The following is a 56,294-nucleotide window of genomic DNA, read 5'->3' on the forward strand; positions in this document are numbered from 1 at the left end:
CTCAAATTGTCGGAAATCCTGCGCCTGCCTTCCATTGGTCTGAGCGCCGCCGAGCTGCAGCATGGGCCGCGCGCTGCGTTATCGTCGCGCACGCCAGTTATCATGATGCGCCTCATGGATGAAACGGCGGCCATGGTGGACGCGCTGGCAGAAGAATTGCGCGGGCAAAACATCGCGCTTCATTTATGCGGCGGACCACGTGGCTCGCTGCCCTGGTTGGCCGCGGATGATCCCGCCACCGACCCGATCACCATGCTGATTCCGGCTTATCGGATGATCGAGCAGACTGCGCGGGCCTGCGGATTTGACCCGGATCGTCCACCTCGCTTGAGCAAGATTACCGAGACGTTCTGACAGCTCACCGCTGAGATGCCGCAGATGTCTCAGCAGGGCACCGCGTCCTTCTGGTAAGTCCCATAGGGGTGCAGAAGGCAAGTTTCTCGGCGTGCCAGCACCGAACATGGCCATGATGTCGCGCGACGGGCCGCCATCGACCAGCCACAGATTGCGTTCGCGAGCAGGCGATACCAGGCCGCGATAGGAGGCCTGCGCGGTCACCGCAAACACCAGCCCTGACAATAATGCGCGGAGATTGCCGTTGGCCGAAAGCACCAAGAGCCGGCTGGCACAGCCCCGCGCCAAAATCATCCCGCAACCGAACATCAGGCCGCCCACGAGAGCGCCAGAGATGCTGCCCTGTTGAGCGAGCTGGCGCGCCTCGGATACATCGAGCCAGCCGAGCGCGACCAGGCCTTGCGTGCCCACCAGCGCCGCGGCAAAGGTCAGGAGCCAGACCGCAAGGCGCGGTCCACCCTCGCCACGGGAGAATTCGACCGCCGCGGCACGCAGGCAGAAGCGGCTGCGCTGGGCGAAGAACCCGAACAGACCTCCGACCAGGAGCCCGCCGAGCCATGACAGCCGGTCTTCACCCAAGAGATCGATGATCGGCGTCAGCACGTCCGCCTCAGCTATTCCTGCGAGCATGCGATTCTAGCGATCTCGGCGTCGCGTCCCATGAGCCAGATCAAAGCGCCAATGCCTCAGGATGCCCGAGCGAAGCGGCCTCATGGCCGTAGATAGGCATATCCCTGCTGCTGCAACTCAGCGAGCCGCACCACGCCGCCCCTCTCGGCCACCACGAAGCCGGGCGTGAGGTCGTCCAGCTCGACGCCCTGCGCCTTCATCGTGTTGGCACAAGCGTCGAAACCGACGCCGGCGTCGACGAGCTTTGTCATCATCGCAATCGTGTGGTCCTGAGCCGCGAGCGCGTGGAAGGCTCGCAGCGCCGGCCCGTGCACCACCAGCCTGATGTCGGCCTTCCCGGATCCGCCGACGCCGTCGACATGGTTCTGCAGATTGCCGAGAACGAAGACGACACGATCGGCATCGGCGAGATGATAGACGACGCGCTGTCGCGCGGACGCTTCCGTCGCCGCGGACGCCTGGTGCACCGCGAAGGCACCAAATAGTCCGGCAAGGCTCGCGCGAAGCATGGATCGACGCTGCATGATCCCCCTCCTATCGTGTCTGCTTGATGAATTCGGCGATGCGGTCGGCGACGTCTTCCGCGAACAGGTCGCGGAAGAAATGATCGGCATCCTCGATCTTGTCGAGCTGGACCCTGCCCCCGCTCGAACCCGCAAGCGGAGCGAATGCGTCTGCCACGTCGGGCACGACATTATCCTTGGTCGCGGCGAGCACCAGCACCGGAAGCTTGATGCGCGCCACCAACGCGGCCGTGTCCTGGCCGGCATCGGGTCCGTAGAATGACGCAAGGGCCCGCGCGGTGACCACGGCATTGCGACAATAGATGAAGCCGGGCACGTCCATCCACTCCCCGCCGCGGCCCGCCGCGACCGCCTTGGTCGCAAGCTCCAGAAACGGCTCGAGCGGCTTGCCATATGTCTTCACGTAGGACGCGCGCAAGTCGGCCTCGGCTTTTGCGGTCACCGGCGCCAGCAGCACCGCACCCGCCAGCGGGGTTTCACTTGCGAGATACCGCGCGACCTGGTTGCCGCCGCGCGAATGGCCGAACGCGAAGACGAGCCGGGACATACCCCCCGCCCGCGCGACCCAGGCGCCGATCTCCGCAACTGCATCCGCAACGACGTAGTCATGCCGCACGGCGCAGTCATACATGCCCTTGCGGCGGTCGAGCCCCAGCGACAGCGTATGGGCGAGCGAAGCGATGCCGCGCTGCTCCAGTGCCTTGGCAACGCCCTGAATGACCTCCATGTCCTTGTGTGCGAGCGTGCCGTGGGTCATCACGACGAGCGGCGTGTCCGGTGTCATCGCAGCGGGTGTGCGCAAGGTCGCGAACGTCGTACGGCCGGCGACCGACTGTTCGAGCTCCTGCTCGACAGCGTTCGCAGGCGCCGCGAGCGCGAGCAAGACCGTCAGTTCCATCAACCATCGCATCGGCGGCTTTCTCCTCAGGGCCGGACAATCGTCCAGTTCTTCTCCGCAAGTTCGATCAGCGCGGCAACCCCGACCTGTGTGACGCTGACGCCCTCGATCAGCGGCGGTCGCTTGTCCTCCTTCGCCGCCAGCGTCTCCAGGGTGTTGCCGCAGGCGATGAAGCTCACATTGGGTATCGATTTCAGGAAGTTCACCAGGCGCTCCTTTACCGGCGAGCGGTCCTCGAGCAGCATGTCGAGACCGCCGTTGAAGGCGACCACTGCGATTTCGACGTCCTCGCCCTGCCCGGAATAATGCCGCGAGACGTTGGCCGCAACATCGAGGACGGCGCGCATCTTGAGCGGGTCGTCGTCACTGATCTGCAGCGCGAGCCCATGAGGTTCAGCCGCATGGGCCGCGGCCGGACGGATCGCGATGAGCAAGCCAACAGCTAGACCGGCATGCAGAAGCGTGCGACGGCTCGCCCGGCCGGTTCTCACTCCACGCCCCGCGACTTCTTCTCCTTGCCGTCCTCGGGCGTCACGTCGATGGCGGCAGCTCGCCCGGTGATCTTCACCGGCGCGATGCAATCCTTCATGCAGGGGTCCTTCTGCCAGAACGACTTCTCACTGGTGGCGCGGTCGTCCATCACGAAGCCCTGCTCGTTCGGCATCTTGATCGCGGCAAGGTTCTTTTTGTTCAGCTCGAAGTTCTGATCGGTAACGACGTCATTGAGATAGAGGACGTAGGCGACCAGCGCATAATATTCATCGACGGACAAGGACCCCGTGTTGCCATAAGGCATGGCGTGCCTGATGTAGTCGAACACGGTTGACGCGTAGGGCCAGTACGAGCCCACGGTCTTGACCGGATTGTCTGAGGTCAGCGAACCCTTGCCGCCGGCCAGAACCGGCCAGCGGCCGTTGCCCTCGCCGAACTCGCCGTGACAGGTCGCGCAATTGTCCATGAACAGTTTCTCGCCCTGCGCGACCGTGCCCTTGCCTTCCGGCAGGCCCTGGCCGTCGGGGCGAACGTCGATGTCCCAGCCGCGGATCTCGTCCGCCGTTGGCGCGCGGCCGATGTGATAGCGCGAACCGCTCTTGGCGTCCGCCTTCTGCTGCGCGAGCGCCGGCGCGTTCAGCGCGCAGGCCGTCGTCAGCGCGGCTGCAATGAGCTTAAGCGACTTCGACATTCTCGACCTCACCATTGGCCTGCACATGCCAGGTCTGGATGCCATTGTTGTGATAGATGGAGTTGACGCCGCGAATCTTGCGCAGTTCGGCCTTGCTCGGTTGCACGTATCCGGTTTCGTCCTGCACCCGCGATTGCAGCAGCAGCGGCTCGCCGTTCCAGTCGAACTCGTAGTAGAAGCGGGTCAGCGCCTTGTCGAGAACGGGCCCGTCGAGCCGCGCCGGCCACCAGTTGCGGCCGCCGTCGAGCGAGACGTCCACGCGCTTGACCTTGCCGTTGCCGCTCCAGGCCAGACCCGAGACGATGGTAAAGCCCTTGCCGTGCCTGATCGGCGCCTGCGGGCTCGGAGACGTGATCACCGACTTGGCGTCCATCGACCAGGTGAAGCGGCGCGCCTTGCCGTTCGGCATCAGGTCCGTGTATTTCGACGTCTCCTCGCGGGTGTGCCAGGGCTGGTCACCGACCTTGATGCGGCGCAGCCACTTGACCCAGAGATTACCCTGCCAGCCCGGCACCACGAGCCGCATCGGATAGCCCTGCTCGGGATACAGCGCCTCGCCGTTCATCTTGTAGGCGATGATGCAGTCGTCGAGTGCCTTCTCGATCGGCAGGCTGCGATCCATCGCGGCCGCATCGGCACCCTCGACCAGCAGCCACTTGCCGCTCGTCTTGACGCCGGCTTCTTCCAGCAAGGTGCGCAGCGAGACGCCGGTGTACTGCACGCAGTGGATCATGCCGTGGGTGAACTGGCAGCCATTGAGCTGGGCGCCGCGCCATTCCATGCCCGAATTCGCCGCGCATTCCATGAAGTGGATGCGGTTGACGCGCGGATAGCGCTTCAGCTCGTCCAGCGTGAGAATGAGCGGACGCTCGACCAGCCCGTGGATCATCAGGCGATGATCGGCCGGATCGACCTCGGCGATGCCGCCGTGATGCCGCTCGAAGCAGAGTCCGCTCGGGGTTATGATGCCTTCGAGCTCGTGCAGCGGCGTGAAGCTCACCGAGGACTCGCGCGAGGCGGTCAGCCATTCGACATCGCGCCGCACGACGTCCTTCTCGAATTTCGACGGCTTGCCGTACGGGCGGACGGCGACGCCCTCGCCGAGCGACTTGGTCCATTCAGGGACGTTGGGCGGCTGGTTGGCAGGATTGCCGGCGCCGGCCGCGGCAGGCTTGGCGAGCACAGACGCTGCAACACCGGCGCCAGCGGCCAGGAAACTGCGTCGGGATTGCCGGGGATTGTCCAACTTCGACATCGCTTCTTACGCTCCGGTAACTTTGACGGCCCTGTTGGGCTCGAGCCGAACGGTTTTCTGTCGCGTCAAATAGTTCGCGACGACGTCCCAGATCGGCGGCCCTTCAGTTCCTTCGTTGACGCTGGCCCAGCCGGCAACCTGGTATTCCCTGGCGGGATCGATCGGCGCGCCGGTCTTGAGAACCTGCATGTCCGAGATGCGGCCGCCTTGCGGCTTGGTGACGTCGATCGCGTAAGACAGTCCGCCGATCCGCACCATGTCGCCGCCTTGCTGATAATAGGGATCGACATTGAAGAGATTGTCGGCGACGTCCTCGATGATCTCCTTCAACCGTGCGCCCGTCATGCCCATGCGATAGACCGCGGGATAGGTGATCGCGGTTGCGTTGGTGACGTCCTCGAAGGTGATGTCCTGCCCCGGCAGCACGCTGGTGCCCCAACGGAAGCCGGGCGACAGCGCGATCTCGGCGTCGCGCTCCTGCATCAGCGCCTGGCAGATCAGATCGTCGAAGGTGCCATTGAAATTGCCGCGCCGGTAGAGCAGCGAGTCGGTCCTGCCGAGCACTTTGGCCAGATCCGCCGCGAAGGGCTTGCGAACCTCGGCGATCTTCGCGGCCATCTCGGCGTCCGCCGCGATCACATCGGAGAACAGCGGAATGAGCTTGTAGCTGTAAGCCTTGACTTCGCCGTCGCGAACGTCGAGATCGAGTCGCGATACGAACTTGCCGGACGAGCCTGACGCGATCAGCAGGGTCTTGCCGACCTTGACAGCTTCGGGCAGCGCGTCATGGGTATGCCCGGTCAGGATAACGTCGATGCCCTTGACGCGGCTCGCAAGCTTACGATCGACGTCAAAGCCATTGTGGGAGAGCAGCACGACGAGTTGCGCGCCGCCCCTGCGCGCCTTGTCGACCTGCGCCTGAACGTCCTCCTCGCGCACGCCGAACGACCAGTTCGGAATCATCCAGCGCGGATTGGCGACCGGCGTATAGGGGAACGCCTGGCCGAGCACCGCGATCTTGACGCCGCCACGCTCGATCGTGGTCGAGGCGTCGAAAGCCGCCTCGTTCCATTCGGTGTCGCGGATATTGAGGCCGAGGAACGGAAAGCCGAGGCCTTCGATGGCCTGCCTGACTCGCTCGGTGCCGTAGGTGAACTCCCAATGCCCGGTCATGGCGTCAGGCTTGAGCAGCGCCATGCAGTCGATCATGTCCTGGCCGCGCGTCTTCAGCGACGACCACGAGCCCTGCCAGGTGTCGCCGCCGTCGAGCAGCGCGACCTTGTCGCCGCGCTCGGCGCGGATCGCCTTGATCACGGTCGCGGCGCGATCGAGGCCGCCGATCCGACCATAGCTCCTGGCGAGTGCCTCGAAATCCTCCGAGGTCAGGGCATATGCCGCCGACGAGCCGGGCGCGATGCCGAAACGGGAGAGAAACTCCTTGCCGCTGACGTGCGGCGGAACGCCCTTGGCCTCGCCCACCCCGAGATTGGTCGAGGGCTCGCGGAAATAGAGCGGCATCAGCTGGCCGTGGATATCGGTCACGTGCACCAGCGTGACGTTGCCGAGCGGCTCGAAGACCAGCAGGTCCTTTTCGGTCAGGCGCTGCTGGGCAACCGCCCGACTGAGGCCGGAACCTGCGCCGGCCGAGAGTGCCGCCGTTGCAGCGGCAACCTGAATGAACTCGCGGCGAGAGATCATGCGCAATACTCCTGCAGGTTCATCGTTTCAGTTGCGGACGGACGGCGTCTCGACCGGCAAGCCGATGCCGCGCCAGGCCACATAGAGCTCGAGCGCGAGGAACTCGTCCGAGAGCGGCTTAAACGGCTCGGCCCGCACGTCGAACATGCAGCCCTCGAACCGCTCATGCAGCGGCACCACACGCTGGTCGCGCAGCCGATAGGTCGGAAAGCCGTTGGTCTGGCCCTGGCTCAGGAAATCGGCGCGCATGAACTTGCCGTTGTTGCGCTCGTGGCAGGATTCGCAGGCGAGATCGAGCTGACCATAGCGCGTGTAATAGATCTGCTTGCCGCGCTCGAACCAGGGCGACATCGGCCCGTCGGTCTTCACCGAGACTTTCATGCCGTGCGACTGATAGCGCACGAAAGTCGTCATGTCGGTCAGCTCCTGGGATTTGAATTTCCAGGGCTCCGCCTTCATGTGCTCGCTGCGGCAGATGTTGATGCGCTGCTCGAGATTGACCGGCTTCTTCAGCTTGTCGTCCCATTTCGGCATCGCCGCGCCGACACCCTTCATGCTGGTCTCGGCCTCGCCGTGGCAGCTCATGCAAGACTTGCCCTCGCCGCCCTCGACCTTCTTCCAGACATCCGCCGCGCGTTCGACGGCGAGGAAGCCGGGGTTCTCCAAATCGTCGTCCTGCAGCGCCCGCGTTTCCTTGCTGCGGAACTGGTAGCCGGAGATGATGGTCTTGAAGACGTGTCCGGGGGGCGCCGGGATGCCCTTGCGTTCGACCTCCTGCGCGGAGGCACATGTCGCTACCGATGTAGCCGCGGCGACCGCGACGGCGAATCCAATATATCGCGACAGCATCCGCCCTCTCCCTCTCCGGCGTTACGCCTTGAGCGCGATCTTCTCTTCGGCCGTGATCACCGAGCCGTCGTCGTCGGTCCAGGCGAACTTGAACGTTCCGGATTCGTCGATCCTGGCATCGAACTGGACGTAGGGATTGGCCGAGATCGCCGGCTCGAGTGCGCAGGAGAACACCGGCTTGCCGTTGAACTCGCAGGCGAACTTGTTGATGATCTTGCGCGGAATGGTCTTGCCCTGCGCGTCCTTGCGCTGGCCCGATTCCATCAGATGCGAGACCAGGGTCTTGATCTGGATGACCTCGCCCTTGGCCGCTTCCTTCGGAAGCTTGATGCGCGGTTTGTCTGCCATTGTTTCTCTCCTGAAGCTCTTAGCCGCCGCAGCCGCCGATGGTGACCTTGACGGTCTTCTGCTCCGTGAACAGCGACCCGTCGCTCATCTTCGCGACCGCAACCACGTTCTGCGTGGTCGCGAGCCGGATCCGGATCGAGGCTTCCGCCTTGCCGGACAGCGGCGTGAACGACAGCGTCGCGACGCCCGCATTCGGATTGCCGTCCGCGATGATCAGAACGTCCGTGACGTGGGACTCCGCGGTCATCGGGCTATCGATATTGATCGACAGCGGCACGGTGTTGCCGTTCTCCGCGATCTCCGGCAGGTCGAGCGCGATCTTGCCCTTGACCGGCTGCTTGCCGCCGGTGAACTTCTCGATCCACTTCGCCGCGTCATTCGTCACTTCGGCATCGGCCGCCATCGGCATCAGCGTCAGCATGATGAAGCCGCCCCCGAGTGCAAATGCCTGCCGTCGATTGATGGCTTTCATTCCGATCCTCCTCGCCGTCAGTTCAGCGTCTTGAGATAAGCGATAACGTCCTCGACCTGCGCGGCCGTCAGAATGGACTTGCCGGCGAATTCCGGTCGCACCCGGCTGAGGCCCTCGTTCCTGAAGAACGCCGGCATGACCGTGTTGGTGAAGATGCGCTTGGGGTCGGCGACGATGAGGCGCAATTGCGCCTCGGTGTAGCGGCCGGCGACACCGTCCAGGGACGGACCGAACTCGCCGTGGAATTCCTCGGACTTCAGGCTGGTGACCTGATGGCAGGCCAGGCAGTTGCCGAGCGTGCGTGTCAGAAACACCTTCCTGCCGGCGGCGGCATTGCCGGGCGCGCCGGTCAGGGATTTCGGCAAGGAATCGTCGACGATTTCGAGCCTGATGGGCTCCTTGATTGGCTCTCGCATCGGCTGCTGGGCGAGACCGCCGCCAGCCGACAGGCAAAGTGCAAACGCAGCCGCAAGCGAGCGCCGCATGTTTCCTACCCTTGGGATCGCGGGGTGACGCCCGCTCTTGATGGCGATGGACTGACGGACCATCAAATTCAAGTATTATGATATGATCATATGAAAGGCGGCGTCAAGCGAAATCCGAACGACGCGTCCGGTCAGCCATTCCCGGCCAGGAAATCCCGGAACGAGCCGCGCTCATAGGCACGCTCCCGCACGAAGCGAAACATCGAAAGGAAGTGCTGCGGCTTGAGATAGCCGGGCGCCCGCGCCACTTCGCGCGCGATCGCGTCCTTGGCTTCGAGACCGTCGGGGGATGGCGGAAAGAATTGAAAGGTCGGCGTGAACCGGATCCCGTATTTCTGGGCGAGCTCTTTCTCGGATAATTCCTGGCGGTCGAAGTCGGTCACCTTGCGCGAGCCGATCAGATTGAGCTGCAACACCTCGAAATTGTCGCGGATGTAGCTCGCGATGCCGGCATCGGCGAAGTTCACCAGATGCGTCTCGCGGCAATAGGGACAGCCGCGCAGCTCCCACATGATGGCGAGGCGCTTGCCGCCAGCGGCCGCACTCTCCAGGTCCTCGCGCAGATCGAGGAAGCTCTGCAGAAACCAGGGCTCATGATAGAGCCCGTCTTCTCCAGGCGTGGGCTCGGCCGCCGCCACGCCGCGGCCGGCCCAGGCCGCGCCAAATGCGAATGCGAGAAGGCCGCGCCGCGTCGGCATGCGAAGCGACGTCGGGGTTTTCTGCGTTGGAAGATCTTGCGCGCTGCTCATTTTCATCATGATATTCGAATACACGAATGTGACAAGGAGTTCCGATCTTGCGCTGCACCATAGTGCTGCTGGCATGGCTGGCGTCGAACGCAATCGCGCTCGGCGCAGGAGCCGACAGACCTGCGGATTTCGCGACGGCGATGACGCCGATCATGGCCAATCTGCGCACCGCCGCGAGCTATGCGCGCACCGGAAACGTCGCGCTGGCGCAGATCGAGACCGATGAGGCGGTCGCCAGGTGGAAACGGCTCGGGCCGGACAGCTCCAATCCCCTGCCCGCTTACGCGCCGGCCGAACTGTCAGGATTTCTCGACCGGGGGCGCGAACGGCTCGTGACGGCAACGGGCGCCCTCGACCGCGGGGACGACGTCGCCGCCGGCCGCGAATTACTTGCGCTTCGGCAGGCTTTTCACGAGCTCAGGCGTCACGCAGGCCTGTACGATCTCGGCGATTGCATCTTCGAGATCGCGCCCGCCATGGAGGCGTTGCGTGTCGCGGCTGTCAGGCACGGCGAACGGCCGGCGCCGGTGAACGCCGAGGAGACCGTTGCCGCCGCGAGCGCATTCCGCGATCGGCTCATACGCTGCAACGAATGGGTAAATGGCGAGATCGCTGCCCAAGGTGAATTCCGTCGCCTGATCGATGGCGCAATCGCCAGCAGCCAAGAGATCGCTCATGCCGCGATGGCGGGCGACGGGTCCCTCGTGCATCGCTACCTCATCGAGCTGCAGTCCTTTGCCCAGTTGCTCGACTTTCGTTACGGCTAGAGCGCGATGCGATGAGGATGAATCGTCATTGCGCTTTAGGTTGTTGTTTAAGCATAATCTGCGCGCAAACGCGTTCCGCGTTTGTCGCGAGGGAAAACTGCTGCGCACTTTTCCGGATCATGCTTTAGCCGATGCGGGTCAATCCAGGAAAATGCTTCAGCAGCCATTCCGAGACGGTGGGCATCAATCCGGTCAGGAACATCAGGCCGGTCGCGACCAGGAAGACGCCCATCGTCTTCTCGATCAGGCCGAGATGCCGGCGCACACGGCCGAGCGCGGCCATGAAGCGACCGGTGAAGGCAGCCGCGACCAGGAAGGGAATGCCGGTCCCGATCGAATAGGCGAAGAGCAGTAGCGCGCCCCGTCCGGTCGTATCCTCGGAGCCGGCCATCAGCAGCACGGCGGCGAGAATCGGTCCCGCGCAGGGCGTCCAGCCAAACGCAAATGCCAGGCCCATGACGAAGGCTCCCGCCACGCCGGCCGGACGGTTGTCGACCTGCACGGTCGCACTGCGATAGAGCAGCGGAATCCTGAATAGCCCCACAAAATGCAGGCCCATGACGATAATCAGGGCGCCGGCGACGATGCCGAGCGTCGACAGATGCGCCGAGATGAAGCGTCCCGCGATCGACGCGGTCGAGCCGAGCACGACGAAGACCAGCGAGAAGCCCGCCACGAAAGCCAGCGCGGAGATCAGGATGCGCGGCCGCAGATCCGGCCTGCCGCCGGACAGATCGGTGACCGATACGCCGGCCATGTAGCACAGGAAGGGCGGTACCAGGGGCAGAATGCACGGCGACAGAAACGACAACAGGCCGGCGACAAAGGCCGCGCCAAGCGTGACGTCCAAGGTCATTGCGCCTCATCCCTAGCACATATACGAATTTAATGATATAAAGCGCCGAGGACGTTACAAGCAAGCCGTTTACAAGCAAGTCCACGAGGCCGGTGACGCAGCATGACCAGAATCATCATTTTGCTCGCAATCGCGGTCGGGCTCGCGCTGCCCGTGACGGCGTCGCGCGCCGCCGAGCTCGTCATGTTCGAGCGGGCCGGCTGCGCCTGGTGCGCGCGCTTCAACGCCGAGATCGCGCCGATCTACGCCAAGACCGGGGAAAGCCGGGCCGCACCCCTGCGCCGGGTCGACCTCAACGGTCCCCTTCCCGCCGATCTCACTGGAATCGATCCGGGTGCCTTCACGCCGACCTTCGTCGTGGTACAAGAAGGCCGAGAGATCGGGCGCATTCGCGGCTATCCTGGGGATGCCTTTTTCTTCGGCCTCCTGGACCGAATCCTGTCAAGCACGGGATCGGAGCTTAAGGGGTCGTGACCGTTCTTGCGGGTTTTGCTCAGGAGAATTTGACGCGATGCCGTTGCCAAAGCTGAAGGAGATCGAGGGCTCCGTCGAACTCGAGCAGATGATCGAGAAGGCGCGCGAGGCGAGCGACATGCTCAAGGCGCTGTCGCACGAGTCCCGATTGCTGCTGCTCTGCATCCTCGCCGAGGGCGAGAAATCCGTGACCGAGCTCGAGCAGTTCCTGGGCGAGCGACAATCGACCGTCTCGCAGCAGCTGGCGCGGTTGAGGCTCGATCGGCTGGTAACGACTCGCCGCGACGGCAAGACGATCTACTACAGTCTCGCGAGCGAGGACGTCCGCAAGATTCTCACTGCCGTTTACGACGTGTTCTGCGAGCCGGTGCGCCGGCGCCGCCGGTAATTTTCCGCGCTGGCTTTTCGCGACCCACCGGCGCAGACTACCCGCGAGGCAGAACCAACAGATGCCGGGGAATGCTGAGCACATCGACCATAGCGTTTGCATGTGGGCTTGCCGCCGGCGCCGTGCTCGGCGTTGCCGGCCGCGCCGGCCGTTTTTGCACGCTGGCGATGTTCGAGGATGCGTTCTTCGGATCGGATTTTCGCCGGCTGAAATCCTTTGCACTGGCAGCGGCGGTCGCCCTGCTCATGACCCAAGCGCTGGCCGAGTTCGGCATCGTAGACCTGTCGCGGTCGATCTATCTCACAGCATCGATCGGCCTCGGCGGCGCGATCATCGGCGGGCTGATGTTCGGCGTCGGAATGGCGCTGGTCGGGACCTGCGGTTTCGGCACGCTGGTGCGCATCGGCGGTGGCGATCTACGCGCCATCGTGGTCTTTCTAGTGCTCGGCCTGTCCGCGCTCGCGACCATGCGCGGCATCACCGGCATGCTCCGCGTGAAGCTGATCGAGCCATTGTCGGTGCGCCTCACCGAAGGCAACAATCAGACGCTAACTTCGCTGCTCGGGGCCGGCAGCACGATGCGCGCAATCCTCGTCGTGTCGATTGCCGCCGCGCTCACTTTCTGGGCGCTCGCGGATGGCCGGCTGATCCGGTCGCCGCGACTATTGGTCTCCGGTCTTGCCGTCGGCGCCGCTATTACGTTCGGATGGTTCGCGACGGGGTGGCTCGCGGATGACGAATTCGATCCCGCGCGCGTCTCCTCGCTCACCTTCGTTGCCCCGCTTGGCGACACCATCCTCTACATCGCCACCTTCTCCGGCGCGCGGTTGAATTTTGGCATCAGCTCGGTCGCCGGCGTCGTCGTCGGCTCGTTTGCCGCCGCCATGCTCGGGCGCGGCTTTCGCTGGGAGGCTTGCGACGACGCCCGTGAATTGAAGCGTCACATGAGCGGCGCGCTTCTGATGGGTATTGGCGGCATCATGTCGATGGGCTGCACCATCGGGCAGGGATTGGCCGCATTCTCAACGCTCGCTCTCTCGGCGCCGATCACAATGCTGGCGATTGCCGTCGGAGCGCGGCTCGGGCTTGAGTTCACGATGACTGGCGAGTGGCTGCCGGCAGTGCGCAAGCTGTTTGGCGTCTCGACATAGTCGGAAAACCACCGCTTCTGCACATGTGGCCGGAATTCGAAGCGACTTCGCCAAGAAGCAGTCAGCTCTCGACGGCTTCACCCTTGGTCCAAGCCGACGCAATTACTACTATTGGAAGCGTCCGCGATCGTCAAAGGTACACATCGCATAAAATCGCAGTCCGGCGCGCAAAATCGTGGCCCACGGTAGAGGGCGTGACTGGTCCCCAATACGATTGTCCTCACCGCAAAACAGTCGCGACAACACGCCAAGCCGAGCTCTCGTTGATAACGGGCATCAGCCGCCTTCACGCAAGCACCCAGCTATAGACCCAGCATCCCTTCAGAGAGTCAGAGAGTGAATACCCCACTCTTGCTGACGATAGATTTTTCTTGATCTCCCGGTGCACACGACGCCATCTAACCGGTTGAAAAACCCGTGCTCTCGCTCCAGTCCATGATGGGGAAGTTTGATTTAACTCGGGCAATCGTGATCCAACTGGACACTGTCAACAATGACATTCGTCGTTGAAGCAGTCCGCTCGATTGCAGTCCCCGCGATCGCACGATCCACGCAGGTTTCAGATCTCGGAGGCGCAGCCACCGATACCGACATTCGGTTCAGATTACCATCTGACTGAGCGAGCCCAGCGTCCCGAACGCAGCGAACAACTTCTAAGTCGTTGATTTTTCTTGATCTGGATGGCCTTTCCGTCCCGTTTTGTTCACGCTCGTTTCGTCCAATCGTTGCGATTTCGTTGCGGCGGCAGTCAGGGAGAACGGCGCTCGGCGCGTCATTGGGATCTTGGACTGGCGGCCGAGCAGCCGAGGCCTGCGAGGGTAAGCGCATTAGACTATGCCGTGATCTGTCGGGGATCGAGTCACTAGACCGCCACATTGCTAAACCCACCGCCGTGGAGGCGCTGTTCTCCTACCGGGGGGCAGCTTAACTCCCAACCCCTGGTGTTGGATAAGAGGGGCATTGGCCGGGTCTCGAATGCTGCCCGCTTCTGCAAGCTCAAACCTTCGCGCTACAGAGCCGTCGTTTCGCATTGAGACCTTCCGTTTGCTCCACGCTCACTTATTGCTTCGACAAGTCCAGGGTCGATCGGCAGCGAGGCGAAGGGCATGTAGAAGAAGGGCGCAGCCTGAACATTGCATGACCAATGCCTGTTTTGGTGCACCTCGCGAAATGCGATCAGGTGCCCCGCTTCCCTGCGGAAACATCCCAAAGCTCACTGCCCTGAACCGATCGCGGGAGGAGCAACAGCACGAGAATCGCGGCCAGGATCGGCACGGCCGCCGCCAAGACGATGGATTTCGGAGACCAGCCAAGCGAGAACAGCAGACCAACGAAAGCAGGCCCGACGATCGAACCGATCCGCCCCGCTGCCGCAGAGAAGCCGACGCCGTTGGTTCGCAATGGCGCGGGATAGATTGAGACGGCCAGCGCCGACTGGCCGACCGAACAGGCGATAAGCCCGGCGCCGGCACCTAGAATCAGCGCCCAGACCCACGACGTCGTCGCCCAAAGCGCGATTCCAGTTACGCATAGCCCAGCCGTCGACGCGGCAATCCTCATCACGCTGGTGACGGCGAAGCGGCCCACCAGCGACACGACAATCAAATTGGCGATGAGGCCGCCGGCGCTGAAGAAGCCGACCGCGAACTGGCCGTCCGCGGCCGGAAAGCCGAACCCGATCAGCAGCGGGGGCAGCCAGAAGATGAGTGCATAGGCGTCGGCGAAGATGAGAAATGAAAAGACCCAGAGACCTGCGGTTCGACTGCCGAGCGAACCGGCAAATATGCTTGAGATGAGCTTCAGATTTCCCGCCATACGCTTGTCGCCCGCCGCCGTTGCCGCAGCATCGGCTTCATCTGACGCAGGCAGCCAGCGCAACAGTACAAGTGACAGCAACAATGGAAGCGCGCCTCCGAAGTAGAACAGTGACTCCCAGCCATACTTTCTGGTCAGAAGGCCGCCAAGCGCACCGCCTAGGGCCCCACCCGCAGCAAGTCCCGTTCCGACCACGATCGTGGCGGCAGCTCGCAGCGTGACGGGTGCCTGCAAGACCGCGATCGCCACGGCCGAGGGAAGTGCAGCGCCAAGTCCTATGGCCGTGACAAGGCGGAGGATGGACAGGACAATAATCGAACTCGCAAAGGGGGTTGCCAAGGTGAGCACCCCGAATCCAATCACGCTGAAAATCAACACACGTCGGGGCCGCCATCGGGCCACCAGATAGCCGGAAGCCAGATATCCTAACACGGCTCCGATGCTTGTCATGATAAATGGCAGTGTCAAGGACGCTGTCGACACGCCGAAGTGAGCCGCGATTGCCGGACCGGCGACTCCGATGGAGCCCGTATCAAGGCCGTCGAGCAATATCGCTAGGAAACACAACAGCAAGGTTTTGAGAAAGGACGGCTGAAGACTTTCGGAAACAGCCGGAGAGGCGCTTGCGACGCTTGCCGCATCGCCCCTTCCAATCACATCCATCTTGTTCGTCAAGCTCATCCCCCGATGACTACGTTGTCTCGCGCATTCGTTTGTTAAAAGATTTCGTTCGGGGCTTGTCGAGACCCAGGAATGGGACCGTGCATTCCGAATCCGGGACAGGCGGCTCTCAGCGGGATGGAGGACGCAACGGGCAGCTCGCATAGCCGCGGGAGTTCCCAACCTCTTGTCCGTTGATCGCCAGCCGAAGCAATAAGCGACACGTTGCAAGCCGCGTTCCCAGGATGATTGCGGATCAGGTCTCGTCGGCCGCGGGCTGTTCGCCACGACTCGGTTAGGCTGCCGGCATTCTGTCCTGCAAATGACGAGCCAATCCGGCCACAAACAGGCGGCCGGCAAGCGTTAATGACCGCCGCGAAGGGTAAAGAGCATAAACGGTAACAGAAGGCGGCGCCCAATCGGGCAGCGGAAGCACCAGACGTCCTTCCACGAGGTCGGCTTCGCACATCGTTAGCGGCAACCGTGCCAAGCCGGCGCCGCTCAACGCCGCCTGCCTGATCACGTTGAGGTTGTTCGCGCTGAACTTCAGATTGACGCTCAATTCGGTCGTGTTTGCGTTTCGGTTGACGAGCGTCCAGCGTGCCAGATGGCCGTCTGCCGCCCAGCCAATTCCGTTCCGGTCCTGAAGCTCCGATGGATCGTTGATCATTCCGAGTGGCTTCATGAAGCCAGGCGAGGCAACGAGCCGGTAGCTTGCGGCGGCAAGCTTTTGCCGGACCAGCTCGGAGTCGGCCATGGTGTCCCCGCGCGCCGGGTGAATCATCAGGTCATAGTCGCCGATCGCGGTATCGAAAGCACCGACCGCGCTATCCAGGGTGATGCGAACGTCGGTATGCACGATCGAGAATCCGATCGCGAATTCGGAAACCAGACTTTCGGCCAGCACGGCCGGGCAAGAGATGCGGAGCTTGCCTGACGGGTGATTTGAAAAGCTCTCCGCCAGCGCCTTAATGGCATCTAACTCCTCCTTGATCCGCTCACTCCGTTCATAGATCGAAATTCCGACTTCGGTTGCGGAGAAATTTCTCGGCCCTCGGTAGAGCAGGTGCACGCCAAGCTGGCTCTCGAGATCGCCGATACGACGGCTTAGGCTGGACTTCGGAATGCCGGTCTTACGGCTTGCAGCAGAAAGGCTGCCGGCCCTGACCGTCTCCACGAAAAGCGTAAGGTCGTCAACGATCCCCATTTCGATCACCTCGGCCGCCATGGCGTCTGGTCAGCGTGCCTTGCCGGCGGCGGCCTTGACCATATTCCCAGCCGAAGGCAGGCGCCAGCAGTCCTATTGTCGAGCAAGGGGAAGCGAAGGCTCATTTCACCAAGGGACACCCACCGGCTTCCAAAGGACGAAATGCCCGTTCCGAAGGGATGGTCGAGAGATGCTTGTAATAGTCGTACGGATATCTCGATTCTTCTGGACGCTTCACCTCGAACAAGTGCATCGGATGTATCACGCGACCGTCGTCGCGAATTCTGATATCGCCGAACAACTTATCCCGTCCATTCACTTTCTTCATTTCCGGCACCACAGCGTTCGAATCGTCGCTTTGCGTGGCGGCAACCGCGTCGAGAAACGTCAACGTCGACGAATAGACGCCAGCTTGGTTTCCACTCGGCATTTTTCCGTTCATGCCAGCGCGCGCAGCGAACCGCTTCGCGAAGGCTCGCGTGTCATCGTCCGCGTCCCAGTAGAACGCCTCGATCAATTGCAGACCTTGCGCGACCTTAAGACCCATTCCGTGAACATCGTTGATGAAGAGGAGGAAGGCGACCATAGACTGGCCGCCCTGCTGAATACCGAATTCAGACGCCTGCTTGATCGCGTTGACCGTATCGCCGCCGGCATTTGCGAGCCCGATGACCTTGGCCTTGGAACTCTGGGCTTGCAAAAGGAACGACGCGAAGTCCGACGTGCCGATGGGGTGCTTGCTGGAGCCATACACTTTGCCGCCGTGCTTTTCGATATAGTTCGTCGCTTCTGACTCGAGGCCTTGGCCGAGCGCGAAGTTCACGGTTATGAAATACCAGTCTTTGCCTCCACGCTCCATCATTGCCGCCGAGGTCGCATGCGCGGTCGCCCAGACGTCATTGACCCATTGGATGGTGTTGGGAGAGCACTCCTTGCCGGTAAGCTCGGATGTGGCCGTCGACGCAGCGAGAAAGGTCGCCCTTGTACCGCGGAGCAGCGAGTTCACCGCCAGTCCGACCGCCGAATTTGGCACATCGACCACTGCATCGACCCGGTCGACATCAAGCCATCTTCGTACGATCGCTGACGCCACATCGGCTTTATTCTGATGGTCTGCAAAGATCACCTCGACCTTTATACCTTTATGAGCACTCTCGAAGTCCTCCGCTGCCATCCTGGCAGCCTCGACCGACCCCGAACCATTTGTGTCCTGATAAAGTCCCGACATGTCGGTGAGCACGCCGATCCGGACGACCTTGTCCGACAATTCGGCGTTCGCCATCTGCGGCGCGGCGAATGCGGCCATGATGAGCAAAGTAAGCACGCGCATTCTCATCTCGTTACCCTTCGGTTCAGCAATAGCGGGACTGGCTTTCTTCGGACTTAGATCTGCTTATTCGGAATGTGGAGAAGTAGTCCGTCGAGGTCTGACGTCATCTGGATCTGGCACGACAACCGGCTCGTCTGGCGGCGTTCGGCCGCGACTTCGGTGAGCAGCGCTTCCTCTTGCTCTAAGACTGATGGCAGTCGATCGAGCCATTCACCATCGACGTAAACGTGACACGTCGCACACATGGCGTTTCCGCCGCATTCAGCCAGAATGCCCGGTATCGCGTTCTGGGTAGCCGCTTCCATTGCGCTCTCTCCCTCGCGTGCCTGGACAAATTCCGAGCTCCCGGACGGCTGAACGAACTTTATGGAAGGCATGCGTCAATCCATTGCTTTGAGGGTAACGGGAAGGCTGTCTAGGCCGCGCAGCGTGTTATTGTAGCGGCGCCGAACCGCTCCCGAGATTTCGATTGATTTCACTTTTCTCGCCAAAGCCGACAGCATGACTTCTCCCTCGAGCTGTGCGAGGAATTGGCCGCTGCACATGTGTACTCCCGAACCGAAGCCGACGTGCCCGCTCGTTTGCCGACAAATGTCGTACTCATTCGGACGGTCCCATTTGCGTCGATCGCGGTTAGCGGCGCCCAGGAACATCAGCACCTTTTCGCCCGCTGGAACTTCGAAGCCGTCTATCTCGACCTTGCGCGTGGTCGTTCGGAAGAAGGTTTGCACTGGCGATTCGAAGCGGATTGCCTCCTGAAACGCCTTGCGCGCCAGTGTGGGATCTCCCTTCAACCGGCTCCACTGGTCCGGAAAGCGCGCCAGGCAATACAACGCTGCTCCTAACGCATTGACGGTTGTGTCGAGGCCCGCGCTTAACAGTGACCGCACCAACAATGGGGCTTCCAAATCGCTGATCTCGCCAAGTTCAACGCGAGAATAAATGGACGCGCCCAAGCCTCTCGGCATGAGGTTCTTCCGTTGACACTGCTCTTGAACATAAGCCTGATGAGGCATTGACCGCTCCAGCGACTGATGGCGAAGCTCATTCGGGGGGCCAAAAGCATTGAATACGACCCCGGCATACGGAAGAAGATGCTCCCGCCCCTCTTTTTTCAGCCCAACCGCATCAGGAAATACTGAGAGTGGGAACGCCTCGGCAATATCGGAAACAGCATCGACATTGCCCTTTGAGACCACCTCCTCCGCCTTCAGTTCAGCGATACTTGTGAAGTGCTCCCGCAGGTCTCTCACGAGAGCCGGCGACAGTATTCGATCGAAGACGGCGCGGATTCTGGTATGTTCCGGAGGATCTGCTTCAAGGATAAGGCTAGGCGGCCGCCACGGCACTTCCTTTGCAAAATCGCTCAGTCCGGCACCGCGGCTCGAGCAAAAGCTGACGTGGTCATGTAGAATGGCTCGAACCTCCCGATGACGGGCAACCGCGTAGACGTTCCATTTTGAAAGCCGGACGACCGGTCCGGTTTCGCGTAGAAGATCGTGCGTGTGATATGGATCGTCGAAGAACTCCATTGAAAACGGATCGATGTCGAGTTCTGGAATTCGACGAGTTGTCGTCATCGCTGCAGCCCTTCTCCTCGCCACGAAACATAGCCCCTCGTGGCCCTCACAGGTTGCGCACCATCCCTTGAGAGGCCAGGTGCCGCGCTCGCTTTGGGTTCTTACTCCTTGATGCTGAAGTCGCGTCCGCGAGCTGACAATGACCATTTCCGGAAAATCGCGAACCGGTCGGCAATAGCAGCAGCGCGAGGCGTAGACGACAATTCAGGAGACGTTCACGAGGAGCGAACACCGCAGTGCCGCGAGCGATATCCTAAAGCGTCGTCGGTCGATGGACCTATCACCGAGACGGCAGCGGGGCAGTCGTCACGATGATCGAATCCGACTGTCGATGACGACCAAGTCGCCGAAAGAGGCGCTATTTTCCAAGGGCGGCGGTTACGTCGATCTCTATGGTCATGAACGGCCACGCGAGCTGACTGACGACTAAGAAGGTCGAGGCGGGAATTGGAGCGCTCCCGAAGGCATCCGCTCTGCATTTTAGCGCATCCCGAAAGAACCTTACGTCAGTGGTGTAAGTAACGGTCCGCACCACGTCATTCATTGTGGCGCCTTGAGCCTGCAGGGCCTTCTTGATCTTCGAGTATGCGTATGTGCATTGCGCCATGAAGTCGTCGCGAAATAGAATCTCGCCGTCTCCTTCGCGCTCTGCCCCCGTCCCGGAAAGAAAGATGAACTTGTTCGCGTTTGTGACAGTCACGACCTCCGAGAACTTCCCCTTGGTCCATTCACTGTAGTTGAAGCTCTCCTTCTTGTAATCCGCTTGGACCTGAGCGGAAGCCTCCGCGCAACTTAACAGGGCGAGCATCATCAGCGACGCCATGAGACGGACGAGCATCCTCTTCTCCTTTCGTTACACTTCCTAAAGGCCCCGAGTTACGACAACGGGGCCGACGAAATAAGAGAGGTGGAGTGAGGTCTGCACAACAGCCATTTGTGAAAAATCGCTAACCACTTACCCGCGCCGGTGACATTGCGCCTACTCGATCGAAGGAATCCCGCGGTTCCTCGGATTTTCCATCATGTTTCCTTTGCGCCAAGTGCTACTAAGAAGATCCAGCGCGATCGTTCTGGCTGATTCAGCATCGACTTCGCTTAGCTAAATTGAACCGCAACGCCGCCGAGCGCACCGAAATCTGCGTGAAAGCTGTCGCCTTGCTGGGCGAACACCACCCGGGTAAATGAGCCAGTAAGGACGATATGACCGGCCTCCATGGTAATGCCCTGGGCACCAAGCTTGTTTGCCAACCACGAGACGCCGAGGGCCGGGTGGCCAAGCACACCGGCCGCGAGCCCCGTTTCTTCGATCTCGGCGTTGCGATAGAGGATGCAGCCGGTCCAGCGCAGATCGACTTCGCTGGGTCGGAGGGGTCGTCCGCCAAGCACAAGGCCTGCCGCCGCCCCATTGTCGGAGATAGTATCGTAAATCTTTCGCGGATCCTTTACGCGAGCATCAACGATCTCGATCGCTGGACAGACATAATCGCAAGCATCCAGAGCTTCGAATATCCCGACGCCGGGGCCCTTGAGAGGCTTGCCCAACACGAAAGCGAGTTCGACTTCAACTCGTGGGACACAATATTTTTCGCGAGGCGTCTTTCCGCCGTCCGCGATCATCATGTGCTGATAGAGATAGCCGTAATCAGGCTCGTCGATCTGGGAGGACCTCTGCATCGCCTTCGAGGTCAAGCCAACCTTATAGCCGATCAGCTTTGCGCCCGCTTCGAGGCGACGCCTGTTGACCTCGGCCGAAATCGCATACGCGTCATCAAAGCCGATCGACGGCCACTCAGTCGAGAGTTGCCCCGCCTGCTCACGAACACCCTCGGCCTCCATGAGAACGTCTGCGGCCTGGTGGCGCTGTTGGTCTGTTAGCATATGTGCACTTTCCTGCAGCTCTGAAGATGCGCGCGCGGCTGACACGCGCACGAGATTGGTCCAACGGCCTCATAAGCCGTCTGAATCGCGCTCATGCTTCCGCGACGCAATCAATCTCGAGGAGAAAATCGGGCCGCGGTAGACTGGCTTCGACGGTCGTGCGCGCAGGCCAGCCAGAGGGATCGGTTCCGAAGAACTCCTGATAAATCTCATTCATTTGATCGAAGTCGGCTCTGCGATCGAGATAGATGTTCACCTTGCCGATCCTGTCGATTGAGCTGCCGGCATATTCGAGCGTCGCCTTGATGTGCTTGAGAGCAAGCCGCATTTGCGTTGCGAAATCACCCTTCGGAATCTGCACGTTATCGTCGTAACCCGGAAAGCCCGAGACAAAGATTAGGTTACCAATTCTCACCGCGTTCGAATGCGGAGACTTCGACCGTGGCAGGTTGGGATTGTTGAAGATCGTCCGTGTCATCAGGCATCCTTCTCATTGTTGGCGATCGAACCATGTGCGTTTGAATAAATTGCGGCCTCGCCGGGCGGGCCGTCGATGCAAGCCTTGCGGAATGCTTCCGGCGTCGTCCCGCGTCGTTGTTTGAAGAAACGAGCGAAGTGGGAGGCGTGCGAATAACCAAGAAGGAATGAGATCTCCTTCACGGGCTTTGTCGTGTACAACAACAGGCGCGTTGCCTGCTCCAAGACGGCAGCTTGCAAGACGTCGCGAGCTGGAATGCCGGAAATGTGCTGGCAAGCGAGATTGAGCGTGTATGGAGTGGCCGAGAGGCGTTGTGCGAAGAGTTCGACAGTCAGAGGGTTGGTTCTCTGGTCGTCGGCGAAGCCAATTGCATTCAGTGTTAGGCCGATCAACTCACGATAGCGTTTGAATAGATCGAGTTCGAATGTGGATGCTTGCGGCATCTTGTTCTGAGACGGGGACATCAATGTCCCACCGAGTTCGAGGAGTAGGTTTCCGAAGAGATATCGCAATGCGTCGCGGCGATAGGGACTGCGCGAGGTTGCCTTCTCGGAGATCAACTCGAGTAACTTTCGAACCGTCGTAACCTCCTGGCCGCCTTCCAAGGCGACGACCCGTTCTTCCGCCAAGCGCAGGAGAACTGTATTCGTCGCTCCCTCGACAGAAGGCAAACCAACGACGAAGTCTGGTGATACGCTGATGACAAATCCGACCGCCGCAGATGAATAGTCAAATTGGTGCACAACGTTGGCTGGCGTATAAACGCAGTTTGGCGCCTCGACGCTCCGCGAAACACCGTCGTGTTCAAATGAGCAGTGTCCACTGAGAAGAATGGAAAGCTGGTCAAAGTCCAAATGCCGGTGCAACGCAATGTGCCATTTGTTCGGAGCGTTGCGAACGAACAGTTCTTCGATATGGAAGAAGCCGAAGATGGAGCCCGACCAGTTTTCTCCATAAAGGAAATAGGCAGGAACGTTAAGCACCTGCGTCGGCTGGTCATGATTAGGCACCTCGATGGGTTCCTTATCGCGCTTCATGCTCGTCCCCTTATTGGCTAACGGTGCCTACTAAGTTGGCACCGGCATTCCAACCCTCCACGTCGTGGGGATCAGCCGATCCGGATTTATTGACCAAGCCTTCCAGGCCGCCTGAACTTTGGCGAGATCTTCCTCGATATTCTTTACCAGGAACTCGCCACGAAATTCCAGACAGCCCTTCTCGTCATACCACTCCAAGGCGTCGACCTCCCCTGGCTGGCGGTAGCGCTCGATGACGAGCCCGATGCACCCCTCAGGCCGTTGCGGCGAATGGCGGACGTGCGACGGCAGGAGATACATCTCTCCTTCCCGCACAACTACCTCGCTGCGTTCGCCCGACGCGGGGTCGATCAGCTTGAGCGTGGCGTCACCGCGCAGTTGAATGAACAGTTCTTCGCCTGGATCGTCATGGTAGTCCGGTCGGTAATTCGGCCCACCAACCATCATAACGAGAGTCGTCTCCCAGGAACCCTTCCAAATTTGACGATTACCGATCGGGGGCTTGAGCGTTGCCTTGTTCTTTTCGATCCAATCGTCGAGATTGATTGGTGGATTCTCCAACGCGTGTTTCATAGGTTTCTCCAGGTTGCTGGTTAGCCCGTACGGGCTGCGCTTTGATCGACCCCAGCCGGCGGCAGAAAGGGCACGACGCGATATTCGCGATTGAGGTAAAGCAGTGCGTCGCGGGCCTGGTTGAGTGCTATCGCCACCACCCGTCCGAAGAAGATCGTATGCGTGCCATAATCCTGCGTTTCGGAGATCTCGCAGTCGATTGCTCCGAGGGCGTCTCGAAGCGCAGGGGCGCCGGTGGCGACCCGATCCCAAGGGTAAACGGCGAATCGATCGGCCATGCTGATGTCACGACGTCCGGCAAACGTTGCGGAAAGGTCTTCCTGTTCCGCGCTCAGGACGTTCACGCACAGGACACCGTTTTGTCGAAAGACGGCGTTCATCTGACTCTTGCGATTGAGGCAGACCAGGATCGTCGGCGGTTCATCCGTGACCGAACAGACGGCTGTGCAGGTAAAGCCACACTGGCCGGCGGCGCCATCGGTTGTGATCACCGAAACGGCGACGCCGAACCGGGACATCATGTCCCGAAAGGCAACCCGATCGACAGACATCAGCGGCTCCTTGCGAGATAATCGAGCACAGAGACATCGTCGCCGTTGTGATATGCGGGATCGCGCCAGCCGTTCTCATCGTAGTCGGCGAGGCATGACGTCGCCAAAGCCTCCATTTCTCCCATGGTACCCGACACCTTGGCGTGGATAAGCGCCTGAAGTCGGATCGCCTCATGGTTGCCGGCATAGTTGCGCTCGTAAAGTTCGTGACGCGCGCCGAACTCGGATCCGACAGCATCCCAGAGCGCCTTCATGATTTTGATGCGCTCGATGTGATCGATACCGTTCGAACCGCGTGCATAGCGCGCGAGGTACTTTTCGATCTCCGGCACCTTCAAATCCCTGGCACTCGAAGGGAGGTAAATCAGGCCGGACGCTACGATCTGCTGAATAATGGACCGGATAGCGGGATAGGCTTCCGTGGCGAATATCCGGAAAGAAGTACAGGCGCGAATATTCGGCAGGAAACCATCGTTGACCCAGCGATCTGGCGCGGCAGCCATCGCGTCAGTCAGCGACCAGAACAGGTTTCGCCAACCCACGATCTCGCCGAGTTGCACCTGAACGCCACGAAACTCATCGGTGCCGCAGGCACGCAGGGCCTTCTGCAGCAGGCCGATAATGAAATCGAACTTCACGGCGAGGCGGGTGCAACTCTGAAAGGTGAAGCCGTTGAGGAAGCCCGACTTCGGATAGAAGGTACGCAACATGTTGATGTCGCGGTGAACGAAGACGTTCTCCCAGGGAACGAACACGTTGTCGAAAATGAACATCGCGTCGTTTTCGTCGAATCGACTGGTCAACGGGTAATCGAACGGCGAGCCGGTCGCTGCGGCCGCAAGTTCATAGGAATTCCGGCAGATCAGCTTGATGCCGGGGCTGTTCATGTCGACCATGAACATCACCGCCATACTGTCATCCGTGATTTCCGCAGCCATATTTTGGCCGAGAAAATTGTAATGGGTCAGCGCCGACGAGGTTGCGACGACTTTCGCACCCGAGACGAATATGCCTGCGTCCGTCTCCTTTTCGATGCGGACGTAGATATCCTTAACGTCGTCTGCGGTCTTGTTCCGGTCGATCGGCGGGTTGACGAGCGTGTGATTGATAAACGGCACCGTTTCCTGCGCATGCTTGTACCAGCCACGCGCATTGTCGGCGAACTTGCCGTAGAAGTCTGCGTTCGCCCCCAAGGTGTTCGTGAAGCTTGCCTTGTAGTCGGGCGTTCGTCCCATCCATCCATATGTCAGGCGCGCCCAGGCTGCGATTGCATCGCGCTGCGCGATCAGATCTTCGCGCGACCGCGCGTAGCGGAAAAACCGATGTGTAAAGCCGCCGCTTCCCGTGTCGGTCTCGGTCGTCAAAACCTGCTTGAGGGACTTGTCGTGCAGCGCATCATATAGCTTGGCTATTGAGACCGCCGCGTTGCGAAACGCTGGATGAGTTGTAACGTCCTTGACACGCTCGCCATAGATCCACACCTCGCGGCCGTCCCGTAGAGACTGAAGATATTCGGCGCCCGTGAAAGGCCGGTTTCCACCGCGATTCATACGCTGCTCCTGGCTAAGGGGTAATTTGAATGCTTTGCATTCGAATGGTCCCCAACACTTCCGCGCATTGGCTCCGAAGACAACAGCCACTTTGGCAAAAGGAATTGCCGCGTAGCTGACTTCTTGATGAGGAGTGGGAGCAAGGTTGCCCTGGTGCCTCACCGGTCAATCGGTTCAACCAGCACGTGCTCGAAGCCCTAACGGGCAAGCCGACCTGCTCACGCGGTGGCTAGAGATCATCCAAGGACATAAACAGCTCGCTCGAATTCGACGAAGTCCGACATAATACGCGGATCGCCAAGGGCGCTAACTGCGTCATGAAGAGAGCAGCCAGCTTGGCCTTGGGATCGATCCAGAAGTGGGTGTTCGCCGTTGATGAATGCTTACCGACGATGGGGCGGAGGACCGCTCCAATCGTCAAGGCATTTTGGGATCGCGATAGACTTCTTTCCCGCCAACTACGGTCGATAGGGCCTTCATCTTGGGAATGGCGTCGAGCGGCACTGTCAAGAAGTCGTCGGTCAGTACCGCGAAGTCGGCGAGCTTGCCTGGCTCGATCGAGCCGCGACGATTCTCCTCTCCGATCAACACGGCAAAGTTGATCGTGACCAATCGCAGCAGTTGTGCTCGCGAGGTAACCTTCTGGTCGGCCCCGTAAACACCGTCGGACATCGTATCGCGGCTCGCAAAATGGTAGAGTTCCCAAAATGGGTTGAACGGAACGACCGGCGAGTCGGTGCCGCCGGCGACCAGCAATCCGGCGTCGAGATAGCTCTTGAGCGGCGTCGCTTCGCTGGCGATATCCCAACCCCAATATCCTTTCAAGACTGGCGCGGCGAGATAAAGGTGATCCTGCGCTGACACCATCAGTTTCAGGTTCTGCATGCGTTTGACGAGATCGGGCCGCGCGATGAAAGCATGTTCGATGGCCCATCGCTTCCCGGTCAACGGCTTGTCATTGTGGGCGATCTCGTAGGCGGTGAGAACCTCGTCCACGGCCGCATCCCCTACGGCATGCGTCGCGGCGCGCCAACCCAGGCGATTGATCTCGCGCACGACAGAATTGTAGGCGTCGGGAGGTGAAAGGGTAAGACCCGAATAGGTCCCGCCCTTCCCGAATGGCTCTTGATATGCGCGCGTGAGATGAGCCCCCTCGAAACCACCGTCCACCACGAGCTTGATGCCGCCTACGCGGACGAAATCACTGCCTTCGTCCTGCGTCACCCCCCATTGGGCGACCGCATCGTCGACCTGCTGCGGGGTTCTGAACCCGAACCCCGGCATATAGACGGTATAGCGCACGGTGAGCGCGTGCTCGGCGTCGGCCTGCCGCATCAGCTTCAGCGCCTCCACCAGGTTGCCCCGGTAGGCACCCGGAATTCGAACCGCCGTGAGGCCGAAAGGATTGATCGCTCTCTGCGTCGCGAGGATGTCCTCCATCGCGAGCGGCTTTGGAGCGGGTAGCGGCACAAGCGCCTTGGCCGCGTCGAACAGCTCTCCGGTCAGTTCACCATTTGCGTCACGACTGATCTGTCCCCCGGCCGGCACCGGCGTCTGGCTAGTGATATTGAACTGCGCCAGCGCTCGCCCATTGAGGATGTAGGAATGACCGCCTCGCACAAGCACCACAGGATTGTTCGGCGCGGCCTCGTCCAACTGTCGCGCCGTTGGCAGGCGCTGTTCTCTCAACTGCGCTTCGTGCCAATCTCCGTTCGAAACGAGCAGCGCGCCCGGCGCGGTCCCCGCGGTGGCGTTGGCTACCTGCGACATGAGTTCGGCGAGACTACGGGTGTGAGACAGATCAATACCGGTACCGCCGCCTTCATTGTGGAAATGCGCGTCGGCAAGGCCAGGGCTAACGAAATGTCCCTTCAAGTCGAACACACGGGTGCCGGTGGACGCGAGCTTCCTGATCTCCTCGTTGCTGCCAACGGCGAGAAAGCGATCGCCTGATAACGCGAACGCCTCCACCACGGTGTTCTTCACATCAGCGGTGTAGACTTTGCCATTAACATAAATGGTATCGGCTATCGCCGGCTGGGCCTCTGCAGCGGACCATGTTGAGCTTCCAAGCAGACCCACAATGATCCACGTGTACGCCAGCCGTTTCACAAACTTCATCGCAACCTCTCCTTCTCAGTTCATGGCCCACGAAGAGGCGGCCGGCAACGCAGTCTCGAAGAAGCTTGCGCACTGTCCGCCATGGAAGCATCCGAAAACTGCGCCGCGGGACATGCGGCCAGAGTTGACCTTCGGGAGGTAAATGAAGCTAGAACTTCATCGTGACGCCACTGTACAGACTTGATTCGGTGCAGGTATTGTTGCTCACACCCGGTGAGAGGTTGCAAAGCCGACTGACGTTGTGATCCAGTCCGTATTTGTTTTGCCAATAGCGATAGGCGACCCACACGTCGAGGTAATGCGAATACTTTGGCCCCCACATCGCTTTCGATGCATCAAAGGTCAGACGGATCGGCTCGGAATTTAGCTGAACCGCTGTCATCGAGTTGGTAGGGCTGGCTAGTGGCAACGGGTTGTAAGGAAGTGGACTATTCTCAGTCCCCATCGTCCCAGTCCAAGCCGCTCGGCCGCTGATAGAAAAGTAGCGCACGCTCTCGGGCAAGAAATCGAGATTCATGTAGTAGTTGGTTTCGATTGCCCACGTCGGCTGATATTGTCTGTTGCCGTCGGTAAGGCAGCCGACGCCTGATGTATTGGGAGCGAACCCTCCGCCACACTGCAGGAAGCCCATGTGGGAGCTGTAGACCCAGGTCGCCAGAGGGGCAATATTTACGTAGCCCTTGTAGGGAAGATCGAACTGGAACTGCAAGCCCGCCGAGACGGCCTGCCCTGCGGACGCCCGATAATAGTTCGCGGCCGCCGCATCAAGGCCGATCTCGAACGAGATGTTGCGCAGCGGCCCGACAGTGAAAGTCTTGGCCCCGAAGATTTCGTTCCAGCCAAATGTCGAGCGAAGCTGGCCCACGCCAGAAATAGCACCTGCGCAATTTGCAGGAGTGGTAACACGCGTGCCAGGATTGAAGATACTGCCGGCGTTGGTGCAAGGGCTGGCTGGATCGTTTTGATCCGCCTTGTACATTGATAGGTTCAGGAAATTCGTGCCGTATCGCCAGGCGTCGAAATGCGTGAACGAATAGACCTGCACCGCGGTGTTGCTGTTGAGCGAACCGTTCGGATTTACAGAGTACACACCCGGGTCTGCTGCTTTTGGTATATACGAAAAGGTGACACGGTCATCGATCACCAGGAAGAATGGCAGATCGGGCGGCGCTGGCTGGGCCTTGACCGGCAGATCTCCCGCCAGACCTGCCGCGCTACCAAAAGAAACCAAGGGCAGTACTGTTAGCATTATCTGAATTTGACGCTTCATTTTCCCCCGCCAATGTTTTGCCTAGCCAGCCGAAGAGCGCTGTACCCAGGCCATTCCCCACAATCCAACGGTTGGCAGCATAAGCGGCGGGCGGGTAAGCAAAAGCACCGCAGTTGGCACGGTCGCGTTCCAAGAATGGGACGATAATTCTATTTCGCGCGTTTCATGGACGACGTTCGGGTAACGGCGCAGACGAGCGGGACAGCCTTTCAGCCGCAAGCCGAACGACGAGAGGAATCAAGATTGAGTGGCCGGATTGGCGAGTTCAAGCATCGGCTCGGCGCCTACGTTTGCGACGTGGACCACCCAACTTCGCGGCGACTGAAATGAACTCGTTGATCTACCAACGTGCAAGATCAGGGCCGAGCTGAACACGATCAAAGCTCTGTCCCAGGAACGCTCCAGACCTACAACTTGTAAGCTCAAGCAATGCAACATCCTTCAACAGCCCGCTTTAAGTGACTGGGCAAGCGGCGCGCAACAGACTTTCTTCGGCCGCGCGGCTCAACGGGCTGGAGAGTATCAGGCGACCCAGGCAAAGGCCTGAATGCGCCTATCAAAGTGGAGCACCGCACGGTTGTGTGTGTAGGCGGGCCAATGCGACAGATCGGTCCCGTTTGGTTCGCCGCTCTTCGCAAATGCCGCAATCGCACCTCTAAATCGTCGGCTCAGCCCTTCCACCTCTCGCCAGTCTGCTCCCTTGAGCATCGGAGCGTTCCGCCAGACGTCGATATTTCCGAAAAGAAACGGAAGATCGATGCAGTGGCAGGCGCCTAGTCCTGGGACTGGCGACTGCCAATCGAAACGATAGGAAAACACATTCCGGCCGGCCTTCGCTTGGGCAGTTGCGACAGCCAAGCTCGCGTCCGTGAAGATCGTGTCTGTGTAGAGATCTCCCACTATCGTCCGAGGAATCGCGGGAACGCGCGCTGATCGGATCTTCATGATCGCATCCGCTGCGCCGCTTCCTAGTTGTAACTTGAATATGTCATTCACTTCGCTTTCAGACAGGTCGTTCAAGGTCGGATTAGATAGCGAAAACGCAGCGTATTCCTCGCGTGTTACACCAATCATGATGTCGCACCACCGCGCGCTACCGTTTTGAATGGATGCGACAGGATCTCTCGGGATAAGGCTGCCATCCAGAACGGGCATGAACGGCGGGCTGATGTCCCCCGGTATCGCCGGAGGTCTGTTTTGCAATCCACGTAGCAATCCAAGAATTTGGTCAACGGGCATCGTCCGCAGTCTGTTGGCATCTTGGTCGGCCAATCCAAGAACGTCTAGAAGTGTCTTGGCCAGCGGCCTCACCGTTTCGACTGTGCGAAGCTCTACGCCGACAGGCGCGCTCATGATGATCGCTCGGCTGAAGAGATCGCGCCCAAGATCAGTCCCAAGAAATGCAGCGATGCTGAAGGCGCCAGCCGACTGTCCAATAACTGTGATGCGCGCGGGATCGCCTCCAAAGCAACTGATCGTCTCCCTGATCCAACGCAGAGCTGCAACTTGATCGTGGAGGCCCAGATTCAATTCGCCGAAATCAGGTCCAGGCCAAAAGCCAAGAAGACCAAGGCGAGAGGTAATGTTCACGACCACAAGGCCATTTTCCCCTGCAAGAACGCTTCCATTATAGCAGGGGAGCGACCCGCCACCGGTCATGAAGGCGCCTCCGTGGAGGAACACCAAAACCGGCGCGTTGTCGCCGGCTCGGTGCGTCGTCCATATGTCGAGATGAAGACAGTCTTCACTTTGCTCGACCTCGTAGGTACCCATAACGCTGTCCAGGCGCGAGGGTAGCTGTGGGGGGACGGGTCCAGGTACGGTCGCGTCGCGAGTATCTCGCCATCGGGGAGCCGGTCCCGCCAACTCGAAACGCCGTGGCCCGATCGGAGCCTCTGCGTATGGCACTCGATGAAATGCGGTAACACCGTCCACCGTGATGCCTCGCAGGCAGCCGAAAGGTGTTTCCAGCTCGAGATGTGCCACGCTGCGCTCAACTCCGACCATTTCTCGTCTCCAACAAATTAACGCCGAAGCCAGCCCCGGATCAAACTCATACATTCGAATCTCTGCACCTCCTGCGTGTCTCGGGTGCCACGTCTGCGTCGCCCGGCATTGCCAACTTTGCCTCCGGCGCCGAAGGTCGCTTGCGGCCTACTCAACAGCGTTTCGATATTGCTCGTCCAGTTCCGCGACTGGAATGCCCCGTTCCGTAATTGAGACGTATCGATCGGCTAACCTCATCTATATTCCAATTTACTTTGCCCTAAATGAATTGGTCGGAGACTTGGTCTTTCCCCACGAGTGCTCGGCCACGTGTTGGATATCTTTGTGGTATCCGCGCCATTATGCCACTCATCCACTGAATCAACCGGGGCATCGTATTGTCCCTCAGGATCAGGAAAAAACGCATGTATGGGTACTGGAAATTACGGGAAAAGTGGGCGGAGCAACGGCAAAACACCAGTTGGCGCGCGGCAAGCAAGTACGCGCTGTCCGCAATCGCGAGAGGGACACCGCGGCGACCGCGACCATGCCGGACACCGCCCGGCCGGTTCTCGACATGGTGACGTTATTGAGACACCTCTTTGAATCCGCATAGATGGGCGCCAGAACGTCCGCGACGGCGCCCGCCGCGAAGCCAGCGACGATCTTGGTCTGCTGGGCGTCCTGGGCCGACGCACAGGCCAACGCGAACGAGATTGCAATCGGGCGGCGATCACAGGTGACGCCCTCCATCGACGACGATGCGCGTGCCAGTGCTGGCCTTGAGATGGGTGATGCAGGCAACGATGGCGGCGGCCACGTCATCCGGTTCGATGACGCGCTTGAGCGGCGTCGCCTTGGCGCCCGCCTCGAGAGCGCTGCGATCGCGACCCGGAACGAAGTCGGTTGCAACGGCGCCGGGCGAAACCGCCAGTAGTCTTATTTCCGGGCCGAGCACGCGTGCCAAAGAGGCGGTCATGTTGTCCAGGGCGGCCTTCGATGCGCAGTAGGCGACGTTACTGCCGGACGCGGTGAAGCCCGAGATGGACGAGACGTTGATGACGACGGCGTCACCCGATGCGCGTAGCAAGGGGCGGAGCGCCCGGACAGCGGAGTACGGACCGCACACGTTCGCGATCAGGATGTCCTCGAACAGCTGGTCCGTCAGCGTGTCGAGATCGCCATGCGGTATCGCACGGGTGAAGCCTGCGGAATTGACCAGGATGTCGAGTTTTCCATAGCGGATTCCGAGTTCATCCGCCAAGGCTGCGAACGAGGTCTCGTCCTTCAGTTCCAGGCGCGCTACCGCGTGGTCGGCCGGCGGGAGTGTTTCCAGTAGCTTTCGCGCCCGCTCTTCGCTGCTGTGGTAGCCGATCACGACGTTGGCGCCGAGCATGGCGATTTCACGCACGGCGGCGGCGCCGATACCGTTGCTGCCGCCCGTGATCACAGCGACCCGGTCGCGCAGCGGTTTGGCGTCGTTCATCGATGGTTCCACCCTGAATTTGTGACAAAGCCGCAAGGCGCTTGTCACGCGCTGATCCGGGGGGAGGCTAACACGCTGCCACCGGTCGCCCAGTCACATGAATAGGGGACACTATCCAGGCCGAAGCGCCGATTGCCTGCACCCCGAATTTGCCTTTAAGTGGCAGGCGAGCGGACAGAGAGCCGCTGGCCGAGGTTCCGGGATGAAGGCTTACAAGGTGGACCATCCGACCGGCGTCTACGACATGACGCCGGCGCTGATTGGACTGATCGATCTCGCAGGCGCGGAAACGTTTCCCGGCACGTTGTTCAAGATGGCTCATGCGATGACCGGCTGCGGCCACCTTACGGCGTTCGCATTCGACCGCGATGCTGATCCACTTGTGCTGATCGCAGAGAACGCCGGGCAACGACCGGTGGCCAGAGACGTTGCGAACCATTACCGCAGCACCTACTGGCGTCACGACCTGGCCAATCAGGTGATGGCCGGTACGCCAACATCGGGGAGCGCGACCTGGTGCATCCGCACGCGCGCCTCCGAGATTAAGCATTCCGACTATCGCAGCGCCTGCTACACGTCAGTCGGACTGGGCGACCGCATCTGCATCGCCGGCGCGCCGGCGAACCGGACCATCCGCATCAATCTGTACCGTTCCGGTGGGAACGCGTTTTCGGATTCCGACGAGGCCTTGATCGCGCGTGGCGCCGACATGCTCTTGGCGTTGATCGGGCGCCATGCCCGCGATGCCCGAGCGGCCCAGCGCGGCCCCGCCCAAGACCTTCGCGCGCGATTGCTGCGGGTTACGCCCGTGTTGTCCACGCGGGAAGCCGATGTCTGTGCCGGCATCATGGAGGGGTTGACCTCGGAAGGCATTGCGCTGCGGCTCGACATCGGCATCAACACGGTGCTGACCTATCGCAAGCGCGCCTATGCCCGCCTCGGCATCTCGTCGCAGAACGAATTGCTCCGCCTTGTCATGGATTAAGCCTGCGCGCGCAGGGAAGCCTCAGACCGCAGGTGTCACCCTCCCCGTGCATTCACCAAAGCCGATCGTGGCGAAGCCGTCGCGATTGCACTATCCCGTCATCGAACTTCGTCGCCGTCCGCCAGGAACGATCGGGGCTCGCCGCCGAGATCAAACGGCTTGGTGGCCGCACGCGGTGATCTCGAGCGGGCTGCCGAGACTACCCAGCGTCGTTCCGGAGACGGTGCCGGATCCAAGCAGATCGCCGGTCTCTAGATTGCATCTGTTGCTCGTCTGGTGCGTGACGAACTGGGCAGGCCTCCAATACAGGCCGCGAGTGCAGGCGGGGCTGACCGTCAGAGCCGCGGTCATGCCTGCCGCACGTAGAGCGCAACGCACGTCGATGTCGATCGCGCCGGACTGCTTATCGGCCTGGGCGTGCAGATGCGGCAAAGGACGCGGGTCTTGTTCGTCACGCGGGAATGCAGTCACGCGGAACGGAAGCAGCACTTCCGCCGTGACGATCCACGGCGAGACATTCGGTCGTTGAGAACGCAGAAGCCGAAGATGTGCTGCCACGCCTCATCGATGGAGACCGCAATCCGCACAGGTAGTAGAAGTTCCGCATCAGCCATCGCGACCAAGTGCGGCGACAGTCCCACGCAGGCGGCGACGTTCTGCGTATACCGTAGCCGGAAAATCTGCAGCCGAGTTTCAGACCTTGTCCGGTCCCAACACCATGAACCATTCAGGCTCGATCCGCCTAAGGCGACCGCCCCAGGCCGCGAGGCCAGTGAAATTGGCGGCGCATGTGCTTACATCGAGGATCATATCGCCGATCGCGATGCCACCTCGCGGAGCTTCGGCCGGGTCGGTGCGCCGGAACACGTCGAACGGCAGGTTCTGTATTGGAAGGCGCTGCCGGAATTGGCGGACTCCATCAAACTGCGGCGTGAGCCGTCGTGGTTGCGTTGAATTGACAGAACGGCACCGCCGTCCGGAAGAGAGGCCATGTCACACGCCGATGGGACGGGGATCGCGGACAGGGCGGCTTATGCTCGTGCCATTGGCAGCGCCACGCGCCAGGCAACGAGCAAGGTTCCTCGAACATGAACACACCGCAATACATGTCTGGATTCGGCAACAGCTTCGAAACAGAGGCGCTCCCCGGCGCGCTGCCGGTCGGGCGGAATTCGCCGCAGCGGGCCACCTACGGGCTATATGCCGAACAGTTGAGTGGCTCGGCGTTCACGGCACCGCGCGGCACCAACGAACGATCGTGGCTTTACCGTATCCGCCCCAGCGTCAAGCACACCAGCCGCTTCACGCCGGTCGAGCCGGGCTTCCTCCGCACCGCTCCGAACACGGGACAATCGAAGCTGCCGATCGGGCAATACCGCTGGCAGCCGGTCGCCATCCCCGCCGACGAACTGACCTTCGTCAGCGGACTGCGAACGGTGACGACTGCCGGCGATGCCGAAGCACAAGGCGGAATGGCCGCCCATCTGTCCTTCATCACCCACTCGATGAAGGACGAGTATTTCTGCGACTGCGACGGAGAACTGCTCGTCGTGGCGCAGCATGGCGCGTTGCGCTTCTGTACGGAGTTCGGCATCATTGAAATCGCACCCGGCGAGATCTGCGTGATCCGGCGCGGAATCATCTTCCGCGTGGAGCTTATGGACGGGCCCGCGCGCGCCTATGTATGTGAAAACTACGCAGGGTCGTTCACCCTTCCGGAAAGGGGGCCGATCGGCGCGAACTGCCTGGCCAATTCCCGCGATTTCCTTACGCCGGTCGCAGCTTATGATGACGTTGATTCATCGAGCGTCGTGACCTTCAAATGGTGCGGCGAACTGTTCGCGACCAAGATCGGGCATTCGCCGCTTGACGTCGTCGCCTGGCACGGCAACTACGCGCCCTACAAGTACGACCTACGGCACTTCTCGCCGGTCGGCGCAATCGCCTTCGACCACCCGGACCCATCAATCTACACCGTCCTGACCTCGCCGTCGGAAAGTGCGGGCACCGCCAATATCGACTTCGTCATCTTCCCGGAGCGCTGGGCGGTCGCCGAGAACACGTTTCGGCCGCCTTGGTATCACCGCAACATTATGTCCGAATTCATGGGCCTTGTTTACGGCGTATACGACGCGAAGCCCGAGGGCTTCGTGCCCGGCGGCATGAGCCTCCACAACATGATGCTTCCGCATGGACCGGACGCCGTCGCCTTCGAGAGGGCGAGCACCGTCGAACTGAAACCGCACAAGATCGCGAATACACTCGCCTTCATGTTCGAGTCGCGCTTTCCGCAAAAGCTGACGCAATATGCGGCCGACTTGGCGGAAAGAGACGACGACTACGCGGAGTGCTGGACCGACCTTGCAAAGAAATTCGATCCTACATCGGCTCCGGTCAGGTGATGCCGGCGGGGTCCCTCGCTCAAGCCTCGCTACGCGGTCGAAGGGTCACGCTATGTCCTCGCCGCCTGCGCCGTCGTGAGCCAGGAAATGTACGGCATGGTCGTGCATACGCCGCAGAAAGCCTTTTAGCTCAATCCGCGCACGTCCAAACCAGGCGCGGGATTTTCAATGATTAATGGACCGGACGCCCGCAAACTCTGTGAGCGTATTCCTGACCACCAAGAGGCATCCTCAACGCCGATCTCCATCCCGGAGCGCTTGCGGTTGCAAAATCCACTGCGGATCCAGCCGGCCGCTATTCGCGCACCGACGCAGTGCGGCTGGTAATCAACCGCGAGAAGCAGGCGGTGATCCGCGTAGCGGCAGTGGCGGCAAATCCGACTGTCGCTATGGCGCGGCCAAAGCTTTGCGATCCAAAGGCGCCGCGCTCGCCGCTCCGCCGCTTGCGAAGTCCGCAAGCGACTTGCGTCTCCGTTAGCTCGAGCGAATAGGTGACGAACTGACGTCTTCCCGCAGCGGGCCAAACGATTTCTCAAGCTCTGCCAAGACCGCACCAATCCCATCTAGCGTCGACACAGCCGCGACATATCGATCAGGCCGCACAAGCAGCACCCGACCGGTAAGCGGTCTCAAAAACGCTTCCGCCTCCGGCGAGGCCGGTCTAGCGTGATGCACACCACTAACTTTCACACGCTGCATTTCATTGAAGCAAATAGACAAAAACCGCGGGCTCAACACTCGCGAATCGGCAAGCAAGAGCAAATCGTTGGTGGGTACAGCGATCCCTACCACCAGGAACCAACCGTCCGAAATCGCATCAATTGACTTCGTGCTACCACCATCCAGGAAAAGCGAAACACGCGGACATGTCCGTCCAACAACGAGTTCCTGCCGCCTCGACCGCACCATGAAGCCGGCCTTAATCCATGGTCGAGGCATATAGCGCATCTCGGCAAAGAAACGCTGGATCGCGGGGATAAGGTTCAATGTCTGGAAGAAGGCGTCCCTCGCCGCAGCAATAATGCGGTTGCGAATGTTTGCCATTCTTCCGATCATCACCGAATATCGAATAATCGCCTCAACCTGCGGCCTCCTTTCTGTCTCGTAGGTCTCAAGGATCGTGGGGTTGAGCCTCCCTTGCAGTACCGCCGCAATCTTCCAGCAAATGTTGTTGGCATCGCGAGCGCCCGTGTTCATGGCCTGCGCGCCGAACGGCGGCATGACGTGCGCAGCGTCGCCGAGCAAGAAGACCCGTTTCGATCCCATTCGCTCGGCGATGCGCTCCGAAAATCCATAGACCACCGACCGGATGATTTTGAGGGGTGTTCCTTTGTACGGAGTATGTCTGTCCACGAGATCACGGATGCTGTCCGCCGTGGCAATCTTGTGATGATCTTCGCCGGGGTTGAGCATGAACTCCAGTCTTCGCCCGCCATATGGCGCAGGCACGCTGTTGAACGGCCGCTCAGGATTGCAAAAAAAACGCGAGAAGGGGGACCGGTCGGGAAACTCGGCGAGGTCGACCACTAAATGGGGTTGATCAATGCGATTTCCGGCGAAAGAAATATTGACAGCCGAGCGGATGAAACTTCGCGCGCCATCACAGGCGAGTACAAATCGTCCAGTCACTAGATGTTCTCGCCCAGCACGAACGACCTTCAACCTGACGCCATTCTCATCCTGATCTAGGCCTGCGACAGTAGACCGGTACTGCAGATCGAGGCAGGGATAGCGCCGTGCGCCATGCAGCAGCTTCTTCTCGAAGACTGGCTGCATCAATCCCGCGCGGTTGCCAAATCCATTCGACGTCAAGAAGGGGTTGACCTTCACCACCGGCTTGCCCCGCATAGAATAAAAGAAAATTCCAAAAGGCGGCGAGAGGTGCTCTTCCATGTCGTCGAGCAAATCCAGGCTATCAAGAAGACGGAGATATTCGTCGTCGATCACGAGTGCTTTGGGCAAGTCCGACGTCAGTTCATTCCGCTCCAGCAAGATTGTGGAAATCCCGAGCGAGCCGAGAATGTTAGCGACCGTCAGGCCGATCGGACCCGCACCAACGACCAAGACATCGGCATCTTTGGTTCCTCGCCCGTCGGGTCCCGAAATCGGCTTGATGAGTTCGCGGATCTGATCAAGCGACAGATGATTATCCATTAACGCCCGCCTTTCTAATTTGGCAGTTAGTTTCGACCGGCGACCGCCTCAGAGCCAAACTACTAGTGGACTTGATTCGCGTCTGTCCCATGCACAGGTGACGAACAGAAGTTTGAGATCAGCAAAATGCGGTCCGTTCCGAGAATTCTGCATCATCATCATCATGCCGCCGCCACTGCTTTTCCAGCGTAACCAACTAGATGCAGCCGACGAATCAAACCTAGGTAGCCATCCCCTCAGAGAGGGGCGTGTCATGGTTCGGATCGGCGCGGCCGAACACGTGATCGGGGCGCGGCGGCGAGAAAGGTAGAAAGCAACATCACATCCCTGTCCGCTTCCTAGTGATGGGCCGGGCCGGAAGGGCGTTTATGCGAATTACGGCTGGTCCTGCCTGTTGCGAAGCCCTGCTACGGCTCTGAGCTTCTAAACGGCGATCTATCACGCTGCGGCCGACCGAACGCGGATTTGTCGGATCCGACTTCGAGGGCGATGCCAGCCACTCAGCGGTCGTTCTGAGCCGGCCCGCCCGACAGCTGGTAGCTCGAAACTCGCCCCTTGAGGATGTGGCAGACGACGGCTTGACCTGAAGTATGCGCAGAACACCCGGACAGTTCGCTCTTCCACATGTTCGCGGAGCGCTCCCGGGGCGGCCCGATCGGCCGAAGTGACAGCCATCTTGAGCGAAGACCGCCACGCCCGTCCATCGCGCCGACGCGACGCCAATGATGCTTCATGGCTATGCAGTCGAGTTACCATTTGAGTGAGGCTGCGGTATCTCGCCGCTCGCGTAAGGTCGACTCGCGCGCGATGGCGAGGGCGATCAAGGCAAACAATGCCATCGCGGCGGCGACGACGACCAATGCGGGGCGAAGACCGCCGACCGACGCGGCCAGCGGCGCAACGAGCAGTGGGCTCAAGAACTGACCGAAATACAGACCGAAGTATACCTGGCCGGTTGCCTTGCCCATGTGCCAGGGTTTTGCTGCGGCCATCGTCCAGGCCATGACATTGGGAACCAGCATCCCAGCACCAAGTCCATGTACTGCGAGGACGACGAAACTCTCGGCATAGCTGGTGATGCGCGACAGCCACCAAATCCCCACTGCTAGCAGCGCAAAGACCAAGACGTTGATCGATTGCGTATTGAACCGCCTCCGTAAGACGGGCCACAGCAACGTTCCCGCGGTAGCCGAAAGAATTCCGAAAGCGGCCCCCATTCCGATGGCTTGTGTCGACGTTATACCCAGATCTGCGAGCAGAAACGGGTACTGGACCGGCGGTAAGTAGACGGCGATCATGCCAACCAGCATGACTGTAATCTGGGGAAGCAGCGCGGACTTTGGCGGCCGTGTAGCTGCGAACCCCAGCGTATCGGTGCGCGGCGCGTATTGTGGGGGGGGCAGTCGGAGTTGGAAGGGAATCAGGAGCAGCGCGAGACCATAGAGCGCGAACGGCAGCCGCCAGTTCATTTCGCCGAGAGCGCCACTGATAAAAAAGAGAACTGTGCCGGCAACGCCGATAAAGCGCATTTGCAGATTAAGATAACGTTCGCGCTCCTGCCCTCTGAAGTGAGTACCGATGATGGACGTGCAGCACGTCATCACGATGGCTTCAGCGGCACCGAAAATGAACCGAGAGACGACGATTTCAGTTATGCCATCGAGCCAGAGCGGAGCGACGCCGGAGACGGCGTATAGCGCTGTGCCCCACACCAAAAATTTGCGGCTCCCCCAACGGTCAATGACTGTGCCGATGAGGGGTGAAGCGATCGCCGTGACGAATGCAGGCGCCATCAGCGCCAACGACACCAACAATTCGACGTGTTTGACCGAGGCGTAGGCCGCCTGGAACTTGACCAGGATAGGAACCACCAGGATGGATGCCAAGATGGTCATGCAGCTGCCGAACAGCAGAACTATGCCGACGCCGTTCACGCGTTCAATTGTCTTCATGTCGCCCCTCACCCTCACTGCACTTCTTGACTTGACATCGATCCCGCCGATGCTCGCGCGCTGTGGGAACAAGCCGGACCGCAGATATGTTTCCAGGCAGCCGGACCTGCCGCGCGAGCGAAGGTGTCGACCTGCGGCGAACGCCTCTCTTCTGGAAGGTCGACCTTTGCGACAAGGGACAAATCGCCTGTATCGTAGACTTCGCGGCCGTTGAGCATCGTCTTCAGCACCCGGATTTTGGGAAGCGCATCGTTGTCACAGGTCAGCGGGTTGCGATCGACGACCGCAATGTCGGCCTTATAGCCTGCGCGCAATGCGCCGATCCCGCTCCAATTCATCAGCGTCGCGCCCGAGCTGGTCCAGGCTTTCAGAGCCTTGAGCCGCGACACCGCCATGCCAGGCTGAAGGTTCCGATGGCCTGAACCTGCAAACTCGTGCGTCTCAGCGAAAGCGATATGCTCGAAAGGCCTTGCCGGCCCCCAATCACTGCCGAGCGTTACGTTCGCTCCGGAGTCCATCATCCGACCCAGTGGGATGAGGTCGCTCAAGCAGTCTCTTCCAATTCGCTCAGCGAAGAGGTCGCCCTTCCCCCAAGTGAAACTCATGCTCGTCGACAGATGGAAGCCAAGCTCCGCATAGCGCCGAATCGTCTCCGGGCTGATGAGGATGTTGTGCTGCATGATCCACCCTTTGGATGGAATGTCGTAAGAACTCAGGAAGGGCTGGAGCGATTCCAGAAACTCGCGATGGTCCTGGTATGCTCCTTGAACCATGTTCAGCCGTAGATCGTTCTTCAGGCAGAACTCGATCGCCTCGCGCTCGATGTTCTGAGGCACGAAGGTGTGTCCCCGCGTTGCACGACCGTAGGGATCTCGAATCGTTTGGTCCGCGCGAAGAAACCCTGGCCAGCACGGACCTCCGCGCGAAAGCGTAAGACCGTTGATGCGAAAGAGATCGTCCTCCACAGACCTCGAGCGAAGCGCTAAAGCAAAGTTGGAGCGACAGTCCTCTTCCGACAACCCCAGCCCATAATCGAAGCCGTACTGCGCTGCTTCAAGCGAGCTCATGACGCGCAGCGTGCTTTCACCGGCTTCGCGCATAAGCCGATACGCGTCGATGTGCTCCGGGGCCATGACGTGCCCCTCATAGGCTGCTGTCACACCACGGCTGTTGGCAATGAGCTGTCCCAGCCGCGCACCACGGTTCCAATCATCAGCAGTCGGCATGGGAAAGTTGACCGTCAGGGACAGCCAGAAGGGATCAGGATTGTAGTAGCTGGTGACGCTGCCGCGAAAAATGCCGCTGGGCTCTCCGTCCGGCTCTTTTTCGATCCAGACATCGCTTACGCGGGAAGGTAGTGAAGCGGTTATCCCTAAACGGCGCATCGCCACGGTATTCATGGCACAGACATTGGGAATGCGCGGACCCCACGCGGCAATCATGACCGGATTGTTCGGCGCGATCGCGTCGAGTAGCGTACGGTTCGGCAGGCAACCCTCGGCGAGGTCGCGCCAGCTCCTCCTGGTGAAGTAATGGGGCTCGCCGACCGGGGTGGTAATAATCCATTCGCCTGCCGGCACTGTCCGTGCACGTTCTCGGATACGCTGGGCGATGTCGTCATGATTCTTGGCGTCGAGAATATCGACACACATGCCAAGGACGGCTGCAAAGTGAATGAAATGAGGATGTGTGTCGATAATACCGGGCATGGCGGTCGAGCCGCGCAAGTCCAAACGCCCCGCCCCTTTGCCCGCGACCGTGAGCATCGAGCCTAGATCTCCGGTCGCGAGAATGGTTTCACCATCGATCACCATGGCTTCGGCCATGGGCGATGCCGCATCAAGTGTAAGGATTTCACCTCCATGAATTACGGTTCGCATCGGCCTCTCTCAAGGTTCAAGGTTAAGTGACCATTGGTCACTTTCTAAGACTTGCCGTTTTGACAGTGGCTGTCAAGTATCGCAGAAACGGTTATTCACAGCGGGACCGACGATGAAAATCCGAAAGAAGACGCCCGACGCCCACCACCACGGCAATTTGCGCGAGGCCGTGTTAGCAGCCGCGATGTCGCTCCTGCGGCAACGGCAGACTCCGTCGTTCAATCTCCGTGAGATCGCGAAGATGACGGGCGTGGGGCACTCGGCCGTGTACCGGCATTTCGCCAGCAAGGACGCCCTGCTCGCCGATATCGCGGCCCGCGGTTTTGCCGAACTCGCCCAAATTCAGGGTCGGGAAATGGATCTAGCCGGCGATGACCCTTGGGAACGGCTCATTGCGGCGGGGCTTGTCTATGTGAATTTCGCCCGAACCAACAGGGCGGCTTACATTGTCATGTTCGACCCCACTATGCGGGAGCGTTGGACCGAGCTAGAGAATGTCAGAACGGCATTGGACACATCATTCGGCCAGTTCGCCAGGACAATCGTAGCCTGTCAAACAGCCGGCCTGTTGCCGGCGGCGCCTCTCGAAATCCTGACCAGCATACTTTGGTCGGCGGGGCACGGCCTCGCACAACTACTCGGGTCGGGTCACCTCAACTGGCTTCAGTCTTCGGCAATAGGCGAAGACCAGTTTGTATCGATAGCCATACATGTATCTTGCGAGGCCTTGCGCGCACCGGGTTCAAGACCATGGCTGGAATTACCGCCCAGTCTAGCCCCCGCGACCCGGGGCCCGTAATCCAAGAACTCCTCTTGATCGAGCTCGCCTCACCAGGAGACCGGCCCAAAGTGATCTATGGTAGAGCGCCGCGCGACACCTTGCAGGCGTCCGCAAGGTCGGCGATCGCGCATATAGCGAAGGAGATCGGCCCGCCAAGCGCATGCCGAACTCGCCTCTCCCATGCTCGCCTGATTACCCGCATCAAATAGCGCGTCTGTGTATGAGAGAGCGGCCACCGCCGTCCACCACGAGAACAGCTCCGGTGATAAAAGAAGCCTCGTCCGACGCTAAAAACAGACAGCTGGCAGCAATCTCGGCAGGCGCGGCCGTACGCCCCAGCGCGATCCGCCGTTCGACAGACCGGACTTCGGCATCGGCCGCCGCGGCATTCTGCTCCGCCAGCAATTGCATCTCGTAAGTGCTCATCGGCGTCCGCACCCAGCCCGGCGCTACAGCATTAGCGCGTAGAATCGGAGCCGTGTGGCCCGCACGATATCGGCGCTCTCCGTAACGTCGCTCGGGACCGCTTCTCCACCCGCCTCTGCAGCGGCCGCGTCAAGTTCGGCATCACCGAGGCCGAACAACACGACGAGTGCACCGTTCCGCGCAAAGATCAGCGCGGTCGCGCAACCGATGCCGGTCGCCGCTCCTGTGATCAATGCAGTTTTTTCCCGCGAGCCACGCCGTCATCCAAGCCCCCATTGCCGCTCCACCGCAAAGCCGGTCTCGGGCAGCGTGCTGCCGCCATCGACGACGATGGTCTGCCCGGTCATGTATCCCGCTTCGACGGAAGCCAGATAGAGCATCGCGTAACCGATATCGTCGGCACTCCCCATCCGACCGACCGGGACGAAACGCTCGAGTTTCGCCCGCGTCTCTGGCGCACTCATCGTGCCGCGGCCCGGCTTGGCAATGAACCCTGCCTCGACGCCATTGACGGTGATGCCGTCGCGCGCCAGTTCGAACGCCGCGCCGCGGATGAAGGCGTTGACGCCGGCTTTCGCTGCCGAGTAATGCGCGCCACCACCCATCGCAACACGCGCGGACACCGAGGACGTCACGAGAATGCGCCCAAAGCGATTGGCGCGCATGTGCGAGATCGCGGCCTGCGCCAGCCAGAAACTGGCATTGAGGTTCAGCGCCAGCGCTTCCTCCAGCTTGGCTTCGTCCAGTTCCTCCAGCGACGACCACGGACAGCCGCCGGCATTGTGAACGACGATGTCGAGACGGCCATATCGTCCTGCGACGCGGTCGACCATGGCGTGCAGACTGGCACGGTCGAGGGCATCGAACGGCACACAATGCACCGTCAATCCATCGATCGCGAGCTCCGCCGCGAGGGCTTCCGCAACGTCCCGCGTGCGGTTGGCGATCACGACGGTGGCGCCGGCCTCCGCCAGGCGCGAGACAATGGCCGCGCCAATGCCTCTGCCTCCGCCGGTCACGATGGCGATCCTGCCTGAGAGGTCGAAGGGACGCGGCATGGTCAGATCACTCCGGACTTGCGCAGGAGATCGATGAAACGGACGAAGACCGCGGTGTGCCGCGCAATGTCCGCATCCGACGTCGCTGGACACATCAGCAGCATGGTGTGGAACGGCGTGACCAAAATGCCCTCGTTCATGTAGAACGCGTGCAGCAGCGTCTCGAGGCCGGCCTGCCGGCCGGCGATAACATCGGCGCCGCTGCGCGGCTGCTGCGCCATGAACATGATTTCCGCACGCGCGCCGATCTGGGTGACATGCCAGGGCAAACGATTAGCCTCGATCAAGCCACGGATCTCGTCGGCAAGCCGGGTCGCGGTCGCGATCATGCGGCCATAGTTCTCGTCGGTCAGCACCTTTTCCAGCACCGCGCGCATGGTTGCGATCGTTAGTGCGTTGCCGGCGAGCGTTCCGCCAAAACCGAGATGGGCGGATTGGCGCTCGCGCGGATTGACATGGGGCACTATGGCCCAGAGACGTTCGGAGATCTCCTGGTTCAGCCCGAACACGCCGGCCGGAATGCCGCCCGCGATCGCCTTGCCTGCGACGAAGATGTCGGGCTGCAGGGCATGGATTCCGGTGTAGCCGCGAGGGCCGCAGGACAGGGTGTGGGTCTCGTCGATCACGAGCACCGTGCCGCTCCGCCGCGTCAGCTCGCGCAGTGCAAGATGAAACCCCGGATCGACTGGGATCATGCCGAAATTGGTCATCAGTGGCTCGGCCAGAACGCAGGCGACGTCGCCATGCGCAAGCGCCGCCTCGAGCGCTGTGACATCGTTAAACTCCACCACGCGCGTGACGGCGTCGTGATCGATTCCGTTGGGATGAATCATATTCCGCAAGCCGACGCGGCCATCGCGGATTTCGACATGCGCCTCCTCGACGCCGCCGTGATAGCAACCCGAGAACACCAGCACCTTGGGACGGCCGGTGATCATCCGCGCGATCCGGATCGCCGCACGATTGGCATCTGTCGCCGAGGTTGTCAGCGTCCAATGCCGCTGCCCAAACCGACGCGACAGCTCGGCACCGACCCACAGGCTGTCCTCGGTCGGCATCATCATCGTCGCGCCGCGCTTGAACTGACGCAGTGCCGCGTCGGTCACCGCTTCAGGCGCGTGGCCGCACATGCCGCCGGAGTCGCCGAGACAGAAGTCGATGTAGTCATGGCCGTCGATGTCACGAATATGTGCGCCCCTGGCCTCATCGACATAAACGGGGAAACCGCCGGCCCAACGGCGCATCCAGTGCGAAGGGCCGCCGTAAAGGAAGTGCCGCTTGCCTTCCTGCCAGGCGTCCGCGGAGCGCGGATGCACCTTGCGGAAGCGTTCCTGCTCTGCATCGATCAGGCGATCGATGACTCCGGCACGCTCTTCGGTAGTGATGTTCATAGTGCGATCCAGGCTGTCTTGAGGTCGGTATAGGCATCGAGCGCGTGCAGCGACTTGTCGCGCCCGAAGCCGGATTGTTTGAAGCCGCCCAGCGGCACTGTGATATCTGCCCCGCCATAGGTGTTCACGTGCACGACCCCGGCATGAATGGCGCGAATCATGCGGTGCGCGCGAGAGAGGTTGCCGGTCCACACGGCCGACGCGAGCCCGTAGGGGGACTCGTTTGCAAGTGCCACGGCATTCTCCTCGGATTCGAATTGTGCCACGGCGAGAACCGGGCCGAACACCTCCTCGCGCCAGAGATTCATCCGGGGCGCGACATCGGCCAAGATCGCCGGCGACATGAAGTGACCGCCGCTATCCACCAGGATCTGCTCGCCACCGGTCAGTCGCCGGGCGCCCTGCTCCTGCGCCAGCGCAACGGCATCGAGATTGCGGCGCAATTGCGAGGCGCTGGAGATTGCGCCGATGTCCGAGCTCAGATCGAGGGGATCGCCGACCCTAAGGCGCGCGGTCGCGCTCAGCAGCTCATCCATGAACCGGTCATAGATCGATGATTGCACCAGCAGCCGCGATCCGGCGACACAAACCTGGCCTGAATTCCGGAAGATGCCATTCGCCGACACTTTTGCCGCGTGACTGATATCGGGCGCATCGGCGAAGACGATGTTCGGGGACTTGCCACCCAGCTCAAGATGGACGCGCTTCAGGTTGGAGCGTGCCGAGGACTCCAGCAGCCGTCGCCCGACCGCACCCGAGCCGGTGAACGCCAGCGCATCGACATCCATATGCAACGCCAGCGCCTCCCCGGCCGAGGCGCCACGGCCGGTAACGACGTTAAGTATGCCGTCGGGCAAACCGGCCTCGCTGGCGAGCCGCGCCAGATACAGCAAACTGAGCGAGGCGATCTCCGGCGGCTTTACCACGACCGAATTGCCGGCCGCCAGCGCCGGCGCGATCTTCCAGGCGCCGATCATCAGCGGAAAATTCCAGGGCACGATCACGCCGACGACACCGAGCGGCTCGCGATGCACGAGGCCGAGCACGTCGCGGCCGGTCGGCGCGATCTCGCCGTAGAGCTTGTCGATCGCCTCGGCGTAGTAGCGGAAGGTGCCGGCAGCGGACAGCGGCTCCGCCTTGTAGGCCATGCCGATCTCGGTGCCGTTGTCGCGGACGCCGAGCACCGCGATCTCGAGCGCATGTTGCTCGATCAACTCCGCAAGGCGCAGCAGCACTTTCTTCCGATGCGTCGGCGCCGACCGCGACCAGCCGCCATGGCTGAACGCCTGCCGCGCAAGCTTCACGGCCAGATCGATATCGCGGGTGTCACCGTCGGCAATGGTGGTCAGGCGCCGGCCATCGATCGGCGACAGCACGTCGAGCCGCGCGTCACCGAGCGCATCCGTCGGCCGGCCACCGAGGAAGAGCTGCTGGGGCGGAATGACCGCCGACCTCAATTGATTGATCTGGACTTGCTGCATGTCGGGTGAATTGGCCACTGGCATGAGCAGCGTCAGGTGCGCCGCTCGCATGGTCTAATCCTCTCCGAAATGACGGCCGAGCGGCAATCAACCGATGGGTGGATGTCGTCCCGCAGCCGCCGCCCATAGCGTGCGGCTAAGCCTTGATGACCGGCCTTCTGATGCAGGCCCGTCGTTCCATTCTTCCCTCAGCCATCGGTGAGTGCTGCCAGATCATGCCCGAAACCATGAAACCGCGAATCCTCCTGATCGGCACCGGCGACACCAAGGCCGACGAGCTACTCTTCATGCGCGACCGCATCACGCGGGCCGGCGGAGAGACCGTGATGATGGACATCAGCGTGCTCGGCGATCCGCCCTACCGCCCGCAGCACGACAAGCATGCCGTCGCCGCGGCCACGCAGACGACCATCGCCGCGATCCTCGCCAGCGGTGACGAGAACTCCGCGATGTCAGCGATGGCACGCGGTGCCGCCACCCTTGCCCGGGAGCTCACTGAGGCCGACGCGATCGATGCGGTCATCGCCATCGGCGGCACTATGGGGACCGATCTCGCGCTCGACGTAGCACTGGCGTTGCCGCTCGGCATGCCGAAGCTCGTGGTCTCGACGGTCGCATTCTCGCACTTGATCCCGCCGGAGCGGATCGCAGCCGACCTGATGATGATCCTGTGGTCCGGCGGCCTCTATGGCCTCAACAGCACCTGCACATCGGTGCTGGCGCAGGCCTGCGGCGCCATCGTCGGCGCAGCGCGCAGCGCGATCCGGCCGAAGAAGGACCGGCCGGTCGTCGCCATCACCTCGCTCGGCAAGAGCTGTCTCAATTACATGGTGGAGTTGAAGCCGCAACTTGAACGGCGCGGCTATGAGGTCGTGATCTTCCATACCACGGGCATGGGTGGCCGCGCCATGGAATCGATCGCCGCGCAAGGCGGCTTTGCCGCGGTGCTGGATTTGAGCCTGCAGGAACTCGCCAACCAGCTCACCGGCTCGGTGGTGAATTCCGGCGCTGATAGGTTGGAGAATGCGGGCAAGGCCGGCATCCCGCAGATCGTCGCGCCCGGCGCCATCGACATGGTGGACTTTCCGGCCTGGCTGCCGACGCCGAAGGAATTGGCCGATCGTCCGTTCCACGCCCACAACCGCCTGCTCGCCTCGGCGACGTCGGGTCCGGACGACCGCCGCCGGATCGCACGCGCGATTGCCGAAAAGCTCGCGCAAGCCAAGGCGCCAGTGGCGTTCGTGCTGCCGGCCGGCGGTATCCAGCAATGGGACCGCGAGGGTGAGTCCCTGCACGATCCCGAAGGGCTGACGGCGTTCGTCTCCGAGATGCGCTCCGCCATCGCTCCCCCTGTAGAACTCCACGAGTTGAAGGAGCATATCAACCACCCCGCCTTCGCCGAGCGCGTGCTGCAGATCTTCGATCGATGGGTGGCGGCCGGCATCGTGCCGGCCGGCCAGGCCACGGCCGCCGCGTGAAACCGCCGCTCGCCCGCGCGCTGGTGCTGGATTTCGGCGGGGTCATCTCAAAGACCCTGTTCGAGACCCATGATTTGACCGAGCAGGCACTGGGCCTACCGCCCTGCACGCTGAAATGGCTCGGGCCCTTTGCGCCTGACACTGATCCTCTCTGGGCCTCCATGCAGCGCGGAGATATTTCCGAGCGCGACTACTGGCTGACGCGCAGCCGCGAGGTCGGGCACATGCTCGGCGAGGACTGGCAGGCCATGGAGACGTTCGTGCAGCGCGCTCGCGGCGCCGATCCCGCAACGGTCATTCGTCCCGAGGCGGACCGTGCCATCCGCATGGTCGATGACGCCGGCTTCAAGCTCGCCATCCTCTCGAACGAGCTCGATCTGTTCTATGGCGCGACCTTCCGCCACCAACTGCCGATCCTGCAGCGTTTCGTGGCAATCGTCGATGCGACCCATACCGGTATCCTGAAGCCCGATCCGCGAGCCTACAAGGACGTGCTCGACAGGCTTGGGCTCGCCGCGGAGGATTGCGTCTTCGTCGACGACCAACGCCGCAACATCGCAGGCGCCGCCGCCTGCAGCATGCGAACCGTGTTGTTCGACGTCAGGAATCCCCGCGCATCATACGGCGAAGCCTTGCGGCATTTTGGACTGTCCTTCGACTGAGCCGAGAGAGACCATGCGCGACAAGAATTTCCTGATCGAGAACAATGCCAAGCCGATCTGGCATCCAATGGCGCATCCCGCCGAGATGCGCGCGCAGCCGCCCCGCATCATCATGAAGGGCGACGGCGTGCATGTCACCGATATCGACGGTCGCAGGGTGATCGACGCCGTCGGTGGCCTCTGGAACGTCAATCTCGGCTACAGCTGCGATCCGATCAAGCAGGCGATCGCGGATCAGCTCGATGCCCTGCCCTATTATTCCGGCTTTCGCGGCACCTCGACCGGTCCGTCGATCGAGCTCGCCTACGAGCTGACCGAGTGGTTCAAACCGGAAGGCATGGTCCGCGCCTTCCTGACGTCAGGAGGATCGGATTCGGTAGAGACCGCGTTACGGCTGGCGCGGCAGTACTGGAAGATCAAGGGGCAAAGCGACCGCACCAAATTCCTGGCGCTGAAGAAGGGCTATCACGGCACCCATTTCGGCGGCGCCTCGGTCAATGGCAATGCCAATTTCCGCCGCAACTATGAGCCGCTGTTACCCGGCGTGTTCCACGTCCCCGCGCCCTGGACTTACCGCAATCCCTTCAATGAAACCGATCCGGCAAAGCTCGCGCAGCTTTGCGCCGCGGACATGGAGGATGAAATCGCCTTCCAGGGTGCCGACACAATCGCTGCTTTCATCATGGAGCCGGTGCTCGGCGCCGGCGGCGTCATCGTGCCGCCCGATAGCTTCATGACGCTCGTGCGCGAGATCTGCGACCGTCACGGCATCCTGATGATCGCGGACGAGGTCGTCACCGGATTTGGCCGGACCGGCGCCTGGTCGGGCTCGCGGCTGTGGGGCGTGAAGCCAGATATGATGACGATCGCCAAGGCCATCACCTCGGGCTATTTCCCGCTCGGCGCGACCTTGATCGGCGACAAGGTGGCTGAAGCGTTCGAGGCCGACACCACCAGCTTCGGCTCGATCGGGCACGGCTACACTTATTCGGGCCATCCGGTCGGCTGTGCGGCGGGCATTGCGGCGCTGGCCGAAACGAAGCGCCTCAGACTCGACGAGAATGCCGCCGCGCGAGGCAAGGAGTTGGCCACCGCCCTCGAAGGGCTGAAATCGAAGCATGTGCTGGTCGGGGACATCCGCTGCAAGGGATTGATGGCCGCGATCGAGCTGGTCGCCGACCGCGACAGCAAGAAGCTGATCGACAAGAAGCTGATCGCCAGGATCGCCGACGCCACCTACGAGTCCGGGGTGATGATCCGCGTCTCCGGGAACAATATCATCCTGTCGCCGCCCCTGATCCTCTCGGCGGTCGACGTGGTGACAATCGTCCAAGGCATCGACGCCGGCCTATCAGTGGCCACCTGAGGCGACGCAGGCGATGGCCCGCTCGAACAGCTGGCCGTTCGTCCCGTCCTTGTCGAGGCAATCGGCAAGCGAAGCCGGCGCCATGGTCTTGTCGGTGCAGAAGATCCGCGCTGCGCAGCAGGTCGACGGCAGCAACAATCTCGCGTGCGGTCATGCCGTACATCGGATGGACGCCGATGCCGGTTGAGAAGCCCTGGTCTCCGCATGCAACGCCGGCATGATGACGATCGCTGCGGCAAGCACCGCTCCGGAGCCACGACGTCCGCGATCCCCGATCCAACCGTCCGTCGCAAGCATACTCACAAAGGCGGCGGGACGAAGCCCCCGAGCGCCCGTTCGAGCAACTGGGCGAACTTCAGCGGCGTGCGGTCTTCGAGGTAAGGACCGACGATCTGGACGCCGGCCGGCAGCCCCTCTACCAGTCGCCGGGTCGGGATCGCGGTGGCCGGCAGGTTCGCCACCGTAACCAGGCCGGGCCACATCAGATTGTCCATGTAGGGCGACGGCCGGCCGTTCACGACGATCCGACGCTCAAACTGCGCAGCCAGGTCCATCCGCGCGACATCATGCGGAAACGCGACCGTCGGTGTGATTGGGCACAACAGCACGTCATAGTGCGTGAAAAACTCGCGCCAGGCGCGGAACAGTTTTTCGCGCGCCTCAGCGGCATCGGCGAATTGCGCAAGGCTCTGGCCCATCGCCTCCGCCACCATGCGCGGATAGCTGCCCTCCGGCGCCGCCTTACCACCTGCGATGATCTCATCGCGCGCCGGCGGCGGGACACCCACGCCGATGATACCGAATAACGTCTGCATGTAGACGCGAAAGCTCTCCGTCGGATCAATCGCCGGCCGCGCGGTGGTGTCGACTTTCACCCCAAGTCGCGTCAGATCCTCGACCAGCCCGTCGATCGCGGCGGCATAGGCTCCATCCAGCGCAAAAGCCTTCGCATCATTCCAGACAGCAACCCGGAAGTCGCGTAGATCCGTGTGCCGCGCCGGCGGTAACGCGAGGCGGTACGCCGTCCGCTTCAGCTCCGGCGCGTCGGTGATTAAATCGAGCATCAGTTCGAGATCGAACGCAGAGCGTGCTAACGGACCAACGACAGCGAGCTCGGGCTCCGACAAATGGCCGGGCGGCGGCGGGATATGTCCGTCGAGCGGCACGATGCCGTAGCTCGGCCTGTGGCCATAGACGCCGCAAAAATGCGAGGGCACGCGGATCGAGCCGCCGATGTCGCTGCCAAGCTCCAGCGGCGTGAAGCCGGCCGCCAGCGCCGCCGCCGAACCGCCGGAGGAGCCACCAACCGTCCGGTCGCCATTCCAGGGATTGCGCGTTAGCCCGAACAGAGAGTTGCAGGACTGATGGTCGGCCGCCGCCGGGGGCAGATTGGTCTTGCCGAAGATGATCGCGCCGGCCGCGCGCAGCTTTGCGACCGCGGCCGCGTCGATCGCCGGGCGATAGTCGCGCAACGGTTCGAGCCCGCAGGTCGCGGTCATGCCGGTGACGGCGAACGTGTCCTTGATCGTCATCGACACGCCGTGCAGCGGGCCGAGGGATGCGCCACGGGCCCGCGCCGCGTCCGCCTCCTTGGCCGATCTGCGCGCACCCTCCTCGTCCAGCGCCACCACGGCATTGATCTGTGGATTGAGCTGCCGCACCCGCGCAAGATTTTCGTCCAACAACTCGCAGGCGCTGATCCGGCCTGTCGCGAGCATCTTGGCGAGATCAGTAGCCGTGGCGTAAGTGATCTTTTTCATCGCTGTGTCCCTTCCGATACGTCGTTTAGCGCGAGGCCCGCCGCAGGGCATGGCGGCATGCGGTGCACGTCGAGCAGGCGCACACCGATGCAATCGCGCACCGACTGCTCGATCAGCGAAAAGTTCGGCATGTCGCCGTTACGAACAATCCACCATGCGGTGGATGCTCTCGGCCGAGCACGTTTTGAACAGCAAACGGCAAAGCCGCCAAGGAACCACGATCAACGCGATTCCCTTATGGCTACCCATTGCACGCCGCAGAACGGGACGTGTTGCCGCCTACTTAACTGGGTGAGCATCTTACTTTGTGAAGGTCGGCCGCTTGGTCGGCGGCGGGGGAGCATCGGGTCCCCACAGCCGGAAGCTCAGATTGGCGAACACCGAATAGCCCTTGGTGATCGCGGCGGTGTCGAGGCCGGGCGGGCCGGCGGTGCCGCCGGACACCGTCGAGGAGAATTCGTGCGTGGCCCAGACCGTCAACGCAGCCGGCCCGAAATTGTAGCCGATCAAACCGCCGCCGGCCCAGTTATTGTACCGGTTGACGTTGATCGCGTTGCCATAGAACGCGCTCGACTTGTCGTCGGTCACCTGGCCGGCATAATAGGCCACCGGCCCGAACGTCCAGTTTCCAATCGTCTTGGTGGCCGTGAATTCGGCGTGGAAGATGTCGCCGGAACGATAGCCGGTGATCGAGTTCGCGGTGTTGATCTCCTGGAACAGATTGGCCGTCAGATTCCAGCCGTCTTTCAAATACGACACCACCAGTTCGGGCTGGAAGGTCCACCAGGGATTGCCGACGCTGTTCAGTCCGGCTGGCCCGCTGATCGAACCGTTCGGCACGTAAATGCCGAGGCCGGTCTTGACGAAAAAGCCGCTGTCGCCGAGCTTCCAGCTCAACTCCGCCGGCACGATGTAGGTGTTGTGCATGCCGGCTTGCTGGACGTTGATGGGCGAACCGACGTCCACCATGATCCAGGGCTGCACGATGACTGCATCATAAGTCGCACCGAATAAGGTCCAGCCCGGCACCCACAACAGACCCGACGCTTCGGTTGCGGTATGCACCGGCGTCGCCGCGCCACCGACATTCGGCGCGCCGGGACCGACAAGTTTCGACTGATAGGTGAAAACCTGGTTGAAGCTGTAAAGACCGGGCGGCGGTGCGCCGGCCGTTCCGCCACCGAGCGTGATCCCGGGCTTTTGCGCAAAGCCGGCGGAACCGAACTCGAATGCATTGGCGCTGTTTGCGCCCGCGCTGACCGCGACAAGTGCCGCCGCAGCAATTCGTCCGTTGATCGTCATGTAGCCCCCAGCCCCGTTATCGCTGCGTCGGTCACGTCCCGATCGACGACCGGTCGTGCGCGGCGCAGCAGTTGCGGGCGAAATCTTGGAACGGGCCGCTGACCGGCGTTATCCGGATTCGGCAAACGCGGAGGCGTTGATGCGAGATTCCTAAACTGATGCAGATCGAACACGCCGCACCGTGTGCGACGGCAGCTCGCCAAACAGCTGCCGATAGTTTTCGGTAAAGCGGCTCCAGTGCCAAAAGCCCCACCGCGCCGCAACATCGCCGATTGACACCGGTTGCCTCGCCGCGGCGAGCGCACGCAGTTCGCGACGCACGGCGTTCAGCCTGAGCATGCGTAGATACTGTAACGGCGTCAGCCCGAGCGCATCCTGAAAGCAGCCTTGCAGCGTCCGGCGGCTGACACCGACATGGCGGCACAGCTCGGCGATGCTCGGAGGATCATCGGCATGAGCGAACACGCACTCTTTGATTCGATCCACAATCCGCTTTTGCGCGGTCACGCCGTTGACATCGCGCCAGGCATTTTCCGACAGGATGTCAGCGAGAGCATCAACGACGGCGTCTTCGACGGACGCTCGCGCGCGGGCAAATCCGATCGCAGATTGAAGTCGATTCCCCTGGTCGCAGATCTCACGAAAACCATGCTGGAGTACCGATAGCGCGCCGGGCGATCCAGTGAAGCAATGATTCTGCTGGCGATGACCGGCAACTAAGTCGGCGGCCCGCCTCTCGCCAAGCGTTTCGAGCAACGACGTCAGGCGTTTGCGGGCAATAGCTATCGACACCACATCGAGCTGCGTCGGCGTCAGCAAGGGCGGCAGGTCCGCTCCGTCGCTGAGCAATACATTCGGAAAGGCCAAGGGCCGACCGTTGAAATGCGCCTCGTTGGAGGCCGCCAGCGGCAGGCTGAAGACGAGTGAATCCGGCCAAGCCGAGCCCTGCTTGATCAGCGCCTGCGAGATGGTTTCCCTGATGATCTCGAGACTGCCGAGCCGGATCATCACGAGCCGCCCGGCAAAACGCCCGGACGACACCTGATCTATCCGCAGGTCCCAGCCGTGGAAGCGGCCGGCATGGTCCGCCGCATCGACGGACCCCACCACCGACACACCAATGACGCTGCCAAGCTCCGTCTTGCAAACGGGTACGTCCGCCATGAAGCGCTCCCTGAGACCGAGCTTGGCGAACGTGCCGAACGGTAACAATCAACCCTTGGGTGGACAGCTTGCGTACCACCGGAAAGAAGTCATGTCGGCGGCCGCATCGGCCTCAATAGCCAAAACGACGCCAATCTCTAAACCCGCCGCGCACGAGGCAGCAATCAACCGGATGGTGGATGGGGTCGTGGAGGCAGGACTCAGTGAGGCAAGGCTCAGCGAGGTTAGACTCAGTGTGGTCGCGACATCAGGGCGACGACGGCCGAGCGGGTCTCGACACCGAGCTTCTCGAAGATATGGATCAGGTGCGTCTTCACGGTGGCGAGGCCGATATTCAGGCACTCGCCAATCTCGCGATTGGTCCGGCCGCAGCAGAGCAGGTCGATGACCTCGAGCTCACGTGAGGTCAGGCCATAGCGCGCGGGCTCGTCTGGCGAAGGCGCCAGGCAACGCGTCAAATTGAACTCGAGATAATCGTGGATCTTCTCGGCGATGTTCATCGCGCCGTCGGGGATCCTGCAACCGGATCCCCAAAGCACGCTCATCCCTGCCACGATCCGATCGTTACGGCGGAAGAAGAATTCGAGTATGTCGGCGATACCACACTGTCCGGCGAAGGTGCGGAAGGTCAGCGCTTCCTTTGTGGCACATCGACCGATGACGACACTGAGCCGCGCAATTGGCTGATTGGTTGCGGAACGCGGATGCAGTGGATCGAGCCGGTTCATCCCGGCCAGATACTGGTCGTGAAAGCCCGACGGGACGCCGCTTGAGAGCACGAATCGATTGAGATTGAGGTTACTGTCGACCTCGTAAAACACGGTCGCAGCCCCCTCGAGAATCCCTCTTGCGAACTGGACGGCCTGCGTGGTTGCCGGATCCGACCGGCCCAACAGCGCAATCATGACCTACCTCCCCGAATGTTTCTCCGATGGCGGACGTCTGCGCGTCGCATGGCCAACAACGCTGTGACAGGCGCGCCGCATAGTCAAGCAAATTACGGGCCAAGCAATCATCGGACGCAAGCCTGATGCAGTATCAGCCAAACAAACAGTCGCAAGCCTCCACCATCCGGTTGATTGCCGGCCGTCAGGCACACGCTGAAGCTCGATGCTGCTTTCCAGCAATCGCGAGACGAGGAGTTCTGTTAGTTCTCAAACGAAATTGCTGCCTGCAGCACTTCGAAATCAGTCAGTTCGCGAATTACGAAAACGAGAAAATGGACCAGTCACGGACGTCCCGGGGGCACGCGGTCGACCTGCAGCAGCTTCGATTTGCGGTAGCAGCCGCAGACTATGGGAGTATTCGGCAAGCCGCCGAGCTGCTGTCCGTTCGACACTCAATCCTGAGCCGATCCATTCGTCAGCTTGAGCATCTGATCGGCGTTGCCATATTCGAGCGCTCGGGCGGGGGCGTAAAGCCGACGCCGGCTGGACGAAGCGTTCTGAG

55 protein-coding genes and 1 pseudogene (1 of these 56 running past the window's edge) are annotated in these 56,294 nt (G+C 61.2%); 13 read left to right on the forward strand and 43 right to left on the reverse strand.

Translation table 11 applies throughout. The annotated features are described in order from the left end of the window. Positions 1–414: 414 nt before the first annotated feature. The 12 genes and pseudogenes from ABIB80_RS22550 to ABIB80_RS22605 form a co-directional block, all read right to left on the reverse strand. Positions 415–957: pseudogene (locus tag ABIB80_RS22550) on the reverse strand (YeeE/YedE thiosulfate transporter family protein); the annotation flags it as partial. Between the two features lie 107 nt (positions 958–1,064). Then, positions 1,065–1,508, reverse strand: coding sequence for a DsrE family protein (locus ABIB80_RS22555; RefSeq protein ID WP_007601182.1), 444 nt, complete (start codon positions 1,506–1,508; stop codon positions 1,065–1,067). A gap of 10 nt (positions 1,509–1,518) precedes the next feature. Continuing rightward, on the reverse strand, positions 1,519–2,418 hold the full coding sequence (locus ABIB80_RS22560) for an alpha/beta hydrolase (RefSeq protein WP_354128401.1): 900 nt from the start codon (positions 2,416–2,418) through the stop codon (positions 1,519–1,521). Between the two features lie 14 nt (positions 2,419–2,432). Continuing rightward, positions 2,433–2,840 (reverse strand): DsrE family protein, encoded by a 408-nt coding sequence (locus ABIB80_RS22565; RefSeq protein WP_354128402.1) that lies wholly within the window; start codon positions 2,838–2,840, stop codon positions 2,433–2,435. Positions 2,841–2,893: 53 nt separating this feature from the next. Beyond that, positions 2,894–3,589, reverse strand: coding sequence for a c-type cytochrome (locus ABIB80_RS22570; protein ID WP_007601692.1), 696 nt, complete (start codon positions 3,587–3,589; stop codon positions 2,894–2,896). Continuing rightward, positions 3,573–4,844, reverse strand: a complete 1,272-nt coding sequence (gene soxC, locus ABIB80_RS22575; RefSeq protein WP_354128403.1) for a sulfite dehydrogenase — start codon at positions 4,842–4,844, stop codon at positions 3,573–3,575. Before soxC ends, ABIB80_RS22570 begins: the two co-directional genes overlap by 17 nt. A 6-nt stretch (positions 4,845–4,850) precedes the next feature. Beyond that, positions 4,851–6,542 (reverse strand): thiosulfohydrolase SoxB, encoded by a 1,692-nt coding sequence (soxB, locus tag ABIB80_RS22580; RefSeq protein ID WP_354128404.1) that lies wholly within the window; start codon positions 6,540–6,542, stop codon positions 4,851–4,853. 27 nt (positions 6,543–6,569) lie between these two features. Then, complete coding sequence (gene soxA / locus ABIB80_RS22585; RefSeq protein WP_007601689.1) at positions 6,570–7,391, reverse strand: sulfur oxidation c-type cytochrome SoxA; 822 nt, start codon at positions 7,389–7,391, stop codon at positions 6,570–6,572. Positions 7,392–7,412: 21 nt separating this feature from the next. Next, positions 7,413–7,739, reverse strand: coding sequence for a thiosulfate oxidation carrier complex protein SoxZ (gene soxZ / locus ABIB80_RS22590; RefSeq protein ID WP_007601688.1), 327 nt, complete (start codon positions 7,737–7,739; stop codon positions 7,413–7,415). 19 nt (positions 7,740–7,758) lie between these two features. Then, entirely contained in the window at positions 7,759–8,211 is a 453-nt protein-coding gene (gene soxY, locus ABIB80_RS22595) for a thiosulfate oxidation carrier protein SoxY (protein WP_007601687.1), read from the reverse strand. A gap of 17 nt (positions 8,212–8,228) precedes the next feature. After that, positions 8,229–8,627, reverse strand: coding sequence for a sulfur oxidation c-type cytochrome SoxX (soxX, locus tag ABIB80_RS22600; RefSeq protein ID WP_354128513.1), 399 nt, complete (start codon positions 8,625–8,627; stop codon positions 8,229–8,231). 200 nt (positions 8,628–8,827) lie between these two features. Continuing rightward, positions 8,828–9,394 (reverse strand): SoxW family protein, encoded by a 567-nt coding sequence (locus ABIB80_RS22605; RefSeq protein WP_354128514.1) that lies wholly within the window; start codon positions 9,392–9,394, stop codon positions 8,828–8,830. Between the two features lie 203 nt (positions 9,395–9,597). Between ABIB80_RS22605 and ABIB80_RS22610 the strand changes: the two genes are divergently transcribed. After that, entirely contained in the window at positions 9,598–10,212 is a 615-nt protein-coding gene (locus tag ABIB80_RS22610; protein ID WP_354128405.1) for a hypothetical protein, read from the forward strand. Positions 10,213–10,336: 124 nt separating this feature from the next. Here the strand turns inward: ABIB80_RS22610 and ABIB80_RS22615 are convergent, their stop codons facing one another. Further along, complete coding sequence (locus ABIB80_RS22615) at positions 10,337–11,068, reverse strand: cytochrome c biogenesis CcdA family protein (protein WP_354128406.1); 732 nt, start codon at positions 11,066–11,068, stop codon at positions 10,337–10,339. A 102-nt stretch (positions 11,069–11,170) separates the two neighbouring features. Here ABIB80_RS22615 and ABIB80_RS22620 point away from each other — a divergent pair, with 102 nt between their 5' ends. The 3 genes from ABIB80_RS22620 (at position 11,171) to ABIB80_RS22630 (ending at position 13,081) form a co-directional block, all read left to right on the forward strand. Further along, complete coding sequence (locus ABIB80_RS22620) at positions 11,171–11,542, forward strand: thioredoxin (protein ID WP_354128407.1); 372 nt, start codon at positions 11,171–11,173, stop codon at positions 11,540–11,542. A 37-nt stretch (positions 11,543–11,579) separates the two neighbouring features. Then, positions 11,580–11,930 carry an ArsR/SmtB family transcription factor gene (locus ABIB80_RS22625; RefSeq protein ID WP_007601673.1) on the forward strand — a complete coding sequence of 117 codons (351 nt, stop codon included), beginning with the start codon at positions 11,580–11,582 and terminating at the stop codon, positions 11,928–11,930. Positions 11,931–12,001: 71 nt separating this feature from the next. Continuing rightward, positions 12,002–13,081, forward strand: a complete 1,080-nt coding sequence (locus ABIB80_RS22630) for a YeeE/YedE family protein (protein ID WP_354128408.1) — start codon at positions 12,002–12,004, stop codon at positions 13,079–13,081. Positions 13,082–14,257: 1,176 nt separating this feature from the next. Here the strand turns inward: ABIB80_RS22630 and ABIB80_RS22635 are convergent. From ABIB80_RS22635 to ABIB80_RS22705, 15 genes are all read right to left on the reverse strand, one after another. After that, entirely contained in the window at positions 14,258–15,571 is a 1,314-nt protein-coding gene (locus tag ABIB80_RS22635) for an MFS transporter (RefSeq protein ID WP_354128409.1), read from the reverse strand. A 280-nt stretch (positions 15,572–15,851) separates the two neighbouring features. Continuing rightward, a complete protein-coding gene (locus ABIB80_RS22640) occupies positions 15,852–16,784 on the reverse strand; it encodes a LysR substrate-binding domain-containing protein (RefSeq protein ID WP_354128410.1) in 933 nt (310 codons plus the stop codon). A 100-nt stretch (positions 16,785–16,884) separates the two neighbouring features. Continuing rightward, on the reverse strand, positions 16,885–18,093 hold the full coding sequence (locus tag ABIB80_RS22645) for an ABC transporter substrate-binding protein (RefSeq protein ID WP_354128411.1): 1,209 nt from the start codon (positions 18,091–18,093) through the stop codon (positions 16,885–16,887). Positions 18,094–18,146: 53 nt separating this feature from the next. Further along, positions 18,147–18,470, reverse strand: coding sequence for a 2Fe-2S iron-sulfur cluster-binding protein (locus ABIB80_RS22650; protein ID WP_354128412.1), 324 nt, complete (start codon positions 18,468–18,470; stop codon positions 18,147–18,149). Between the two features lie 3 nt (positions 18,471–18,473). Then, a complete protein-coding gene (locus ABIB80_RS22655) occupies positions 18,474–19,673 on the reverse strand; it encodes a cytochrome P450 (RefSeq protein WP_354128413.1) in 1,200 nt (399 codons plus the stop codon). Between the two features lie 358 nt (positions 19,674–20,031). Further along, positions 20,032–20,511 (reverse strand): RidA family protein, encoded by a 480-nt coding sequence (locus ABIB80_RS22660; RefSeq protein WP_354128414.1) that lies wholly within the window; start codon positions 20,509–20,511, stop codon positions 20,032–20,034. Between the two features lie 257 nt (positions 20,512–20,768). Continuing rightward, positions 20,769–21,551: a fumarylacetoacetate hydrolase family protein gene (locus ABIB80_RS22665; protein WP_354128415.1), complete on the reverse strand. Its 783-nt coding sequence runs from the start codon at positions 21,549–21,551 to the stop codon at positions 20,769–20,771. Positions 21,552–21,642: 91 nt separating this feature from the next. Next, positions 21,643–22,029: a RidA family protein gene (locus ABIB80_RS22670; protein WP_354128416.1), complete on the reverse strand. Its 387-nt coding sequence runs from the start codon at positions 22,027–22,029 to the stop codon at positions 21,643–21,645. After that, positions 22,029–23,066 carry a helix-turn-helix domain-containing protein gene (locus ABIB80_RS22675; RefSeq protein WP_354128417.1) on the reverse strand — a complete coding sequence of 346 codons (1,038 nt, stop codon included), beginning with the start codon at positions 23,064–23,066 and terminating at the stop codon, positions 22,029–22,031. The genes ABIB80_RS22670 and ABIB80_RS22675 overlap by 1 nt, the downstream gene beginning before the upstream one ends. A gap of 30 nt (positions 23,067–23,096) precedes the next feature. After that, entirely contained in the window at positions 23,097–23,639 is a 543-nt protein-coding gene (nbaC, locus tag ABIB80_RS22680) for a 3-hydroxyanthranilate 3,4-dioxygenase (RefSeq protein WP_354128418.1), read from the reverse strand. Between the two features lie 20 nt (positions 23,640–23,659). Then, positions 23,660–24,190 (reverse strand): flavin reductase, encoded by a 531-nt coding sequence (locus tag ABIB80_RS22685; RefSeq protein WP_354128419.1) that lies wholly within the window; start codon positions 24,188–24,190, stop codon positions 23,660–23,662. Then, positions 24,190–25,740, reverse strand: coding sequence for a 4-hydroxyphenylacetate 3-hydroxylase N-terminal domain-containing protein (locus tag ABIB80_RS22690; RefSeq protein ID WP_354128515.1), 1,551 nt, complete (start codon positions 25,738–25,740; stop codon positions 24,190–24,192). Before ABIB80_RS22690 ends, ABIB80_RS22685 begins: the two co-directional genes overlap by 1 nt. A 417-nt stretch (positions 25,741–26,157) precedes the next feature. Next, the gene (locus tag ABIB80_RS22695) at positions 26,158–27,861 is read right to left on the reverse strand and encodes an amidohydrolase (RefSeq protein WP_354128420.1); all 1,704 of its coding nucleotides are present in this window, start codon (positions 27,859–27,861) and stop codon (positions 26,158–26,160) included. Positions 27,862–28,009: 148 nt separating this feature from the next. After that, entirely contained in the window at positions 28,010–29,131 is a 1,122-nt protein-coding gene (locus tag ABIB80_RS22700; protein WP_502918746.1) for a hypothetical protein, read from the reverse strand. 522 nt (positions 29,132–29,653) lie between these two features. Beyond that, positions 29,654–31,192: a carboxylesterase/lipase family protein gene (locus tag ABIB80_RS22705; protein WP_354128421.1), complete on the reverse strand. Its 1,539-nt coding sequence runs from the start codon at positions 31,190–31,192 to the stop codon at positions 29,654–29,656. Between the two features lie 268 nt (positions 31,193–31,460). On the opposite strand from ABIB80_RS22705, the gene ABIB80_RS22710 reads away from it, so the two are divergent. Beyond that, positions 31,461–31,733 carry a hypothetical protein gene (locus ABIB80_RS22710; protein WP_354128422.1) on the forward strand — a complete coding sequence of 91 codons (273 nt, stop codon included), beginning with the start codon at positions 31,461–31,463 and terminating at the stop codon, positions 31,731–31,733. A 117-nt stretch (positions 31,734–31,850) separates the two neighbouring features. On the opposite strand, the gene ABIB80_RS22715 is transcribed toward ABIB80_RS22710, so the two are convergent. Then, the gene (locus ABIB80_RS22715) at positions 31,851–32,603 is read right to left on the reverse strand and encodes an SDR family NAD(P)-dependent oxidoreductase (protein WP_354128423.1); all 753 of its coding nucleotides are present in this window, start codon (positions 32,601–32,603) and stop codon (positions 31,851–31,853) included. 202 nt (positions 32,604–32,805) lie between these two features. Here ABIB80_RS22715 and ABIB80_RS22720 point away from each other — a divergent pair, with 202 nt between their 5' ends. After that, positions 32,806–33,588 (forward strand): helix-turn-helix transcriptional regulator, encoded by a 783-nt coding sequence (locus ABIB80_RS22720; RefSeq protein WP_354128424.1) that lies wholly within the window; start codon positions 32,806–32,808, stop codon positions 33,586–33,588. A 150-nt stretch (positions 33,589–33,738) separates the two neighbouring features. Here the strand turns inward: ABIB80_RS22720 and ABIB80_RS22725 are convergent, their stop codons facing one another. Both ABIB80_RS22725 and ABIB80_RS22730 read right to left on the reverse strand, forming a co-directional pair. Next, complete coding sequence (locus tag ABIB80_RS22725; RefSeq protein ID WP_354128425.1) at positions 33,739–34,146, reverse strand: fumarylacetoacetate hydrolase family protein; 408 nt, start codon at positions 34,144–34,146, stop codon at positions 33,739–33,741. 135 nt (positions 34,147–34,281) lie between these two features. Next, positions 34,282–34,476 carry a hypothetical protein gene (locus ABIB80_RS22730; RefSeq protein ID WP_502918749.1) on the reverse strand — a complete coding sequence of 65 codons (195 nt, stop codon included), beginning with the start codon at positions 34,474–34,476 and terminating at the stop codon, positions 34,282–34,284. Positions 34,477–34,676: 200 nt separating this feature from the next. Between ABIB80_RS22730 and hmgA the strand changes: the two genes are divergently transcribed. Continuing rightward, positions 34,677–35,990 carry a homogentisate 1,2-dioxygenase gene (gene hmgA / locus ABIB80_RS22735; RefSeq protein ID WP_354034867.1) on the forward strand — a complete coding sequence of 438 codons (1,314 nt, stop codon included), beginning with the start codon at positions 34,677–34,679 and terminating at the stop codon, positions 35,988–35,990. A gap of 474 nt (positions 35,991–36,464) precedes the next feature. On the opposite strand, the gene ABIB80_RS22740 is transcribed toward hmgA, so the two are convergent. From ABIB80_RS22740 to ABIB80_RS22750, 3 genes are all read right to left on the reverse strand, one after another. After that, entirely contained in the window at positions 36,465–38,144 is a 1,680-nt protein-coding gene (locus ABIB80_RS22740) for an FAD-dependent monooxygenase (protein WP_007601646.1), read from the reverse strand. 749 nt (positions 38,145–38,893) lie between these two features. After that, positions 38,894–40,096: an MFS transporter gene (locus tag ABIB80_RS22745; protein WP_354128427.1), complete on the reverse strand. Its 1,203-nt coding sequence runs from the start codon at positions 40,094–40,096 to the stop codon at positions 38,894–38,896. A gap of 14 nt (positions 40,097–40,110) precedes the next feature. Then, the gene (locus ABIB80_RS22750) at positions 40,111–41,922 is read right to left on the reverse strand and encodes an amidohydrolase (RefSeq protein ID WP_354128428.1); all 1,812 of its coding nucleotides are present in this window, start codon (positions 41,920–41,922) and stop codon (positions 40,111–40,113) included. Positions 41,923–42,088: 166 nt separating this feature from the next. Here ABIB80_RS22750 and ABIB80_RS22755 point away from each other — a divergent pair, with 166 nt between their 5' ends. Beyond that, positions 42,089–42,775: a TetR/AcrR family transcriptional regulator gene (locus ABIB80_RS22755; protein ID WP_007601637.1), complete on the forward strand. Its 687-nt coding sequence runs from the start codon at positions 42,089–42,091 to the stop codon at positions 42,773–42,775. 183 nt (positions 42,776–42,958) lie between these two features. Here the strand turns inward: ABIB80_RS22755 and ABIB80_RS22760 are convergent, their stop codons facing one another. Genes ABIB80_RS22760 through ABIB80_RS22780 form a run of 5 tightly spaced genes read right to left on the reverse strand, consistent with a single transcriptional unit; the run spans position 42,959 to position 47,113 of the window. After that, positions 42,959–43,195: an SDR family oxidoreductase gene (locus ABIB80_RS22760; RefSeq protein WP_354128429.1), complete on the reverse strand. Its 237-nt coding sequence runs from the start codon at positions 43,193–43,195 to the stop codon at positions 42,959–42,961. An 11-nt stretch (positions 43,196–43,206) separates the two neighbouring features. Beyond that, positions 43,207–43,416: an SDR family oxidoreductase gene (locus ABIB80_RS22765; protein ID WP_354128430.1), complete on the reverse strand. Its 210-nt coding sequence runs from the start codon at positions 43,414–43,416 to the stop codon at positions 43,207–43,209. A 27-nt stretch (positions 43,417–43,443) separates the two neighbouring features. Beyond that, complete coding sequence (locus ABIB80_RS22770) at positions 43,444–44,241, reverse strand: SDR family oxidoreductase (RefSeq protein WP_354128431.1); 798 nt, start codon at positions 44,239–44,241, stop codon at positions 43,444–43,446. Positions 44,242–44,243: 2 nt separating this feature from the next. After that, a complete protein-coding gene (locus tag ABIB80_RS22775; RefSeq protein ID WP_354128432.1) occupies positions 44,244–45,632 on the reverse strand; it encodes a transaminase in 1,389 nt (462 codons plus the stop codon). Next, complete coding sequence (locus ABIB80_RS22780; protein ID WP_354128517.1) at positions 45,629–47,113, reverse strand: aldehyde dehydrogenase; 1,485 nt, start codon at positions 47,111–47,113, stop codon at positions 45,629–45,631. Before ABIB80_RS22780 ends, ABIB80_RS22775 begins: the two co-directional genes overlap by 4 nt. Positions 47,114–47,328: 215 nt before the next feature. Between ABIB80_RS22780 and ABIB80_RS22785 the strand changes: the two genes are divergently transcribed. The 4 genes from ABIB80_RS22785 to ABIB80_RS22800 are packed head-to-tail and all read left to right on the forward strand — an operon-like array spanning position 47,329 to position 50,806. Further along, entirely contained in the window at positions 47,329–48,591 is a 1,263-nt protein-coding gene (locus tag ABIB80_RS22785; protein WP_354110634.1) for a Tm-1-like ATP-binding domain-containing protein, read from the forward strand. After that, complete coding sequence (locus ABIB80_RS22790) at positions 48,540–49,253, forward strand: HAD-IA family hydrolase (RefSeq protein WP_354110635.1); 714 nt, start codon at positions 48,540–48,542, stop codon at positions 49,251–49,253. The genes ABIB80_RS22785 and ABIB80_RS22790 overlap by 52 nt, the downstream gene beginning before the upstream one ends. A gap of 13 nt (positions 49,254–49,266) precedes the next feature. Further along, entirely contained in the window at positions 49,267–50,619 is a 1,353-nt protein-coding gene (locus ABIB80_RS22795; protein WP_354110636.1) for an aspartate aminotransferase family protein, read from the forward strand. 13 nt (positions 50,620–50,632) lie between these two features. Further along, complete coding sequence (locus ABIB80_RS22800; RefSeq protein WP_354128433.1) at positions 50,633–50,806, forward strand: hypothetical protein; 174 nt, start codon at positions 50,633–50,635, stop codon at positions 50,804–50,806. Positions 50,807–50,918: 112 nt separating this feature from the next. Here ABIB80_RS22800 and ABIB80_RS22805 read toward each other — a convergent pair whose 3' ends face one another. The 4 genes from ABIB80_RS22805 to ABIB80_RS22820 all read right to left on the reverse strand — a co-directional run bounded on the left by ABIB80_RS22805 (position 50,919) and on the right by ABIB80_RS22820 (position 55,750). Then, on the reverse strand, positions 50,919–52,379 hold the full coding sequence (locus ABIB80_RS22805; RefSeq protein ID WP_354110638.1) for an amidase: 1,461 nt from the start codon (positions 52,377–52,379) through the stop codon (positions 50,919–50,921). A 300-nt stretch (positions 52,380–52,679) separates the two neighbouring features. Beyond that, entirely contained in the window at positions 52,680–53,681 is a 1,002-nt protein-coding gene (locus ABIB80_RS22810; protein WP_148736834.1) for a SphA family protein, read from the reverse strand. 150 nt (positions 53,682–53,831) lie between these two features. Beyond that, the gene (locus ABIB80_RS22815) at positions 53,832–54,845 is read right to left on the reverse strand and encodes a helix-turn-helix domain-containing protein (protein ID WP_354128434.1); all 1,014 of its coding nucleotides are present in this window, start codon (positions 54,843–54,845) and stop codon (positions 53,832–53,834) included. Positions 54,846–55,075: 230 nt separating this feature from the next. Beyond that, positions 55,076–55,750, reverse strand: coding sequence for a helix-turn-helix transcriptional regulator (locus ABIB80_RS22820; RefSeq protein WP_148736838.1), 675 nt, complete (start codon positions 55,748–55,750; stop codon positions 55,076–55,078). 125 nt (positions 55,751–55,875) lie between these two features. Here ABIB80_RS22820 and ABIB80_RS22825 point away from each other — a divergent pair, with 125 nt between their 5' ends. Next, positions 55,876–56,294 carry the 5' portion of a LysR family transcriptional regulator gene (locus ABIB80_RS22825; RefSeq protein WP_502918747.1) on the forward strand. The gene runs 709 nt beyond the window's last position, so 419 of the gene's 1,128 nt are visible here — the first part of the coding sequence; the start codon lies at positions 55,876–55,878; its stop codon lies off the right edge, out of view.

The sequence above is a fragment of the Bradyrhizobium sp. i1.15.2 genome (assembly GCF_040548425.1).
In the GTDB taxonomy this organism is placed as follows: domain Bacteria; phylum Pseudomonadota; class Alphaproteobacteria; order Rhizobiales; family Xanthobacteraceae; genus Bradyrhizobium; species Bradyrhizobium canariense.

Excerpts from the sequence above, each read along its gene's own strand:
- ABIB80_RS22750 (WP_354128428.1), bottom strand. The coding sequence starts at position 41,922 with ATGGCCGAAGCCATGGTGATCGATGGTGAAACCATTCTCGCGACCGGA.
- ABIB80_RS22665 (WP_354128415.1), bottom strand. The coding sequence starts at position 21,551 with ATGCTAACAGACCAACAGCGCCACCAGGCCGCAGACGTTCTCATGGAG.
- ABIB80_RS22805 (WP_354110638.1), bottom strand. The coding sequence starts at position 52,379 with ATGAAAAAGATCACTTACGCCACGGCTACTGATCTCGCCAAGATGCTC.
- ABIB80_RS22745 (WP_354128427.1), bottom strand. The coding sequence starts at position 40,096 with ATGAAGACAATTGAACGCGTGAACGGCGTCGGCATAGTTCTGCTGTTC.
- ABIB80_RS22675 (WP_354128417.1), bottom strand. The coding sequence starts at position 23,066 with ATGAAGCGCGATAAGGAACCCATCGAGGTGCCTAATCATGACCAGCCG.
- ABIB80_RS22685 (WP_354128419.1), bottom strand. The coding sequence starts at position 24,190 with ATGTCTGTCGATCGGGTTGCCTTTCGGGACATGATGTCCCGGTTCGGC.
- ABIB80_RS22720 (WP_354128424.1), top strand. The coding sequence starts at position 32,806 with ATGAAGGCTTACAAGGTGGACCATCCGACCGGCGTCTACGACATGACG.
- ABIB80_RS22755 (WP_007601637.1), top strand. The coding sequence starts at position 42,089 with ATGAAAATCCGAAAGAAGACGCCCGACGCCCACCACCACGGCAATTTG.
- ABIB80_RS22775 (WP_354128432.1), bottom strand. The coding sequence starts at position 45,632 with ATGAACATCACTACCGAAGAGCGTGCCGGAGTCATCGATCGCCTGATC.
- soxX (WP_354128513.1), bottom strand. The coding sequence starts at position 8,627 with ATGCGAGAGCCAATCAAGGAGCCCATCAGGCTCGAAATCGTCGACGAT.
- ABIB80_RS22705 (WP_354128421.1), bottom strand. The coding sequence starts at position 31,192 with ATGTATGAGTTTGATCCGGGGCTGGCTTCGGCGTTAATTTGTTGGAGA.
- ABIB80_RS22670 (WP_354128416.1), bottom strand. The coding sequence starts at position 22,029 with ATGACACGGACGATCTTCAACAATCCCAACCTGCCACGGTCGAAGTCT.
- ABIB80_RS22625 (WP_007601673.1), top strand. The coding sequence starts at position 11,580 with ATGCCGTTGCCAAAGCTGAAGGAGATCGAGGGCTCCGTCGAACTCGAG.
- ABIB80_RS22605 (WP_354128514.1), bottom strand. The coding sequence starts at position 9,394 with ATGCCGACGCGGCGCGGCCTTCTCGCATTCGCATTTGGCGCGGCCTGG.
- soxY (WP_007601687.1), bottom strand. The coding sequence starts at position 8,211 with ATGAAAGCCATCAATCGACGGCAGGCATTTGCACTCGGGGGCGGCTTC.
- ABIB80_RS22620 (WP_354128407.1), top strand. The coding sequence starts at position 11,171 with ATGACCAGAATCATCATTTTGCTCGCAATCGCGGTCGGGCTCGCGCTG.
- ABIB80_RS22570 (WP_007601692.1), bottom strand. The coding sequence starts at position 3,589 with ATGTCGAAGTCGCTTAAGCTCATTGCAGCCGCGCTGACGACGGCCTGC.
- ABIB80_RS22695 (WP_354128420.1), bottom strand. The coding sequence starts at position 27,861 with ATGAAGTTTGTGAAACGGCTGGCGTACACGTGGATCATTGTGGGTCTG.
- soxB (WP_354128404.1), bottom strand. The coding sequence starts at position 6,542 with ATGATCTCTCGCCGCGAGTTCATTCAGGTTGCCGCTGCAACGGCGGCA.
- soxC (WP_354128403.1), bottom strand. The coding sequence starts at position 4,844 with ATGTCGAAGTTGGACAATCCCCGGCAATCCCGACGCAGTTTCCTGGCC.
- ABIB80_RS22815 (WP_354128434.1), bottom strand. The coding sequence starts at position 54,845 with ATGGCGGACGTACCCGTTTGCAAGACGGAGCTTGGCAGCGTCATTGGT.
- ABIB80_RS22690 (WP_354128515.1), bottom strand. The coding sequence starts at position 25,740 with ATGAATCGCGGTGGAAACCGGCCTTTCACGGGCGCCGAATATCTTCAG.
- ABIB80_RS22790 (WP_354110635.1), top strand. The coding sequence starts at position 48,540 with ATGGGTGGCGGCCGGCATCGTGCCGGCCGGCCAGGCCACGGCCGCCGC.
- ABIB80_RS22560 (WP_354128401.1), bottom strand. The coding sequence starts at position 2,418 with ATGCGATGGTTGATGGAACTGACGGTCTTGCTCGCGCTCGCGGCGCCT.
- ABIB80_RS22800 (WP_354128433.1), top strand. The coding sequence starts at position 50,633 with ATGGCCCGCTCGAACAGCTGGCCGTTCGTCCCGTCCTTGTCGAGGCAA.
- ABIB80_RS22555 (WP_007601182.1), bottom strand. The coding sequence starts at position 1,508 with ATGCAGCGTCGATCCATGCTTCGCGCGAGCCTTGCCGGACTATTTGGT.
- ABIB80_RS22810 (WP_148736834.1), bottom strand. The coding sequence starts at position 53,681 with ATGACGATCAACGGACGAATTGCTGCGGCGGCACTTGTCGCGGTCAGC.
- ABIB80_RS22795 (WP_354110636.1), top strand. The coding sequence starts at position 49,267 with ATGCGCGACAAGAATTTCCTGATCGAGAACAATGCCAAGCCGATCTGG.
- ABIB80_RS22785 (WP_354110634.1), top strand. The coding sequence starts at position 47,329 with ATGCCCGAAACCATGAAACCGCGAATCCTCCTGATCGGCACCGGCGAC.
- ABIB80_RS22640 (WP_354128410.1), bottom strand. The coding sequence starts at position 16,784 with ATGGCGGCCGAGGTGATCGAAATGGGGATCGTTGACGACCTTACGCTT.
- ABIB80_RS22770 (WP_354128431.1), bottom strand. The coding sequence starts at position 44,241 with ATGCCGCGTCCCTTCGACCTCTCAGGCAGGATCGCCATCGTGACCGGC.
- ABIB80_RS22780 (WP_354128517.1), bottom strand. The coding sequence starts at position 47,113 with ATGCAGCAAGTCCAGATCAATCAATTGAGGTCGGCGGTCATTCCGCCC.
- ABIB80_RS22615 (WP_354128406.1), bottom strand. The coding sequence starts at position 11,068 with ATGACCTTGGACGTCACGCTTGGCGCGGCCTTTGTCGCCGGCCTGTTG.
- ABIB80_RS22660 (WP_354128414.1), bottom strand. The coding sequence starts at position 20,511 with ATGCTCGTCCGTCTCATGGCGTCGCTGATGATGCTCGCCCTGTTAAGT.
- ABIB80_RS22715 (WP_354128423.1), bottom strand. The coding sequence starts at position 32,603 with ATGAACGACGCCAAACCGCTGCGCGACCGGGTCGCTGTGATCACGGGC.
- nbaC (WP_354128418.1), bottom strand. The coding sequence starts at position 23,639 with ATGAAACACGCGTTGGAGAATCCACCAATCAATCTCGACGATTGGATC.
- ABIB80_RS22650 (WP_354128412.1), bottom strand. The coding sequence starts at position 18,470 with ATGCCTTCCATAAAGTTCGTTCAGCCGTCCGGGAGCTCGGAATTTGTC.
- ABIB80_RS22655 (WP_354128413.1), bottom strand. The coding sequence starts at position 19,673 with ATGACGACAACTCGTCGAATTCCAGAACTCGACATCGATCCGTTTTCA.
- soxZ (WP_007601688.1), bottom strand. The coding sequence starts at position 7,739 with ATGGCAGACAAACCGCGCATCAAGCTTCCGAAGGAAGCGGCCAAGGGC.
- ABIB80_RS22700 (WP_502918746.1), bottom strand. The coding sequence starts at position 29,131 with ATGAAGCGTCAAATTCAGATAATGCTAACAGTACTGCCCTTGGTTTCT.
- ABIB80_RS22630 (WP_354128408.1), top strand. The coding sequence starts at position 12,002 with ATGCTGAGCACATCGACCATAGCGTTTGCATGTGGGCTTGCCGCCGGC.
- soxA (WP_007601689.1), bottom strand. The coding sequence starts at position 7,391 with ATGCTGTCGCGATATATTGGATTCGCCGTCGCGGTCGCCGCGGCTACA.
- ABIB80_RS22645 (WP_354128411.1), bottom strand. The coding sequence starts at position 18,093 with ATGCGCGTGCTTACTTTGCTCATCATGGCCGCATTCGCCGCGCCGCAG.
- hmgA (WP_354034867.1), top strand. The coding sequence starts at position 34,677 with ATGAACACACCGCAATACATGTCTGGATTCGGCAACAGCTTCGAAACA.
- ABIB80_RS22820 (WP_148736838.1), bottom strand. The coding sequence starts at position 55,750 with ATGATTGCGCTGTTGGGCCGGTCGGATCCGGCAACCACGCAGGCCGTC.
- ABIB80_RS22740 (WP_007601646.1), bottom strand. The coding sequence starts at position 38,144 with ATGGATAATCATCTGTCGCTTGATCAGATCCGCGAACTCATCAAGCCG.
- ABIB80_RS22610 (WP_354128405.1), top strand. The coding sequence starts at position 9,598 with ATGGCCAATCTGCGCACCGCCGCGAGCTATGCGCGCACCGGAAACGTC.